Here is a 49,950-nt window from a genome sequence, read left to right as displayed (position 1 = left end):
CTGCCGCACCGGCCGCGCCGCCGGCTGCCACCCCCGCGGCGCGGGCCGCCGAATCCGCGGCGGGCGCCGGGACACCCGGGGCGGGGGCCGGGACGCCCGCGGCGGGGGCCGGGGCACCCGCCGTACCGCTGTCCGGTCCCGGCAGCCGCAGCGCCCGCCCGGCGACCACCAGCACCGTCTCCGCGCAGACCTCGGCGAGCGCGGCGTTCAACCCGCCCAGCAGGTCCCGGAACAGCCGACCGGAGGCGGACCCGGGCACCACGCCCAGCCCCACCTCCGCCGACACCAGCACGACCGGCCCCGGCGCGCCGGCCACCGCGGCGACCAGCCCGTCCAGCAGCTCGTCGATCTCGGTGTGCGGCCCCGGCCGGTCCCAGGCGCCCGCGTCGTCGAGCACCCCGGCCAGCCAGGTGCCGAGATCGTCGACGAGCACCGGGCCGGGGACGGCGAGCGCCGCGACGAGCGCGCCGCCGGAGACCTCCTCGGTCGTCCATGCCGCCGGGCGGCGGACGACGTGCGCGGCGATCCGGGCGTCCCACTCGGCGTCGCCGTCGGTCCGCCGCCCGGTCGCCAGGTACCGGACCGGCACCTCCCCGCCGAGCAGCTGCTCGGCGTAGCGCGACTTGCCCGACCGGGTGCCTCCGATGACGAGCGTTGCGTTCATGCCGCACATCGTGTCGCACCCGTCCGGCGCGGCATCCGGAAGGGGGCTCGTCAGAACTCCATGAGGTTGTCCCGGAACCGCTCGTGGGTGTAGCGGGTGCGCACCCGGCCGCGTCGCTGCAGGGCGGGGACCAGCCCGTCGCAGACCCGGCCGACGACGTCGCGGGACATCTCCCCGGACACCAGGAAGCCGTCGCCGCCGACCTCGTCCATCGCCGCGCACATCGCGTCGGCCACGGTGTCGGGGGACCCGACGAGCTCCAGCGAGGAGATCGTCCAGCGCGCCGCGGCCTCGCGCAGGGTGGCGGCGTCGGCGGCGCCGCGCAGGAAGTCGGCCAGCGTGGACCGGTGCCCGTTGGTGGTGACCTGGGGGACCGGGCCGTCCAGGTCGAAGCCGGAGAAGTCGTTCTCGGTGAGCGCGGACAGGTGCGCCAGCGCGGCCTCGGCGAGCCGGTCGGTGTCCGACGCCTGCCACGCGGCGAGCTCGCGGGCCAGCGCGTCGGTCTCGGCGAGCACCGGCGCCACCACGAACAGGATCTTGCAGCTGTCCGGGTCGCGGCCGATCCGCTCCATCCGGGACCGGACGTCGTCGCGGTAGGCCTTCATCGCCTCGACCCCCGGCGCCGAGGCGATGATCGTCTCGGCGTGCGCGGCGGCGAACTCCCGGCCGCGCGGCGAGCCGCCCGCCTGGCAGTACACCGGCCTGCCCTGCGGCATCGGCATCGTGTTCAGCGGGCCGCGGCTGCGGTGCCACTTCCCGTCGAAGTGGATCGGCGAGACCCGGGTGTGGTCGACGTAGCGCCCGGTCTCCCGGTCCATCACCACGGCGCCGGGCTCCCACGACCCCCACAGCCGTTCCACCAGGTCGACGAACTCGTCCGCCCGCTCGTAGCGCTCGTCGTGGTCGGGCAGCCGGTCCCGGCCGTAGTTCTGCGCGGCCCGGTCCTCGCTGGAGGTGACGATGTTCCAGCCGACCCGGCCCGCCGACAGGTGGTCCAGCGTGGCGAGGCTGCGGGCCAGCAGGTACGGCGGGTACAGCGAGGTGGACATGGTCGCGACGATGCCCAGCCGGGAGGTGTGCGCCGCGACGGTCGCGACCAGCCCGACCGGGTCGTGCTTGGGTGCGTAGAGGCCGTGGTGCAGCTCGGTCTCCAGGCTGCCGCCGTGGTGGTCGGGCACCATCGACGAGTCCTCGATCATCATGTAGTCGAAGCAGGCCCGTTCCAGCGCGCGGGCGAAGTCGACGTGGAACCGGCCGTCCGGCCAGGTGGCGCCGGTGTCGCCACCCCACGGCCCGCGCCAGGCCGCGTTGGCGGAGAAGTTCATGAACCAGCCGAGGTGGAATCGCTGCGGTGTCACGGGTGTCCTCCCGGGAGGGGTGGGGGTGGCGGCTCCGGCGGGGGTGCCGGGTCCGGTGGGGCGAGGCCGCGCAGGGCGACGACGGCGGCGAACGCGGTGACCAGTGCCAGCGCGACGACCGCGGTGGTGCGGGCCGGCACGCCGGCCAGCGCGGCGGCGAGCAGCGTGGTGCCGGAGAGCAGCGCCGCGCCGCCGACCTGCTGGGAGCTGGTGAGGACGGCCGAGGCCACCCCGGTGCGGCCCGGCGGCACGCCGGCGACGGCGCGCACCGACAGCGGCACGATGCACAGCGCGCTGCCCGCGGCGAGCATCGCCATCGGCACGACGAGCAGCGGATGCGGACCGCTCGCGCCGCCGTCCACCGCCACCCAGACCAGCCCGGCGGTGGAGACCAGGCACCCGGCGACGACGACGGTGCGGTCGGGCAGCCTGCGCAGCAGCCGTCCGGACAGCACGGTCGCGCCGATCATCGCCAGGATCACCGGGGTGAACCACAGGCCGGTCGCGGCCGGGCCGAGGCCGAAGTCGCGCTGCACCATCAGCTGCAGGTGGTAGAACGCGGCGTGGCTGCCGCCCGCGGTGACGGCGACGACGAGATAGCCGGCCCGGCGTCCGCGGTCGGCGAGCAGCGAGACCGGGACGAGCGCCCGGTCACCCGCCCGCCGGGTGGCCCGCACCGTGAGGGCCGCACCGACCACGCCGAGGGTGAGCACCGCGGCCCCGGGGAGCCGGGCCGCGGTGATCAGGGTCAGCCCGAGCAGCAGCGCGGCCAGGCTGGTGGTGAGCAGGAACGCCTGCCCGGTGGCGAGCGGCCCGGTGGCCGCGCGGTCGGCGGGCCGCTCCGGCAGCGCCCACAGGCAGGGGAGCAGCAGCAGGCAGAGCGGCACGTTGATCAGGAACACCCAGCGGGCGCCCATCAGCTCGGCGACCAGGCCGCCGGCGGTGAGCCCCAGCCCGGCCCCGACCAGCGAGGACGCCATCAGGGTCGCGACGGCGCGGCGCCGGGCGGCCGGATCGGGGGACAGGTCGGCGACGGTGGCGAGCACGGCCGGGATGGCGGCCGCCCCGCCCACGCCCTGCAGCACGCGTCCGGTGAGCAGGGTCCACGGCCCGCCCGCGAGCCCGCACAGCAGCGACGCCGCGGCGAACAGGGCGACCGCGCCGACCAGCGCGCGGCGGGCGCCGATCGCGTCGCTGAGCCTGCCGCCGACCAGCATGACGGCGCCGAAGCCGATCGCGAACCCGATGAAGACCCAGCTCAGCTGTTCCTCGGCGAGGCCGTAGACGTCACGGATGACGGTCAGCGAGACGTTGACGATCGTCCCCTCGACCATCACCACCAGCTGGGTGGCGAACAGCGCGGCGAACGCCAGCCTGCGCCGGGCGGGCCCGGTGGCGGGCGCGGCGGCCGGCCCGTCCCGGTCGACGGTGGTCATCGGCGGCCACCGTCGGCGGATCGTGGCCGGGGCATCAGTACGCCAGCAGGTTCTGCCGGAACGTCGGGTGCTCGTACTCCGAGCGGATCAGTCCCCGCTTGCGCAGCTCCGGCGCCAGCCCGTCGGCGATCTCGGTGATGTTCTTGCGGGTCACCGGCATCGCCACCAGGTAGCCGTCGCCACCGGCCTCGACCATGTACTCGTCCATCCGGCCGGCGACCTCGTCCGGGGTGCCGACCAGCTCGACCGACTCCTGCACGGTGTGGTTCATGATCGCTTCGCGCAGGGTGGTCCCGGACCGCTGGTAGTCGTTCATGGTGGAGCGGTGACCGTTGTTCCCGGACAGGTCCGGGAACGGCTCGTCGAGGTCGTAGCGGGAGAAGTCGGTGCTGGTGAAGTAGCTCATCCCGGCGAGGATCGCCTCGATGTTCTCCTCCTTGGCGCGCTGCTGGCGGGCCTGCTTCGCCAGCGCCTCCTCCTTGGTGTCGGCCAGCACGGGTGCGATCAGGAACAGCACCTTCGCCTCCGACGGGTCGCGGCCGGCGGCGATCATCCGGGCCGAGATGTCGTCCCGGTAGGCCTTCATCTCGGCGGCGCCGCGGACCGCCGCGATGATCGTGTCGGCGTGCGCGGCGCCGAAGTCGCGCCCGGCCGGGGAGCCGCCCGCCTGGCAGATCACCGGATGCCGCTGCGGGCCGGGGACGGTGTTCAGCGGGCCGCGCGAGCGGAACCAGCGGCCCTCGAAGTCCGCCGTGTGGATCTTGGTGTGGTCGGCGAACAGGCCCTTGTGCTCGTCGAGCACCACCGCGTCGGGCTCCCAGGAGTCCCACAGCGACTTCACGCAGCGCACCCACTCGTCGGCCATCAGGTAGCGCTCGTCGTGCTCGACGTGCTGGTCCAGGCCGTAGTTCTGGGCGGCCTGGTGCGGGCTGGCGGTCACCAGGTTCAGCCCCACCCGGCCCTCGGTGATGTTGTCCAGGGTGGAGAACAGCCGGGCCGCCAGGAACGGCGGGTAGAACGTGGTGGCGACCGTCGCGATGATCCCGATGTGCCGGGTCGCCGCGGCGAGCAGCGGTACCAGCGGCACCGGGTCGAACCGGATGGTCCCGCCGTCGTGCACCGACGACTCGAACGTCCCCTTGTAGATGTTGGGGAGGACCGAGGAGTCCTCCAGCATCATGTAGTCGAACCCGGCCCGCTCCAGCGAGACCGCCATGTCGACGAACAGGCCCGGCCGCCCGACGTCGGAGCCGGCGTTGCCCGACCATTGCCCGTTCCAGTTGTAGACGCCGAAACCGGTTCCCAGGAACCACCCCATGTGGAACACGTCGTCCTCCTCGCCCCGCAGGGCTCCCGCAGATCGTTGACGGGTCCGAGCACAGCGCGCGGCGGTGACCGTCCGGTGTCGCGTCCGTCGCCGGGGCATTGCGCCGGAGGGGGCGCCGGGCGGCGCAACACGGTGGGCATTCGACGGCTGCGTGGCGTTCACGGTGCGGCCGGAACCTCGGGGTCCGGCGCGTGCCGCACCGCGCGCCCGTCACCGACCGGAAGGACCCCACCGATGCCCCCGCGGACGCTCTCCGACACCACCCGGCCGATCGGCCTCGGCCTCGCACTGGGCCGCGCCTCGGCCCGCTTCGCCGACCAGCTGGAGCTCGCCCGCCGCGCCGAGGAGGCCGGGTTCGACCTGGTCTCGGTCGGCGACAACGGCGTCGAGACGTTCGCCATGGCCGGCGCGCTGGCCGCGGCCACCTCCCGGATCCGGCTGGCGTCGTCGATCGCGGGCTGGAGCCGCAGCCCGGCGACGATGGCGCACGCCGCGAGCACCGTGCAGAACCTGTCCGACGGCCGGTTCGTGCTCGGCATCGGGGCGACCCCGAAGGCGTGGGTGCGGGACTGGCACGGCATGGAGTTCGATCCGGTGCTGCCCCGGATGCGCGAGTACCTGACCGCGCTGCACGCCTGCCTGCGGGCGACGCCGGAGCGGCCGACCGCGGTCGACGGCCGCTACTACCCGACGCACGGCTACGCCAACTGGGACGTCGAGATGGACGAGGTCCCGCCGGTCATGCTCGGCGTCACGCTGCCCCGGATGACCGCGCTCGCCGGGGAGCTGTGCGACGGCGTGATGCTGAACGGGATGGTGCCGCTGGAGCACATCGCCGCGGCGTCCCGGGCGCAGCTCGACGAGGGCGGCGCCCGCCGGCCGGAGGGCGCGCTGCCCGGGTCGTTCGGCGTCGGCGCGGGCCGGTTCGTCGGCGTCGACGACGACCGGGACGCCGCCTACGACCTGGTCCGCGTCCAGCTGGCGTTCTACTTCGAGATCCCGTACCTGCACACGCTGCTGGCCGGCGCCGGGTTCGACGCCGAGCTGGCGGCCGGGCTCGCCGCCGTCGAGTCCGGCGACCGGGCCGCCCGGGTGGCCGCGGTCAGCGACCGGATGGTGGACGCGATCGGGATCGCCGGGACGCCCGGCGAGGTCCGCGACAAGCTGAAGGCCTACGAGGGCGTCCTGGACTGGGTGCTGCTCTCCGGCGGGATGAACATGGACCCGGCCCGGGCACAGGCGCACGGCGCCCGCATCCTGGCCGCGTTCGCGGACTGACCCGGCGTACCGCGGGGGCCGGCGTCAGGCGCTGAGCGCGACCCGGTCCCCGCGGAAGTGCGTGTAGCTCATCTCGGTGACCCGCCCGTCCGGGGTGCGCAGCGCCAGCGCGCGCAGCAGCAGCGGCGCGCCGGGCGGCACCCGCAGCGCGCGGGCCACCGCGGGCGGGGCCGGGACCGCCGGGATCGCGGTCGGCCCCGCCGCGACGTGCTCGGCGCCGGGCGGCGGGACGGCCGGGGCGAACGCGGTCCGCAGGAACAGCGGCTCGTCGTCGGCACCCAGCTCGACGGTCATGTCGAACGGCTGCGCGCCGTCCGGCCCGTCCAGCTCGACCCTGGCCCGCTGCAGCACCCGCAGCGTGGTGCCGTCGCGCGGCGGGGCGGGCCGCGGATCGGCGATCCGGACGTCGTGCACCCGCCGGGCCACGACGGTGCCGAACCGCGGTGCGCGCACGACCAGGCCGTCCCCGGCGAGCATCTGCAGCGCCTTGCGGATGGAGTTGCGGCTGAACCCGAACTCGCGCACCAGCTCGCTCTCCACGAGCTGCGGGTCGTCGTGCGGCCACCGGTCCATCGACACCCGCAGCTGGGTGTAGGCGCGGCGCGGGCTGGTGTCCTGCTGGGCGCGGCCCGCCGCCCGCCGCAGCCGGGAGTGCTCGGCCCGCCTGCGCTCGATCTCCCTGGGGTGCATCGGATCCCGCCCTTCCTCCCGCAACCGGTCCGGCCGGTGCTGCCGATGATCAGGCGCGGTGGGCCGTCGCGACCAGGGGATCCGCCACGGCGCAACGAACTGGTAGCGGTCGGCAACACCGCGGACACGTGGATCGGGTGTCGTGTGACCAGCACGAACCGGAGGAGGAGAGGCCATGCCGTCGTCGGGTGAGCAGGTGGACGCCGTCCGCGGGGGCGTACCGGGGCCGCGCAGCGTCCCGGTCGACGAGATCGCCGACCGGCTGGGGCTGACCGGCGACGGGCTGCGCGACGGTCTGGACCTGGTCGCGACCGGCAACGACCGGGACACCCACGACGGGTGGCCGGGGATCCGGATCCCGTTCGGCGAGCTGCTCCCGCCCGCCGTCCTGCAGACCGGGTCCGCCGGCGGGCTGTCGGTGCGCCTGGTGGAGCGCCGGGAGATGCCGCCGAACGCGCTGCTCAGCGAGCGGGTCGGCACCCCGGGGCAGCGGGTGGTGCTGATCGAGCAGCTGGGCTCGTACGAGGGGGAGCCGCTGTACCTGCTCACCGGGTACTACGCCACCGACCGCACCGACGTGCTGATCAGCACCTGGGACGCGACCCACGGCGGGGACCGCAACCACGGCCTGCCGGAGTCGTTCGCCGAGGTGTTCGGCACCCCGCACGGGCACACCGCGACGAGCGTGCAGGCGGTCCGCTGCGACGACCGCACCGCCGAGCACCTGCGCGTCCCGGTCGGTGCCACGGCGCTGCTGCGGGAGCTGCGGATGACCGACCGGGACGGGATCGCCCGGGTCCTGGTGCACGTGCACTACCGGGCCGACCGGGTGGCGATGAACGCGATGCTCGGCGACGACCGGGGCTGACCCGCGACGCACGACGGCGGCGCCGGACCACCTCCCGGTCCGGCGCCGCCGTCGTGCGCGGGGTGCTCAGCCCTCGGCCGGGCGCAGTGCGGTGTAGTCGACCGCCCCGTCGGTCCGCCAGGTCAGGCCGGTGAACTCGGTGCTGGCCGCGGTCGTCGGGTTGGTCCGCAGGATGTAGATCGTGGACGCCGACTCCAGCCAGATCCGTTCGGCCTCGTTCCACAGCCGCCCGGCCTCCGGGGACAGCGCGTCACCGGCGTTCGCCCCGGCCTCGACGGCGGCGTAGAACGCGTCGTCGGAGTAGTTGGCCAGGTTGGTGCTGGATCCCTTCGTCGTCCCCAGCAGCAGCTCGTAGGGCGGTGAGAGGGTGATCGCCGATCCGCTGCCCAGCGCCGCCTGCGCCGACCAGGTCTGGGTCTTCTCGGAGAACTGGGTCGGCGGCAGCGACTCGATCGCGATGGTGAACCCGGCGGCGGCGGCCGAGCTCTGGATGGCGACGGCGACGTCCTCCAGCCCGGGCAGCGCGTTGTTCACGGTGAGGGTGAACGAGACGCCGTCCGGCCGGCCGGCCTCGGCCAGCAGCTGCCGGGCCCGCTCCGGGTCGTAGGTCCACTGCGGGAGCCCCTCGCCGGAGTAGCCGGGCGCGTCCGGGGACAGGAAGGTGGTGGTCTTCTGCGCCTGGTTCCGGAACGCCTGGGAGACGATCGAGTCGTAGTCGATCGCGTACGCCATCGCCTGCCGGACCAGCGGGTCGTCGAACGGCTCCTGGGTGGTGACCAGCCAGGTGGAGACGAAGTTGTTCGCCGGGATCGACGGCACCAGCACGGTGTCGACGCTCGACAGGTCGGCCAGGTCGGCGGCGCGCAGCCCGAGCGCGACGTCGGCGTCCCCGGCCCGGACGGCGTTCGAGCGGTTCGCCGGATCGGCGACCACCCGGCGGATGATCCGCTTCACCGCCGGCTCGCCGAGTGCGTAGTCCGGGTTCGCGGTCAGGATGGTCTCGGTGCCCTCGGTCTGGCTCTCCAGCCGGTAGGCGCCGTAGCCGAAGTCGAAGCGGCCGCTGGACCAGGTGGTGGCCCACGGGTCGTCCGGGGTGGCGTGCTCCTTCAGGTAGTCGGTGTCGTAGATCTGGCCGGTGATGTCGGCCATCGTGCCGAGCAGGGTGAACATGTCACCGGGCCGGGGCACGGTCACCGAGACGGTGTGGTCGTCGATCTTGGTGAACTGCTCGGTGGGGTCGGTCAGAGCCGGCGCGACGACGTAGGGCGTCACCGACGTCTCCGAGCCGAACTTGCGCTCGTAGGACCAGATGACGTCGTCCGCGGTCAGCTCGTTGCCCTGCTCGCTGAGCACGCCCTGGCGCAGCGTGAACGTGACGGTGCGGCCGTCCGGGGAGATCTCGTAGCTCTCGGCGAGCGCGCCGGTGAACTCGTAGAGGTTCTGCTTGACGTAGCCCTCCTGCTCGGTCGGCTCGTAGGGCTTGCGGATCAGGGTCTCGTTCAGCGCCAGCGACAGGTCCATGAAGTCCAGTGAGGACGACCAGCCGGCGTCGAACGAGACCTGGGTGGCCTGGTCCGGGGTCACGACGACGACGGTGTCGGTCGCGGCCCCGGAGGCCCCGGCGGGCGGGGAGGCGCAGCCGGCGGCGGCGACCGCGGTGACCGCGAGCATCGCGAGCACCGCGCGGCGGCCTCTGGGGAACGGTGGCATGGGGGAGTCCTTTCGGGGGAGGGGGTGCCCGGCTCAGCCGGAGGGGGTTCCGGCGCGGGCGGTACCGCCGTCGCGCAGCAGCTCGGCGCGGTCGGTGAAGCGGGTGACGGTGTCGGCGAGCAGCTCGGGTGCCTCGTCCGCGACGTCCATCCCGACGTCCCCGAGCCCGGCCAGCTCGACCTGACCGGGGCGGGCCGCGACGACGGCCCTGGTCTCGGCGTCGAGCATCTCCCGGTCCCCGGTCAGCCCCAGCAGCGGGACGCCGGTGATCCGGTCGAGCAGCGCGTCGTGGTCGGTGCGGCCGACCGCGTTGTGGCCGTCCGGGCGGTGCGCGCCGCACTGCAGCATCTCGGCCAGCGAGCGGGCCAGCACCGGGCCGCGCAGCCGGTGCACCGAGTGCTCCGCCCGGCTCCGCCACCAGCCGGTGACGTCGTCGGGGAAGGTGTCGTCGTGCCGCGGCGGCGGCTCGGCGGCGAGCTCGCGGGCGAACTCCGGATCGAGCACCGGGATGCCCCACAGCGCCGCCGAGCGGACCCGGTCCGGTGCGGTGGCCGCCAGCGTGAGCGCGACCGAGGCACCGGTGTGGTGCCCCAGCAGGTGCGCCGAGCCGATCCCGAGCGCGTCCAGCACGCCGGTGACGGCCGCGGCGTAGCCGGTCAGCTCGGGCCGGCCGGGCAGCGGATCGGATCCGCCGTACCCGGGCAGGTCCACCGCGACGACGTGATGGCCGCGCCGGGCCAGCGGCGCCAGCGCGGCCGACCACATCCGGGCCGAGCTGGGCACCTGGTGCAGCAGCACCAGCGGGCGGCCCGCCGGGTCGCCCGCGGTGATCAGGTGCATCTGGCCGTGTGCGACGTCGGCGTAGCACCGCCGGGTGCTCTCGGTCATCGGGCCCGCCCTCAGAAGGCGAGCAGGTTCTCGCGCAGCGTGCTGCCCGAGTACCCGTCCCGGATCAGGCCGCGCCTGCGCAGCTCGGGCGCCAGCCCGTCGGCGATCTCGGCGACGTAGCGGCGGTCCACCCGGCCCTGGACGAGGAACCCGTCGATGCCGGACCCGTCGACCGCCTCGGCCATCTCCGAGGCGACCGTGTCCGGGGTGCCGACGAACGACAGCCCGGTCATCGGCTTCGACGCGAGCTCGCGCAGCGTGGTGCCCTCGGGATGGCGGTCGAGCAGCATCGCGACCACCGACTGGGCGGCGTTGGTGCGGATCTCCGGCAGCGGGGCGTCGAGATCGAACCGGGAGAAGTCGGTCCCCGAGGCGAACGACAGCATCGCCAGGTTCTGGTCGATGTTCGCCTCGGTCGCCGCCTCCCGGGCCGCGACGAACGCCTCCGCCTCGGCCGTGGTCTCGGTGATCTGGAACGACGCGATGAACAGCACCTTGATCGACTTCGGGTCGCGGCCGGCCGCCTCGGCGAGCGCCGAGACGTCGTCGCGGTAGGCCCGCATCTCCTCGATCGACCCGGCCTGGGCGATGATCGTGTCGGCGTGCCGGGCGCCGAACTCGCGGCCGGCCCGGGAGCCGCCCGCCTGGCAGAGCACCGGCCGCCGCTGCGGTCCGGGCACCGTGTTCAGCGGTCCGCGGGACCGGTAGTACTTGCCCTCGAAATGGATCGGGTGGACCTTCGTGTGATCGGCGTAGACGCCCGCCCCGACATCGGCGCGGACCGCGTCCGGTTCCCACGACTCCCACAGCCGGCTGACCAGCTCGACCCATTCGTCGGCCATCGCATAGCGTTCGTCGTGCTCGATCTGCTCGGCCAGGCCGTAGTTCTGGGCGGTCCGGTCGTTGTGCGAGGTGACCAGGTTCGCGCCGATCCGGCCGTCCGAGATGTGGTCCAGCGTGGTGAACAGCCGGGCGGCCAGGAACGGCGGGTAGAACGTCGTCGTCACCGTCGCGATCAGGCCGATCTTGCTGGTCTGCGTGGCGACCGCGGCGACCAGCGGCATCGGATCGTGCTTCGGGGCCAGTCGGGCGGTCCGCAGGGCGTGCTCGGCCGAGCTGCCATAGGCGTCGGCGATGAACGAGCCGTCCTCGAACATCATGTAGTCGAATCCGGCCCGTTCCAGGGACCGGGCGGTGTCGACGTACAGATCCGGCTTCGTCCATTCGGTCGCACCGGAACCGGACCACTGGCCGTTCCAGGATTGGACTTGATAGCTGAGGAACCAGCCCATGTGGAACATGGACAATCCTTTCTTCCCGGGATGTGTTCGGGCATGATTCGAACGCCCGGATGTGTCGTGTCGGCGCAGGAAATGTGTTCGGTGTATTGCGCCGCGGATGTCCGGGCCGGCGGGTCAGTCGCGGCGGCCGAACACCGCCTGGGCGGCGGTCGACACCGCGACCACCGTCCCGGCCAGTGCCAGCGCCGGGAACGCGCCGGACCACCAGCGCCCGGAGATCGCGTCGCTCACCCCGCGGGTGAGCATCGAGCCCCACTCCGGGGTGGGCGGCGGCAGGCCGACCCCGATGAAGCCGAGCGCCGCGGTCAGGATCACGCTCACCGCGAAGATCACCGAGGTGTTCTCCAGCGCGGGCCGCGCGGCGTTGGGCAGCACGTGCCGCAGGGTGAGCGTGCCGATGTCCATCCCCTGCATCCGGGCGGCGTCGAGATAGGACTCGCCGCGCACCCGCAGCACCTCGGTGCGCACCAGCCGCACCTGCACCGGGGAGAGGATCACCGCCATCGCCACGGTCAGCGTGGTCGCGGTGGCACCGTAGAGCGACACCACGATCAGCCCGGCCAGCACCGCGGGGACGGCCTCGACCAGGTCGACCACCCGGGCGGAGCCGCGGGCCAGCGCGGCCCGGATCCCGCGCCCGGACTCGCTCATCCCGATGACCAGGCCGAGCGTCAGCCCGATCAGGGTGGCGCCGATCGTGGTGCCGGTGGCGATCAGCAGGTTGGTCCGGGCCGCGGCGATCGTCCGGGAGAACACGTCCAGACCGGCGCTGTCGGTGCCGAACAGGTGCGGCGCGGCGGGGGCGAGGCCGACCGGGCCGGCCACCCGCTCCGGGTCGAACGGCAGGAACAGCGGCCCGGCCAGCGCGGCCAGCACCACCACGGCCAGCGGGATCAGCCGCCACCGGCGCCGCAGCGTGCCGCGGACCGCGGCGAGCCGGGCGGCCGGTGCCGGGACCGGTGTCGGGGCCGGTGTCGGGACCAGGGCCATCACGCCTCCACCCGGGAGCCCGGCCTGCGCCGGGGATCGAGAACCATGTTGAGCAGGTCGACGGCCAGGAACACCAGCAGCGCCAGCGCGGCGATCACGATCAGGAAGCCCTGCAGGGCGACGTGGTCCGATGCGGTCACCGCGTCCACCGCGTACTGGCCCATGCCGGCGAACCCGAACAGCGTCTCCAGCACGACGGCGCCGCCGAGCAGGTAGCCGAACAGGGTGCCGCACATGGTGACCACCGGTGGGAGCGCGCGCCGGTACACCGACAGCAGCACCGCGGGCCGGCTGGCGCCCGACGCGATCCGGAACCGGGTCGGGGGCGCGTCGACGGCCTCCTCCAGCCCGGAGACCAGCAGCTTGACCAGGATCGGGGCCTGGGCGACCGCCATCACGGCGACCGGCAGCGCGAGATGCGCGGCCATCGACACGGTCGCCGCCCAGTAGGACTGCAGCATCGTGTCCAGGAACGGGAACCCGGTGATGACGTTCGGTGGGACCAGGCCGCTGTCCAGCCTGCCCAGCGGTGCCGGGATCACCCCCAGCCACGAGTAGAGGACGATCAGCCCGATCACCGCCAGCACGTACTCGGGCACCGCACCGGCGGCCCGGGAGTAGGCCCGGATCGCCCGGGAGACCGGGTTCCGCTCCCGGGTCACCACCAGGTACGACGCGGCCAGCGACAGCAGCAGCGCCCCGCCGAGACCCATCAGGGCGAGCTCGACGGTGCCGAACAGCCGGGAACCGATCTCGTCGGCGACCGGCCGGCCGGTGTTGAGCGAGTTGCCCAGGTCGAAGGTCGCGACCTGGCCGAGGTAGCGGCCGAGCTGCTCCAGCGGGCTGCCGTCGAGCCCCATCGCGGCCTGCATGCGCAGGTAGGCGGCCTCGTCGTACTGCTGGCCGAGCTTGTCGCGGACCGGATCGCCCGGCACCGAGCGCACGAGCAGGAAGCTGATCACGGTGAACAGCAGCAGGTGCAGCGGCAGCACGGCGAGCCGCCCGAGCCACCACCGTTGCCTGCGCAGCACCGCCGGGACGGCCACGCCGGTCATGCCGCGTCCGCCCGCCGCGGGTGCGCCGCGAGCAGCCCCCGGGTGTAGGGGTGCTCGGCGGCCCGCACCACGTCGGCCGACGGCCCGCGCTCGACGACGGTCCCGCGGTGCATCACCGCGATCTCGTCGCAGAGGAACGCGGTGGCCGGCAGCCCGTGCGAGACGAACACCAGGCCGGTGCCGCTGCCGACGTCCTTGAGCAGGTTCAGGATCGCGCCCTGCACCGACACGTCCAGCGCGGACACGATCTCGTCGCAGACCAGCATCCGGGGCTGCACGACCAGCGACCGGGCGATCGCGAACCGCTGCCGCTGCCCGCCGGAGACCTGGTTCGCCCGGCGCCCGGCCAGGTGCGGGGCCAGGCCCAGCCCGGCGCAGGTGCGCGCCGCGGCATCGGCGGCCTCGGCGGTGGACAGTCCGAGCAGCCGCCGGGCCGAGGTCTCCACCGCCCGGCCCAGGGTGTGCCGCGGATCGAACGAGCTCAGCACGTCCTGGCCGATGAACTGGACCTCGCGGCGGAAGTCCAGCCGGCCGGCCCGGGTGCCGAGCAGGGCGCGGATCTCCCGGCCGCGCCAGGTGACGGCGCCCGCGGTGGGGCTGTCCAGCCCGACGAGCATCCGGGCCAGCGTCGACTTGCCGGAGCCGGACTCGCCGACCACGCCGGTCCGGACGCCCACCGAGAACGTGGCGTCGACGGCGTCGACCGCGGTGTGCCCGCGGGTGCCGCCGAAGACCCGGGTGACCGCCTCCGCGCGCAGCTCGCCGTGCCCGCTCACCGGGCCCCGCCCGGTCACCGGGCCCCGCCCGGTCACCGGGCCTCCCCGGCGCCGACGAACTGCTCCAGGGTGGGCAGCCGGTCGGCGTCGACGTCGGCGAGGGTGGGGACGCAGCGCAGCAGTCCGCGGACGTAGGGGTGCGCGTCCGGCGTGTCCAGGGCGGTCGACGGGCCGTCCCCGACCAGGTCGCCGCGGTACATCACGAGGGTGCGGTCGGAGAACTCGGCGCAGAGGTGGATGTCGTGGCTGACCACCATCAGCGAGGTGCCGAGCTCGCCGGTCAGCTCGGTCAGCAGCTCCATCGCGGTGCGGGCGGTGGAGGTGTCGAGCGCGCTGGTCGGCTCGTCGGCGATGACCAGCTCGGGGCGTCCGGCGAGGGCGAGCGCGAGCATCACCCGCTGGCGCATGCCGCCGGACAGCTCGTAGGGGCGGGCGCCGAGCACCCGCGCGGTGTCGGGCAGGCCGACCCGCACCAGCCAGTCGGCGGCCTGCTCGCGGGCCTGCGCCCGGGTGCACCCGGTGTTGGTGCGCAGCACCGTCGTGAGCTGGCTGCCGACGGTCCAGACCGGGTCCAGCGAGGTCATCGCGTCCTGGAACATCATCGCGATGCCGGGCGTGCGGTGCGGCAGCCGGGACCGGCCGGTCCGGACCAGGTCGGCGCCGTGGAACCGGATCCGGCCGCGCACCCTGGCGGCCCGGTCGAGGAAGCCCGCGACCGCCAGGGCGAGCGTGGTCTTGCCGGATCCGGACTCGCCGACGACCGCGATCCGCTCGCCGCGCTCGATCCGGAGGGTGACGCCGCGGACCGCCGCGACCGCATCCGGATCGTCACCGAACGTCACGGTGAGATCGTCGACGGCGAGCAGGGGGCCGGGCTCGTGGATGTCGTCCGGGGCGGCGACGCTGCCCACCCGTTCCTGCAGTGTGTCGGTCATGGCCGGAGACCTCCGTGATCGGAGTGGGGCCCCCAGCCTCGGATCGGGGTGTTTCCGAGCCCGGCACGGTGGGTAACCCGCGCGTTGCGCCGCGGTCGGTGTCCGGTGGCCGTGCGTAACCTGGCCGGCCGCGGGTCAGCCGGCCAGTGCGCGGAACCGGCCCGCGTGGAACACCAGCGGATCCACCTCGTGCCGCCCGTCGAGGGCGTGCACCCGCAACAGCGCGATCACGTGGTCGCCGGCCGGCAGCTCGGCGTGCAGGGTGCAGGTGAACCACGCCGCGGCGCCGTCGACGAGCACCGCCCCGTCCTCGTCGGTCCGGATCGGCAGCCCGGCGAACCGGTCACCGGTGCGGGCGGACAGCCTGCGGCAGGCGTCGTCGTGCGGGGACGCCAGCACCGACACCCCCAGCCGGGGCAGCGCGCGCAGCACCGGCCAGGTCGTCGAGGTGTCCTGCATGCAGACCGACACCAGCGGCGGGTCCAGCGACACCCCGGTGAAGGCGCTCGCCGCCATCCCCACCGGCCGCCCGTCGAGCTCCGCGCAGATCGCCGTCACCCCGCTCGGGAAGCAGCCGAACACCCGCCGCAGGTCGGCGGCGCCGGGCGCGGTCACCGGAGCACCGCCGTCGTGCAGGCGTCGAGCACCGGACTCCAGCGGGCGGCGTACTCCGGCACCGCGGGATCGTCGGCCCAGGCGTCGTCGCGCAGGTACAGCCCGGGCGCGGGGCAGGTCGCCCCGAGCTCCACGAGCACCGGCTTGAGCAGCAGTTCCGGCGCCATCGCGTGGGCCGGCCCGGCGCCGAGCATCAGCGGCACGGCGACCACGCCGCGCAGGCCGGTGCCGGTGCCGAACTGGTCGAGGAACAGCTTGAGCACCCCGGTGTAGGTCGCCTTGAACGTCGGGCTGGCGACGACGGCGAGCCGGGCCTGCGACACCGCCGCGACCGCCTCGGCGACCGCCGCGTCGCCCCAGCCGAGCAGGCCGGGGCCGAGGCCGATCACGTCGACCTCGGCGTCCGGCGCGGCGCCGGTGAGCGCCTCGGCCACCCGCCGGGCCGCGGACAGGGTGCGCGAGCCGGGCTTCGGGTTGCCGGCCACCACGATCACGGACACGGGGAACCTCCGGGACGGGTCGTGCCCCGGGACGCTCCCGGGGTCTGGTCCTGCGGGTGCGCGGCGGCCGGCACCGGGCCGGCCCCGGTCACGGTGGCCGCGTCGACGACGACGAGCCGGTGCCGGACCGCGAACGCGGCCGCCGCGGCGACGGTCAGCGGCTCCCCGCGGTCGTCGACCGGGACGGTCGCGACGGCGACCTCGCCGCCCCGGGCCAGCCGCAGCAGGGCCAGTGCCGTGCCGGCCGGTCCGGGGACGTCGTCGGCGACGACCGGCATCACGTGCCCGGGCCGGGTGAGATCGGAGCGGGACGCGCCGGGATCGGCCAGCACCCGCAGGGTGCGCGCCCGGTCGACGGCGCTGATCCCGGTGCCGATGCCGGTGGCGGCGTCGACGGTGACGGTCGGGCCGCCGCGCCGCGAGTCCGCGGTCACCGACATCGGCGGCAGCCCGAGCAGCACCGCCCGCCCGGCGGTGAGCGGGGCGGTGAGCAGGCCGGAACCGTGCCGGATCAGCCAGGCGGTGCCCGCGGGACCCGCGGTGGCCGGATCGGCGACGAGCTGGACCGGGACCGGGCCGGCGCATCCGGTGACCAGCACCGGGCGGCCGGCCGCGAACGCCGCGGCGGCGGTGTCGAGCACGCCGGGCCGCGGGCCGGGGGCGGCGGGTGACGGCGACCGGGACGGTTGCCCCTGCGCCGGCAGGGGCGGGGACACGGGTGGTGACACGGACACGGGATCTCCCTCCGTGCGGGCGGGTTCCCCGCAAGGTGCCCAGTCCAGCCCGGTGGAATTGCCCGGCCGGGTCCGGCCGGTCAGCGTTACATTGCGCCACCCGCGTCACACGGGTGGCGCCGCGCGCCCGTCGTCAGGGGTTGTCGCCGCGCTTGACCCGCGGCTTCGGCACCCGCATCCGGCGCGGCTGGGTGGCCCGGGAGAAGGCGTACCAGCCGGTGCCGAGCCCGCGGATGTCCTCCTCCGGGAACTTCTCGCGGGCCTTGCGCAGCACCTGGTAGCCGAGCAGCGTGCCCTCGACGACCATCACCGCCAGCATCAGGAACGTGAACAGCGTGACGTACTGCTGGATGACCGGGTTCTGGATCAGCGCGGCGACCAGCACCAGCGCCGCCAGCGGCAGGAACAGCCCGATCACGTGCGGGCGGGAGTCGACGATGTCGCGCACGTAGGCGCGGACCTTGCCACGGTCGCGGGGGAGCAGCACCCGGTCGTCGCCCGCGTCCATCCGGCGGCGGCGCTCCGCGGCCTTGGCCCGGCGGTCCTCCCGGGACGGGCGGTTGGCCTTGGCCAGCTTCGCGGCCTCGCGCTGGGTGCGCGGCGGGGGCGGGGCCGGCCCGCGGCGCTTGCCCTCGGCATCGCGGCGCTTGGGCGTCGCGCGGCCCTTGCCGGGTGTGGTGTGCGGGCGGGACCGGCCGTCCGCGCCCTCGTCCCCGGCGGCCTCGGCGCCCTCGGCGACCGGGGTGTCGACCGCGGTCTGCCCGGCCTGGTCGGAGCTGTCGGAACGGCGCAGGAACCTCACACCTCTCACAATACGGGCCCGGGCTAGCCTCGCCCGCATGCGGATCGTGGTTGCCCCGGACTCCTTCGGCGGGACGCTGAGTGCGCGCGAGGCGGCGGAGGCGATCGCCGAGGGCTGGCGGAGATCGGTACCGGCGGCGGACCTGCGGCTGGTCCCGCTGGCCGACGGCGGGACCGGTTTCGTCGAGGTGCTGCACACCGCGCTCGGCGGCACCGTGCACGAGCTGGAGGTGACCGGCCCGCTCGGTGACCCGGTCCCGGGTTCCTGGCTGCAGGTCGGCGACACCGGCTACCTGGAGTGCGCCTCGGCGTGCGGGCTGCACCACGTGGCCCGGGCGGACCGGGTGCCCGCGGTCGCCCGGACCGCCACCACCTACGGCGTCGGCGAGCTGCTCGCCGACGCCCGCGACCGCGGCGTCCGGACGGCGGTCGTCGGGCTCGGCGGGTCCGCCACCACCGACGGCGGCGCCGGGATGCTCGCCGCGCTCGGCGCCGCGCCGGTCGACACCGACGGCCTCGCGCTGCCCCCGGGCGGCGCCGCGCTGGCCCTCTGCGACCGCCTCGACGGCCGCCCCGACCTGGGCGGGATGCAGCTCGTCGCGGCCTCCGACGTGGACAACCCGCTGCTCGGCGAGCACGGCGCCGCCGCGGTGTTCGGGCCGCAGAAGGGCGCCGACGCGGCCACCGTCGCCGAGCTGGACGCCGCGCTGGGCGTGTTCGCCGGGGTGCTGGCCGGGACGGCCGGGCGCGACATCCGCGACGACGCCGCGGGCGGTGCCGCCGGCGGGCTCGGTGCGGCGCTGCTCGCGCTCGGCGCACGCGTCGAGTCCGGGGCCGGCCTGGTCCGGCGGCTGGTCGGGCTGGACGCCGAGCTGGACGCCGCCGCCGGGGCGGGCGGCCTGGCCGTCACCGGCGAGGGCAGCTTCGACTGGCAGTCGCTGCGCGGGAAGCTGATCACCGCGGTCGCCCGCGGCGCGGCGGACCGGGGGATCCCGTGCGTGGTGCTGGCCGGCCAGGTCAGCGTCGGGCGCCGGGAGGCCGGTGCGGCAGGCGTCGACGCGGCGCACGGCGTCGCCGACGAGCTCGGGCTGGACGCCTCGATGGCCGACCCGGCCGGGACGCTGGCCGAGCTCGCGTCCCGGGTCGCGCCGCAGTGGAACCGGTGACCGGGCGGGGCACGGTGACGGCCGCCACGTCCGCCGTCGCCGAACGGGGGTTCGCCACCGGGCTGGACTCCCACCCGGCGTCGTAGTATTGACCTGAGGAAGAGCACCGCCGGGGGAACACGGCGGACCCGCACGTTGTTGGGAGAGCCATGACCGTCGAGAACGCAGTGAACGCCGGAAACGCCGCCACCGCGGAAGAGACCCACGGTGTGGAGCTCACGGAGTCCGCCGCCGTGAAGGCGCGCACCCTGCTCGAGCAGGAGGGGCGCGACGACATGCACCTGCGCATCGCCGTGCAGCCGGGTGGCTGTGCCGGGCTGCGCTACCAGCTCTTCTTCGACGACCGCTCGCTCGACGGCGACCTGTTCCGGGACTTCCAGGGCCTGAAGGTGGGCGTCGACCGGATGAGCGCGCCGTACCTGCAGGGCGCCACGATCGACTTCGTCGACACCATCGAGAAGCAGGGCTTCACCATCGACAACCCGAACGCCGGTGGCTCCTGCGCCTGCGGCGACAGCTTCAACTGAGGTCTGCGTCACCGGCGTATTGCCTGGTGAAAGGCACATCCGGGCCCCGTCAAGATCGCTTCGATCATGACGGGGCCCGGCTGCGTGACGTAGGGTCCGCTGCGTGCCTATTGCCGTGACGGGATCGATCGCCTCCGACAACCTGATGCACTTCCCGGGGAAGTTCTCCGAGCAGATCCTCGCCGAGCAGCTGGACCGGATCTCGGTCAGCTTCCTGGTCGACGACCTGACGGTCCGCCGGGGCGGGGTGGCCGGGAACATCGCCTTCGCGCTGGGTGTGCTGGGCCAGAGCCCGGTGCTCATCGGGGCGGTCGGAGCCGACTTCGCCGAGTACAGGAAGGTGCTGGAGGACCTGGGCGTGGACACGTCCGGCGTCTCCACCCACGACGACGTGCACACCGCGCGGTTCGTCTGCACCACCGACGACGACATGCGCCAGATCGCCTCCTTCTACACCGGCGCGATGGCCAAGTCGAAGGAGATCGAGCTGGCCCCGATCGCCGAGCGGGTCGGCGGGTTCGACCTGGTGCTGATCGGCGCCAGCGACCCGGAGGCGATGGTCCGGCACACCGACGAGTGCCGTGACCGTGGCTATCCGTTCCTCGCCGACCCCTCGCAGCAGCTCGCCCGGATGGAGGGCCCCGAGGTGCGCCGGCTCGTCGAGGGCGCCACCTACCTGGTCACCAACGACTACGAGTTCGAGCTGCTGATGAAGAAGACCGGCTGGACCGCCGAGGACGTCGGCGCGAAGGTCGGCACCCGGATCACCACCTTCGGCGAGAAGGGCGCGGTGATCGTCGAGTCCGGCGGCACCGAGACCTGGATCGACGTCGTCCCGCCGACCGAGCAGGTCGACCCGACCGGGGTCGGCGACGCCTGGCGCGCCGGGTTCCTCACCGCCGTCGCCGGCGGTCTGCCGCTGGAGCGCTCGGCGCAGCTGGGCGCGCTGATCGCGACCTACGTCCTGGAGTCCGACGGCCCGCAGGAGTGGACCTGGGACCGGGACGCGGCGCTGACCCGGCTGCGCGACACGTTCGGCGATCTCGCCGCCGACGAGCTCCGGGCCGTGCTGCCCGCCTGACCGTCCGCTCCCGTGACACCCCGGCCGGCGCCCGCGACCCGCGGACGCCGGCCGGTCCGCTGTCCGGGCCCGGTGCGGCCCGGCCCGGGGTGGCTGTCCGGCCCGGTGCGGTCCGGCGCGGCGTGGCTGCCCGGCCCGGTGCGGTCGGGCGCGGGGTGGCTGTCCGGCCCGGTGCGGTCGGGCGCGGCGTGGCTGTCCGGCCCGGTGCGGTCCGGCGCGGCGTGGCTGTCCGGCCCGGTGCGGCCCGGCGCGGTGTGGCCCGGTCCGGTCCGGTCCGGCGCGGGGACGGCGGCCGGGTGACCGCGGTCGCCGCGCTGCGCCGCGAGTACCTGCGCCTCGGCGTCGGCGAGCTCGCCGCCGCAGCGGTGTTCGCGGCGGTCGCGGTCCCGGTGGCCGGGCGCCTCGCGACCGGTCCGGCGCTGGCGGCCGCGCTCGCCGGGCTGCTCGCGGTGCTGCTGCACGCCGGGACGTACTGGCTGCTCGCCCGCCGGCGGATCCCCGGGGGCCGGATGCGGCCCCGGGAGGCGGCAGCACACCGCGCGGTCCGCGCGACCAGCGCGCTGCTGCTCGTGCTCGGCCTCGCCGGGATCGCGCTGTGGTGGCCGCCGGGCCCGGGGGCGGCGCTGCTGTGCCTGGCGGTGTGGCTGTTCGGCGTCGCCGAGTACGTCAACTACCACCTGGTGCGGCTGGCCCACCCGCCGCACCGGTGGCTCGACGGGATCCGCCGCTGCAGGTCGCCGCGCCTGCGCCGCGACCTGCAGCGGGTCAGATCTTGACCGGGTAGGTGGGCGTCGGGACGTCCGGCACGATCCGGCGCTCGACGAAGATGCCGTGCCAGATCAGGAACACCAGCACCGCCCAGATCCGCCGGGAGTGGTCCACCGGACCCTCCCGGTGCGCGTCCAGCATGCGGTGCACGGCCTGCAGGTCGATCAGGTGCCCGGCACCGGAGTTCTGCAGGATGTCCCGCGCCCAGGCGTACATCTCGTCGCGCAGCCAGTGCCGGATCGGCACCGGGAAGCCCAGCTTCGGCCGGTTCAGCACGTGCGGCGGGATGATCCCCTCGCAGGCCCGGCGCAGCGCGTACTTCGTCGTGCCGTTCGAGCCGTGGGTGATCTTCTGCGACTGCGGCAGCGACGACGCGATGTCGAACACCTCGGGATCGAGGAACGGCACCCGCAGCTCCAGCGAGTGCGCCATCGTCATCTTGTCGGCCTTGACCAGGATGTCGCCGCGCAGCCAGGTGAACAGGTCCACGTGCTGCATCCGGGCGACCGGGTCCCAGTCGTGGCTGGCGAAGTAGTGCGGCGCCGTGACGTCCTGGTGCGACACCCGCGGGTCGTAGCCGCGCAGCACCTCGTGCAGCTGGTCGTCGCGGAAGATCCGCGCGTTGCCGTAGTAGCGCTGCTCCAGGCTCAGCGAGCCGCGGCGCAGCAGGTCCTTGCCGCGCATGCCCTCCGGCATCCGCCGCGACGCCCGGCGCATGATCGGCCGCAGCGTGCCGGGGACCTTCTCGAACGGCGCCAGCGACAGCGGCTCCCGGTAGATCGAGTACCCGCCGAACAGCTCGTCGGCGCCCTCGCCGGACAGCACGACCTTGACGTGCTCGCGGGCCTCCCGCGCGATGAACCACAGCGGGACCAGCGCCGGATCGGCCACCGGGTCGTCGAGGTACCAGATGATGAGCGGCAGCGACTCCATCATCTCGTCCGGCTTGACCGTCCGGACCACGTGCCGGACGCCGATCGCCGCGGCCGACTCCGCGGCCACGTCGACCTCGGAGTAGCCCTCGCGCTCGAACCCGGTGGTGAACGTGATCAGGTTCGGGTTGTGCTCCTTGGCGAGCGCCGCGATCGCGGTCGAGTCGATGCCGCCGGAGAGGAACGCGCCGACGGTCACGTCCGCGCGCATGTGCTTGGCCACCGAGTCGCGCAGCACGTCGGCGATCTCGCCGTGCACGATCGCCTCGGCCTCGGCGCTCGCCGGGGCGTGGCTGGGCAGCGAGATGAACTTCGGCGCGAAGTAGCGCTGGTGCAGCGGCTCCTCGCCGGGGCGGACGGTCACGTGCGTGCCGGACTCCACCCGGGAGATCATCCGGTGCAGCGACATCGGCTCCGGCACGTACTGCAGGGTCAGGTAGTGCTGCAGCGCGGCGGGCTCCAGGTCCAGCCCGATGCCCAGCTCGCCGGCCAGCGCGAGCAGCGACTTCTTCTCGCTGGCGAACGCGGTGCCGGTCGCGGTCGTCGCCAGGAACAGCGGCTTGATGCCGAACGGGTCGCGGGCGAGGAACATCTCGCGCTCGACGGCGTCCCAGATGGCGAACGCGAACATCCCGCGCAGCCGCTGCACGGCGTCCGGGCCCCAGTAGTGGAACGCGGCCACGATGACCTCGCCGTCGCCCTCGGTGGCGAACGCGGCGTCGTAGGTCTCGATCAGCTCCTCACGGAGCTCGAGGTAGTTGTAGATCTCGCCGTTGAAGACGATCGTGTACCGGGTGTCCTCGCCGGGCACCGGCCCCCAGTGCAGGGGCTGGTGCGAGTGGTCGACGTCGATGATGGACAGCCGATTGAACCCCAGCACGAGATCGTGGTCGTTCCACGTCGCGCTCTCGTCGGGGCCGCGATGCCGCGCACAGCGCAGCGCGTCGGCGATCGGCTCGACCCGGTTGGCGGCGTCCGCCCCGGCGGTCAGCAGTCCCAGCAGTCCGCACACGAAAGTCAGTATGACGAGTCATCCGGACGCGTCGTGCGCGCCCCGGGGCGAAGCGGTCTTTTTCCTGCGAGACTGCCTGATTCCGCCCGCCCGGGTGATCCCGCGCAACGACCCCGGAGGACGCGCGGCGGGCGGCCTTCGTCTAGTCTCTACGCGAGGTCGAAGACGGTGCTCCATTCGAGTGGGGCGGAGCCCGTCGCGGCCGTTCCCGTGGTGACGGCAAGGCAGGAAAGAACGTGCTGGCAGTGCGGCTGACGCAGGAGACGACAGGAAGGCGGCGCGCAGTGGCCCGAACGGAAGGCCGCTCCCGGATCGCCCGGGCGGCGAAGGTCGGCCTGCTGGGTGTGCTGGCGGCGCCGGTGCTGTCCGGCTGCTCGGTGGAGGAGGTCATCCGGTTCGGATGGCCGGTCGGGGTCACCCCCGAGGCCGAGGCCATGCGGAACCTCTGGACCTGGTCCGCGATCGCCGCGCTCGTCGTCGGCGTCATCACCTGGGGCGTCATGTTCTGGGCGATGATCTTCCACCGGAAGCGCAAGGACGACGACGGCTCGCTGCCGCGCCAGACGCAGTACAACCTGCCGGTCGAGCTGGTCTTCACCGCCATCCCGACGGTCATCGTCGCGGTGCTGTTCGGCTTCACCGTGAACGTGCAGAACTACGTCGACAAGGACGAGGCCACCGCCGGCGGCCCGGCCGACGTCCGCGTCGACATCGTCGGCTTCCAGTGGAACTGGGAGTTCTCCTACCCCGACGAGGTCGGGCCGGACGGGCAGCCGGTGAGCACGCTGGGCACCAGCGACGTCATCCCGATCATGGTGCTGCCGACCGACCGCTCGATCGAGTTCACCCAGCGCTCGCCCGACGTGATCCACTCGTTCTGGGTGCCGGAGTTCCTGTTCAAGCGCGACGTCTTCCCGTTCCCGGAGCGCAACGACCAGGACAACACCTATGTGATCGACAACATCGACACCGAGGGTGCGTTCGTCGGCCGGTGCGCCGAGCTCTGCGGCACCTACCACTCGCAGATGAACTTCGAGGTGCGCGCGCTGCAGCCCGCCCTCTACGACCGGTACATCCAGCTCCGCAAGGAGACGAACCCGGTCACCGGCCGGCCGTACAACGCCGGTGAGGCGCTGCAGGAGCTGAACTGCGGCGAGTGGTGCGCCCCCGAGGCGATCACGACGACGCCGTTCCCGACCGACCGTGGCCAGCTGGCCGCGCAGGCCACGGGCTGAGGGGAGAACGACTCATGAAGATCGAGTCCCGGATCTTCGAGATCTGCACCGGGTTCTTCGTCATCGCCGCGCTGGTGTACATGTTCCTCACCCAGGAGGTCGTGGGCACGACGGCGCTCTGGCTGACCGCCGGCCTGTCGCTGATCATCGGTACCTACTTCCGGTTCGTCTCGCGCCGGCTGGAGGAGCGGCCCGAGGACAACCCGGAGGCCGAGGTCTCCGACGGCGCGGGCGACGTCGGCTTCTTCTCCCCGGGCAGCTACTGGCCGCTGGGCATCGCGGCCGCCGCGGCGCTGACCGCCATCGGGCTCGCCTTCTGGTACCCCTGGCTGGTCACCGTCGGCGCGACCCTGGTCCTGATCGCGGTGGGTGGGCTCGTCTTCGAGTACCACCGGGGTGTCGCACACCACTGATCCCGTTCCACCGAACGCCCCGCCCGGCGCCCCCGGGCGGGGCGTTCGTCGTTCCGCGGCCCGGACCGGCCCGCGGGGCGGCGCGGTCCGGGGCGGCGCGGCCGCCGTTCGCACGGGTTCGTGGCGTTCGCACCGGATTCGATCCCGTGCGAACGTGATGATCCCGTGCGGATGTGGCGATCCCGTGCGGACGTGGGTGTGGCCCCCGCGCGCGGCGGTTCGCCGCGCTGGTGGAGCCGCCGCGCGTCGCGGCCCGCGGCGCGGAGCCGCGCCGCTCCTCGACCTGCGCCGCCCCGACCTGCGTTGCCCCGACCTGCGTTGCCCCGACCTGCGTTGCCCCGACCTGCGTCGCCCCGACCTGCGCCGCCCCGCCCCGCCCCGCGCCGCTCCGAGGCCCCGCGCCGAGGCCCCGCGCCGAGGCCCGCTCCGCGGGCCCGGCCGGGTCAGGCCCGGGCGGCCTTCCCCAGCGCATCCCGGGCGATGATCACCTGCTGGATCTGGCTGGTGCCCTCGTAGATCCGGAACAGCCGGGCGTCGCGGAAGAACCGCTCGACGGCGACCCCGCGCATGTACCCCGCACCACCGTGCACCTGGACCGCCCGGTCGGCGACCCGCCCCACCATCTCCGAGCAGAAGTACTTCGCCGTGGCGGGGCCGGAGACCTTGTCGGATCCGTCGTCGAAGCTGCGGGCCGCGTCGAGGACCAGGCCGCGGCCGGCCCGGGCGTCGGTCACCGAGTCCGCGACGAGGCCCTGGACCAGCTGGAACCGGGCGATCGGCCGGCCGCCCTGCTCCCGGGTGCGCGCGAACTCGACGGTCTCGTGGACCAGCCGGTCGGCCATCCCGACGCACACCGCGGCGATGTGCAGCCGGCCGTGCGCCAGGCAGCGGGCGGCGGTGAGGAAACCGCTGTCGATCCCGTCGGTGCCGCCGACGACGGCGTCGAACGGGACCCGGACGTCGTCGAGATGGACGTCGGCGGTCCAGGCCCCGAACTGGCCCATCTTGTGGTCCTTCGGCCCGACCGTCAGGCCCGGGGTGTCGCGCGGCACCAGGAAGGTCGAGATGCCGCGGTTGCCGGGGGCGTCCGGGTCGGTCCGGGCGAACACCATGATCACGTCGGCGACCGGGGCGTTGGTGATGTAGCGCTTCGAGCCGTTGAGCACCCAGGAGTCGCCGTCCCGGACGGCGCGGGTGGTCAGCGACGAGGGATCGGACCCGGCGTCGGCCTCGGTCAGCCCGAACGACGCGGTCACCTCACCCGAGGCCAGCCGCGGCAGCCACCGCTGCTTCTGCTCGTCGGTGCCGCCCTCCAGCAGGACGTGCCCGGCGATGCCGTTGTTGGTGCCGAACAGCGAGCGCAGCGCGGGTGTCGTCCAGCCGAGCTCGAAGGCCATCCGGACCTCCTCCGACGCGCTCAGCCCCAGGCCGCCGTACTGCTCGGGGATGGTGAACCCGTAGAGCCCCATCTCCTTGCACTGGGCGACGATCCGCGCGGGGACCTCGTCCTCGGCGTCGATCGTCTCCTCCAGCGGCACCACCTCGGTGCGGATGAAGTCGCGAACCGAGTCCAGCACGTCCTGCAGGTCGGAGGGGTCCACCGGAAGATCCTCGCTCTCACGTCGGCGCCGTCGCGCGCCCAGCTCATCACGTCACACCCGGCATCGCGAGCGCATCGCCGCGCGCCGCCTATTCTCGACGCGCACCACCCGAACCGGAGGGGGCCGCGATGCCCGAGACCACCCGCGCGCCGGGGAACGACCCGGCGGCCGCCGGTGACCCGGTGGCCGGGCCGGAGCGGGTGCCCCCGGGCGGTCCGCTCGATCCGCACCTGGTCCGGGCGGCGGACGGCCGGGGCATCGGCGGGATGCGCGAGCACGTGTTCCGGGACGGTCCGCTGCACCTGCCGCAGGCGATGCACTGGCCGTCCGGCTGGCCCGGCCGGACCCGGCTCGGCGCACAGATGGCGTACCTGCTGGCCGGGCTCCCGCTGGCCGTGGTCAGCGGGCTGGTGGTGATCATCGGGCTGGTGCTCGGCGCCGGGACGTTCGTCATCTGGATCGGGATCCCGATCACCGTCGGCACGCTGGCCGCGGCCCGCGGCTTCGCCGAGCTGGAGCGCCGCGCCACCGAGGCGGCCACCGGGCTGCCGCTGCCACCGCACCACTACCGGCCCAACCGCGGCCGGCGGCTGATGGGCCGGCTGTTCCGCGCGCTGGTCGACCCGCAGAGCTGGCGGGACGTCGCGCACGCGGTCATCGCGCTGCCGGTCCGCGCGGTGACCGCGGCCGTCGCGCTGGTCTGGTCGGTGGCCGGCCTGGGCGGGCTGCTCTACGTGTTCTGGCAGTGGTCGATCCCGCGCGGCAGCGAGGACTGGACCCTGTTCCGGTCGGTGACCGGGGTGCACTCCGGCGTCGGGGACATCGCGCTGAACACCGGCCTCGGCGTGCTGCTGCTGGTCACCCTGCCGACCGTGGTGCGCTGGCTGACCGACGTGCGCGCCCTGCTGGCCCGCGGCCTGCTGACCAACCAGACCGCGGCACTGCGCGCCCGGGCGCAGGCGCTGGCCTCCGGCCGGCGGGCGGCGGTCGCCGCGGAGGCGCAGACGCTGCGCCGGCTGGAGCGGGACATCCACGACGGGCCGCAGCAGCGGCTGGTCCGGCTCGGCATGGATCTCGAGTCGGCGGTGCGGCGGCTCGACGACGATCCCGAACGCGCCCGGCCGCTGCTGCACGAGGCCCTCGAGCAGACCCGCGAGGCGCTGTCCGAGCTGCGCGCGCTGTCCCGCGGCATCGCCCCACCGATCCTCGCCGACCGCGGCCTGGGCCCGGCGCTGGCCGCCGCGGCCGGCCGCTGCCCGGTGCCGGTGGACCTCGACGTCGAGCTGGACCCGGGCGCCCGGTTGCCGGCACTCGTCGAGAACACCGCGTACTTCGTGGTGTCCGAGGCGCTGACCAACATCGCCAAGCACGCCGGTGCCTCCGCGGTCACGGTGACCGTCACCGTCGACGACACGGTCCTGCGGGTGGTGGTCCGCGACGACGGCCGCGGCGGCGCCCACCCGGGCAAGGGGCACGGGCTGGCCGGGCTCGCCGACCGGCTGGAGATCGTCGAGGGCAGCCTGGACGTGCACAGCCCGCCGGGCGGGCCGACGGTGCTCACCGCCGAGGTCCCGGTCGCCGGGCTGGGGGAGGGGTGAGCGCTCCGCGGCGCACCGGCGAGGATGCACGCATGACGATGCGCGTTGTCCTCGCCGAGGACTCGATGCTCCTGCGGGAGGGGCTGGTCCGGCTGCTGGAGGAGGCGGGTGCGACGGTGCTCGCCGCGGTCGGCGACGGGGCCGCGCTGGTCGAGGTGGTGGCCGAGCACCGCCCGGAGGTGGCGGTGGTGGACGTGCGGATGCCGCCGTCGTTCACCGACGAGGGGCTGCGCGCGGCGCTGGAGATCCGCAGGCAGTACCCGGAGATCGGGATCCTGGTGCTCTCCCAGTACGTGGAGGAGTCCTACGCCACCGACCTGCTGGAGGCCGGCGGCGGCGTCGGCTACCTGCTCAAGGACCGGGTGTCCAAGCTCGCCGACCTGTCCGACGCGCTCACCCGGGTCGCCGCCGGCGGCACCGTGCTCGATCCGGAGGTGGTGTCGGCGCTGCTCACCCGGCGCCGCCGCCGCGACCCGCTGGCGGAGCTGTCGCCGCGCGAGCGCGAGGTGCTGGAGCTGATGGCGCAGGGCCGCACCAACACCGCCATCGGACGGCTGATGGTGATCACCCAGGGGGCCGTCGAGAAGCACATCTCGTCGATCTTCACCAAGCTCGGGCTGCCCCCGTCGTCGGACGACCACCGGCGGGTGATGGCGGTGCTGACCTGGCTGGAGGGGTGAGGCGGATCAGCCGGTGAACCGCCCGGTGACGCCCGCCCGGTCGATCAGGCGCGGCAGCTCGGCAGCGTGGGTGGCGACCCGCGCGTGGTGGTTCGGGGTTGCCGGGCCCGGGTCGGGGCCCAGGCGTTCACCCCCGCCGGCCGGCCGCCGCCGACGACCGGTGCACCGCTGTCGGTCCGCCGGATCCACCCGCCACCCGTGGAAGACGACCGGCCGCGCCGGGGTGACGCCACCGGTCGTGTCGAGCGGCAGCGTCGGCTGTGCCAACGGCTCGGCGAGGAGCACCGTCCCGAGGTCGGGTGCCGCAGCCACCGGGCCGGACAGCCCGCCGAGGATCGGGTTCCCGTCGAACGCACCGGGCACCTCCCACAGGTCGGCCGCCGGGACCTCCACACCGTCGCGGGTCCGCAGATCGGTCCGACCGGCGATCACCGTCAGGTCCGCCGGCTCCCGGTTCATCACACAGTGCGACGCCGTGACGACGACCGACGGCGCGACCAGCGTTCCCACGCAGTGCTTGACCGGACGGTCGGCGGCGGACGCGAGCGCCACCACCCACGGCGCCCCGCTCGGTGCTGACGGCACCGTGCCCCGGCACCGGTGGCGGCGCGGCCCGCGGCCGGTAGTTCCGTGCCACGAACCCGGCGAGCAGCACGAGCACGGCGAGCAGCGGGTAGGGCCATCGTCGGCTCCGCGAGGTCACCGAGCCGTGGTAGCGGACTCAGTGGACCGCGCGCAGGTCCAGGTCGAGTGTGGACGGCCCGTCCGGGGTCACGACGACCGGGATGCCCCAGTCCTGCTGGTAGCGGTGGCAGGCGGCGAACGTGGCGGAGGTGCCGTCCGGCGCGGCGTCGCAGGCCGCGGCGGCGACCGCGACCTGCAGCACCCCGGACCCGACCGCCGGATCGAGCTCGAGGGTCCGGACGAGGCCGGTCGCGGTGCCGGCGCCGGCGCGCAGCAGCCCGGGCGGGTCGGCGGCCACGGTCAGCGACGTCGGGTCGCCGAACCGGTCGTCGAGGTGCTGACCGGCGGGTGGGGTGAACCCGATCCGCAGGCTGACGCCGGCGGCCAGCGGCGTCGGGACCCGGCGCACCCGGTGCGCGTCCCCGGCGACCGGCGACCCGGCGGGAATCGGCAGCCGGACCAGCCGGTGCGCCGCCGACTCGACGACGACCAGGGTGTCGCCGTCGACCAGCAGGTCCGACGGCTCGGCGAGGCCGTCGGCGAGGGTGCTGACGGTGCCGCGGCCCGGATCGAAGCGGCGTACGGCGCCGTTGTAGGTGTCGGCGACGGCGACCGAGCCGTCGGGCAGCACGGTGACGCCGAGCGGGTGCTGCAGCAGCGCCTCGGCGGCCGGCCCGTCCCGGTGCCCGAAGTCGAACAGGCCCAGCCCGACGGCGGTGCCCACCTGCGGCCCGGTGACCGGCTCGGCCGACACCCGGCGCAGCGCCGACACCTCGGAGTCGGCGACCCACAGCGTGCCGTCCGGCCCGGTGGCGAGCCCGCTCGGCTGGGCCAGGAACGCCTCGTCGAACGCGCCGTCGCGCAGGCCCTCGTTGGTGGTGCCGGCGAGCACGGTCGCGGCCCCGGTGCCCGGGTCGACGGTCCACAGCTGGTGCGAACCGGCCATCGCGACGACCACCCGGCCGTCGTCCCACAGCGCGAGGTCCCACGGCGACGACAGCTGTGCGGCGCCCGATCCGGGCGGGATCCGCTCGCGCAGCTGCTCGCCGGTCCCGGCGAGCGTGGAGACGGTGCCCGCGGCCAGCGACAGCGACCGGACGGCGTGGTTCACGGTGTCGGCGACCAGGACGGTGTCGCCGTCGGGCAGCACGAGCAGCCCCTGCGGCTCGGCGAACCGCGCGTCCGCGGCCGGTCCGTCGCGCAGCCCGCGGGTCCCGTCGCCGAACCGGCGCCGCTCGGTGACCAGGTCGTCGGCCAGCTCGACGAGCTGGTGGTGCGCGCTGTCGGACACCAGGAACCCGCCGGTGGGGAGCCGGGTCACCTTCCCGGGGAAGCGCAGCGCCGTGGCCGGGGCGGGCGGCGGCAGGTACGGGCCGTCGCCGCGGCGCAGCCGGTCGCCGTGCTCGGCGATCAGCTCCCGGACCAGGGCGGCCAGGCCGGGGCCGTGCCCCTCACCGGCCATCCGGGCGACGACGAACCCCTCCGGATCGACGACGGCCAGCGTCGGCCAGGCGCGGGCGGCGTAGGCGTCCCAGGTGGTCAGCTCCGGATCGTCGAGCACCGGATGGGCCACGCCGTAGCGTTCCACCGCCGCCTCGACGGCCGCCGGATCGGCCTCGTGCAGGAACTTCGGCGAGTGCACGCCGATCACGGTGAGCACGTCGCCGAACTCGTGCTCGACGGCGCGCAGCTCGTCGAGCGCATGCAGGCAGTTGACGCAGCAGAAGGTCCAGAAGTCCAGCACGACGATCCGGCCGCGGAGCCCGGCCAGGGTCAGCTCCCGGCCGCCGGTGTTCAGCCACCGCCGCCCGCGCAGCTCCGGCGCGCGTACCCGCATCCGCTCGGTCACGATCACGACAACGCCGGTGCGGCGCGCGCGTGTTCCGCGTCCCGGGGCCGGTGGCATGATCTCGGCGTGCCGGACGACTCGGATGCCGCCCTGCTGTTCGTCGACCGCGGCCTGGTCCGGGCCGAGCAGGGCCCGCCGGACCGGGCGGCGCAGCATCGCGCCGTCGCGCTGGCCGGATGGACCCGACGGCTGCGGTTCGCGGTGCCGGTGGTCGCCGTGGCGGCGGTGCTCGGTGCGTTCCTCGGCACCGGCCCGGCGCTCGCCGGGGCGGCGCTGGTGCTGCTGACGCTGGTGGGGTTGCTGCTGGTGGCGCGGCGGGCGCAGGTCGCGCACGCGGTCGCCGGGCTGCCGGTGCCGATCGAGAACGTCGCCGAGGTCGCGAAGGCGATGCGTGCGGTCGGCGCGATGACCCGGGTGCTCGCCACCGACCGCCGGTGGCGCCGCTCGGACTCGGCGGGGGAGGCGACCGGGGTGCTGCGGACCTGGTCCCGGGGCGCGGACGCGCTGCGCGGCGCCTGGGTGCGCGACGACGTCGTCGGGTGGATCGAGACCGCCCGCGAGCTCGCCGCGACCCGGTCGCGGGCCGAGGCGGTCACCCGGGCCCTGGACCCGCCCGCCGACGAGGAGCGGTCCTCGGAGGGCTGAACCACCCGGCCGGGCCGGCGAGGAGTCAGACCTCCGCGGCCCGGCGCGCCGTCACCGCGGCCAGCACCGCGACCCCGGCGAACGCCAGCCCGGCCCCCAGCGCCCAGCCGGCGAGCACGTCGGACAGCCAGTGCACGCCCAGGTAGATCCGGGTGATCCCGACCGCCACCACCCACAGCACCGCGAACCCGGCGAGCAGCGCCCGGCCCCGGGCCGCGCACCGCGGCCACAGCACGAGCACCAGCACGGTCCAGGCGGCGGCCGCCATCGCCGCGTGCCCGGACGGCAGCGACTCGTTCGCCACCGCCATCACCTGCAGTTCCTCCGGCGGCCGGGGCCGGTCCAGGACCCGCTTCAGCGCGGTGAACACGACGCTGGTCAGCAGCGGGACGAGCGCCACGCACAGCCCCTCGGCCCGGAACCCCCGCCAGGCCAGCGCGCCGCCCACCACCAGCGCGAGGCCCGCGCTCGCGGCGGTGTTGCCGATCTCGGTCACGACCAGCGCGGTCGCGGTCGCCGCCGGCCGCCGCTCGTCGGCCAGCCCGACCGCGGTGCCGACGTCCCGGCCGGCCAGCGCGCCGGAGCTCGCGACGGCCATCAGCGCCACCGCCGCCGCGAGCAGCACCAGCGCGACGATCGCGAGCCGGCGGACGTCGCGGGCCGGGGCGGCCGGGCTCACCGCCCGCGCCACGCCCGGTACTGGCCGATCAGCGCGGCGGTGGACGGGTCCAGGCCGGCCTCCTGCGCCGACGGCGGCTCGGCCGCGGACAGCGCGGGCCCGAACTGCCTGGCCATCACCTTCCCGAGCTCCACACCCCACTGGTCGAAGGAGTCGATGCCCCAGATCGTGCCCTCGACGAACGTGACGTGCTCGTAGAACGCGATCAGCTGGCCGAGCACGGCCGGGGTCAGCTTCTCGGCGAGGATCGTCGAGGTCGGCCGGTTGCCGGGCATCACCTTGTGCGGCACCACGTCGGCCGGGGTGCCCTCGGCGGCGATCTCCTCGGCGGTCTTGCCGAACGCCAGCGCCGCGGTCTGCGCGAACAGGTTCGCCATGAACAGGTCGTGCATGTCCCCGGAGCCGCTGTCCCCCGGGTCGCTGTCCTCGCCGGGGAGCGCGTGGTGCGGCTGCGCGAAGCCGATGAAGTCGGCGGGCACGATCCGGGTGCCCTGGTGCAGCAGCTGGTAGAACGCGTGCTGGCCGTTGGTGCCGGGCTCGCCCCAGAAGATCTCGCCGGTGACGGTGCTGACCGGGGTGCCGTCGCCGCGGACGGACTTGCCGTTGGACTCCATCGTCAGCTGCTGCAGGTAGGCGGGCAGCCGGTGCAGGTACTGGCTGTAGGGGAGCACCGCGCGGGTCTCGGCGCCGAAGAAGTTCGTGTACCAGATGCCGAGCATCCCGGCGATGACCGGCAGGTTCTCCTCCGGCGGGGTGGTCCGGAAGTGCACGTCCATGGCGTGCATCCCGGCCAGGAACTCGGCGAAGTGCTCCTTGCCGATGGCGCACATCAGGGACAGCCCGATCGCGGAGTCCAGCGAGTACCGGCCACCGACCCAGTCCCAGAAGCCGAACATGTTGTCGGTGGAGATGCCGAACCCGGCGACCTTCTCGGCGTTGGTGGACACCGCGACGAAGTGCTGGGCGATCGCCTTCCCGTCGTCGGTGCCGAGCCCGTCGAGCAGCCAGGACCGGGCGTTGCGCGCGTTGGTCAGCGTCTCCTGGGTGGTGAACGTCTTGGACGACACCACGAACAGCGTGGTCGCCGGGTCCAGCCCGGTCAGCGCCTCGGTCAGGTCGGTCGGGTCGATGTTGGACACGAAGCGGCACTCGAGGTCGCGCCGGGCGTAGTCGCGCAGCGCCTCGTAGGCCATCACCGGGCCGAGATCGGAGCCGCCGATGCCGATGTTGACGACGGTGCGGATCGGCTTGCCGGTGAACCCGGTCCACGCGCCGGACCGGACCGCGTCGGTGAACTCGCCCATCCGGTCGAGCACCGCGTGCACGTCGGCGACGACGTCCTGGCCGTCGACGACCAGCGTCGCGTCCCGGGGGAGCCGCAGGGCGGTGTGCAGCACGGCGCGGTTCTCCGAGGTGTTGACCCGCTCGCCGGTGAACATCGCCTCGGTGCGCTCGCGGAGCCCGGCGGCCCGGGCGAGCGCGCCCAGCAGCCGGACCGTCTCCCGGGTGATCCGGTGCTTGGAGTAGTCGAGGAGCAGGTCGGCGCCGCGTGCGGTCAGCGCGGCGGCCCGGCCCGGGTCGTCGGCGAACAACGCCCGCAGGTGGCGGGGCTCGACCTCCGCCGCGTGCTCGGTCAGCGCGGTCCACTCCGGAGTGGCGGTGATGTCGATGCTCGTGTCGGACACGGGTCCATCATTCCGCAGCGCGGATCGGGCAGCGCGCCGACACGAGCGCGAGTCGCGGTATCGGACGGTGCTGCAGGACGGTGCTGTCGGACGGTGCTGTCGGACGGGGGTACCGGCGACGGTCCGCACAGGTCCGGTCGCGCTGGGCCGCCCGGGGGTACCGCCCGTCGCGGACGGCGCCGTCCGCGACGGGCGGTACCGCACGGGCGACCGGCTGCCGGGTGCCGGAAACGGTCCGTGATGCCGTCCCAAGTTACCCGTGAGTACTGGGGCAGACGGGTGACCGGCCGCCGACACCGTGCACGTTCCGTGCCTGTGACCAGCGGCGATGCGGAACCGCCCGGGCCGCTCGGCGGCGTCCGGACCGGTCGCGGCGCCGGATCGCCCGGTCGTGGCGGGCGCCGCACGACGAGGTGTGAGTGCAACGACACTCGTCGCGCGATGCGGTCAGCTCGTCGCGCAGAGTCGCTGGACCGGGTGGCGCAAGGCGGTTGATCTCCTAGGCTCTTGTGCATTCAGTGATCACCGTGTCACCCGACGTGATCATGTCCGCACCCTGGAGGCACCGTGTACCGCTCCCTGACCGGCACCCCGCGCGACGTCGTCCTGCTCGTCGGCCGTGTCCTGCTCGCCTACATCCTGGTGATGCACGCCTGGATGAAGGTCGACGCCGGCCTGTTCGACACGGCAGCGGTGTTCAGCAAGTTCGGCATCCCGCTGGCCATCGCGGCGGCCTCGTTCACGATCGTCGTCGAGCTGGTGCTGTCCGCCTCGCTGCTGCTCGGCCTGCGGATGGTCGTGCCGTCGGCGCTGATGGTGTTCGTGATGGCGGGCGCGATCTACTTCGTGCACGGCCAGCACGGCCTGTTCATGGCCGACAACGGCTGGGCGCTGGTCGGCGTGATCATCTGCGGGCTGCTCGCCTTCATGGTCTCCGGCCCGGGCCGGTTCAGCGCGGACGAGCTGCTCGCGAAGCACGCCGAGCGCCGGATCGAGCAGACCCAGGCCATCCCGCGGCAGACCGTCTCGGTCTGAGCACACCGGACCTCCCGGCCCGTCCGCGCACCCCGACGCCGGACGGGCCGGTGAACCACCACCCGCCCGCACCCCGACGCCACGGGGTGCGGGCGGTCGCGCATCTGGATCGCGACCGCCCGGCGCGCCGCACTACCCTCGCGCCGTGTCCTCCCCACCGGCCCCGCCCGAGCGGGGCCTGCGTCATGTCACGGCGATCCGCTACGTGCTCCCGCTGCGCGAGGGCGGATCGCTGCCCGGCCTGATGGAGGCCGACGATCTCGGCAGCTACGCGGTCAAGTTCACCGGCGCGGGCCAGGGCCGGGCGGTGCTGGTCAACGAGATCGTCGCGGGGGAGCTGGCCCGCGCGCTCGGCCTGCCGGTCCCGGAGATCGCCACGATCACCGTCGACGGCGGCCTCGGCCGCTCCGAGCCGGACCAGGAGGTCCAGGAGCTGCTCCGGCGCTCCGCCGGGCTGAACCTGGCGATCGACTTCCTGCCCGGGGCGCTCGACCTGGACCCGCTGGCGTTCGACGTCGGCCCCGGGTTCGCCGGGCGGGTGCTGTGGTTCGACGCGCTGGTCGGCAACGTCGACCGGTCCTGGCGGAACTCGAACATGCTGCTGTGGCACCGCAGCCCGTACCTGATCGACCACGGCGCGACGCTGACCTTCGCCCACGACTGGGGCTCGGTGGCCCGGTTCCCGGCCCGGCCGTTCGACGCGGGCGACCACGTGCTGCTCGGCGCGCACCCGGACCTGGCCGCCGCCGACGCCGCGCTCGCCCCGCTGGTCACCGCTGAGCTGCTGGACGGCGTGCTGGCGCTGGTGCCCGACGAGTGGCTGGACGGCACCGACGGGTTCGGCTCGCCGGACGCGGTCCGGGCCGGCTACCGCGGCGCCCTGCTCGACCGGGTCGCGCAGCGCTCCGCCTGGCTGCCGGGGGTGGCCGGGACGGTCGCGGCCGGCCGGCCGCGACCGGTGCAGCGGGAGCCCCGGCACCCGTCGTGGCTGCGGATCGGCGGGGCCGGCCGGTGAGCGGTCCGGTCGGCTACGAGTACGCGCTGCTGCGGGTGGTCCCGCGGATCGAGCGCGGCGAGACGATGAACGCCGGGGTGCTGCTGTACTGCCGCCCGCACGACGCCCTGGTGGTCCGGGTCGAGCTGGACCGGGCCCGGCTCGCCGCGCTGGACCCGCACTGCGACGCCGACGCCGTCGACGACCTGCTCGCGACGATCGCGGCGGTCGCCTCGGTCCCGGAGCCGCCGCGCTCGGACCGGCACGCCACCGGCGCGCTCGCCGCCCGCGGCCCGGGTGCGGGGGAGGACATCGGGCGCCGGTTCCGCAGGCTGACGACGGCGCGCAGCACCATCGTCGCCCCCGGCCCGGTGCACGCCGGCCTCACCACGGATCCGGCCGCGGAGGCCGACCGGCTGCTCGACCGGCTGGTCCGCCCGCCGGGCCCGCCGCGCGGCTGACCCGGCCGTCCTCGCCGAGATGCAGCTCAGCGGGCCGCGCAGCGCCGCCCGGCCCGCTGAGCTGCATCTCGGCGGACGTGGGGCCACGATCGGTGCGAGTCCCGCGGGTTGCCGGTACGGCTGGTTCCACGTTGCCGGGTCGCGGCGTAACGTGCCGGGCACGCCGGGTGATCACGCGTGCTCCGCACGGATGCGTCACACTCCTCGTGCGATCCACCCGCCCGATCCACAGACCAGCGCGACACCCGGGGGAGACGACGATGTCCGAGGACGACCGGACCCGTGAGATGAGCCGGGATCCCCACCCCCCGCGCCGGCCGGCCGTGCAGGCGGGCCGGCTGTGGGCCGGCGGCGTCGCGACCGCGGTGATCGCCGCGCTGATCGCGATGGTCGGGTTCCTGATCGTGCGGGTGCTGCTGCAGATCCCGTACCTGGCGCCGATCGAGGGCGACATCATCGGCGGCTGGGACGGCGCCGTCCAGCTCGCGATCGCCGCCGCGCTGGCCGCGCTGGCGGCGACCGGGCTCGCCCAGCTGCTGCTGGTCGCGGTGCCCAGCCCGATGGCGTACTTCGGCTGGATCGCGGGCCTGCTCACCGCGGTGGCCACGGTCTACCCGTTGGCGTTCTCCACCGAGCCGCTCACCGTCCGGATCGCCACCGGCGTCATCCACCTGGTGATCGGCATGGCGATCATCAGCCTGGTCACGACGACCGTGACCAGCGCGTCCACCCGGATCTGAGCCGGCTCAGGCGACCGGCTCCTGCACGTCGCTGCGGGCCTCGCCGAGCCGGACCGGCAGGCTGCGGTAGCCGCGCAGCACCCGGGTCCCGCGCAGCTCCGCCGGCCCGTCGGAGCGCAGGTCCGGATAGCGGTCGAACAGGGCCCGCAGGCCGACCTCGCCCTCCATCTTGGCCAGCGCGGCGCCCAGGCAGTAGTGGATGCCCTGGCTGAACGCGACGTGCCGGTCGGCGTTCTCCCGGCCGACGTCGAACCGCCCGGGATCGGTGAACACCGCCGGATCCCGGTTGGCCCCGCCGAGCTGGGTCAGCACCAGCGCACCCCGCTTGACCGGGAAGCCGCACACCTCGGTGTCCCGGGCGGCGACCCGGCCGGTGCGCTGCACCGGGGAGTCGAAGCGCAGGATCTCGTCGACGGCGTTCGGCCAGAGCGACGGATCGGCGCGCAGCCGCTCCAGCTGGTCGGGATGGGCCAGCAGCAGCCGGGTGCCGTTGCCGATCAGGTTGACGGTGGTCTCGAACCCGGCGGCGAGCAGCAGCAGCGCCAGCGACACCAGCTCGTCGTGGGTGAGCCGGCCCTCCTCCTCGTCGTAGGCCTGGACCAGCGAGGACAGGATGCTGTCGTTCGGGTTGCGGCGCAGGTCCTCGAAGTGGCCGGCCATCCAGTCGGCCAGCGCGTCGATGTCCCGCTCCGAGCGCCGGAACATCGGGTAGGTGAGGCCCATGTCGAGCGAGTAGGCGCCGCCCTCGCCCCAGCGCAGGAAGTCCTCGCGCATGGACAGCGGCGCACCGAGCATCTCGGCGATCACGGTGGCCGGCAGCAGCGAGGCGTACTGCGCCACGACGTCGGCCCGCCGGTGCGTGCCGGAGCGGGCCCGGCCGGACTCCATGTCGTCGAGCAGCCCGGCCGCGACCTCCTCGGTGCGGCCGCGCAGCCGGGTGATCGCCTTGGCGCTGAACGAGCGGGTGACCAGCTTGCGGATCCGGTTGTGGTCCGGCGGGTCGATCGCGAGCAGCGACGGCGGCTCGGCCGGCCCCAGCGGCCAGCTCCCCCCGGCCCGCAGCGCCGCCTTGAGCAGCCCGGGTGCGTTCTCCGGCATCCGCAGGCCGACGCAGAAGTCGGGGCTGCGCAGCACCTCGGTGGTGATCTCGTGGTCGACGGTGGTCCAGCTCAGCGCCGAGCGCACCAGGCGGCCCTGCGACCGCAGGGCCTCGTAGTGCGGGTACGGGTCGCGCACCGCGTCCGGCTCGATGATCATCCGGGCGCCCAGGTCACCCCTGGCGGCCTGCCGGGACACCTCCCGCCGCACCGCCCCGTGCCGCAGCACCCACCGGACCCAGCGCCGCGCCCCGCGTGATCCCGCCATGCCGACCTCCCGCGTCGTGTCCTCGTCGTCGAGCTCGGGACCGAGGCTACCGGCAGTAAGCTACTCGCGGTAAGGAACTTTTCGGCCGGCCCGGTCCGATCCGGGCCGGCCCGGCGGGTACTACTGGTGAGGTGTCCGCCCCGGATGGCCCGCGCCTGCTCGCGGTGAGCGACCTGCACGTCCGTCACGCCGAGAACCGGACGATCGCCGACGCGCTCGCCCCGGCGCACCCGGACGACTGGCTGATCGTCGCGGGCGACGTCGACGAGCGCATCGAGGGCGTCGCCGGCACCCTGGCCGCGCTGCGCGAGCGGTTCGCCACGGTGCTCTGGACGCCCGGCAACCACGAGCTCTGGACCCGGGCCAGGAACGCCCGCGCCGAGGAGGTCGAGCAGCTCGCCGGCGTCGCCCGCTACGACGAGCTGGTCCGCCGCTGCCGCGAGATCGGCGTGCACACCCCGGAGGACGCGTACCCGGTGTGGGACGGGCCGGGCGGGCCGGCCGTCGTCGCACCGCTGTTCGTGCCCTACGACTACTCGTTCCTGCCGGCCGGCACGTCCACCTCGGCCGAGGGGCTGGCCGCCGCGTACGCGGCCGGGGTGGTGTGCACCGACGAGCACCTGATGTACCCGGACCCGTACCCGACCCGGGAGGCGTGGAGCGTCGCCCGGGTGGCGACCACGACGGCCCGGCTCGACGGGCTCGACGAGGACCTCCCGACCGTGCTGGTCAACCACTGGCCGCTGGTCCGCGAGCCCTGCGACGTGCTGCACCATCCCGAGTTCGCGCTGTGGTGCGGCACCACGGCGACCGCCGACTGGCACCGGCGCTACCGGGCGAAGGCCGTCGTGCACGGGCACCTGCACATCCCGCGGACGGTGACCGTCGACGGCGTCCCGTTCGTCGAGGTCTCGCTCGGCTACCCGCGCGAGTGGCGGCGGCACTCCGAGCGGGTCGGCGGCCACTTCCCGGACCTGTTGCCGCGCATCGTGTTACCTTCGTCATAATAAGGTAAGGCTTACCTCATCTACGCTCGGGGGTCGTCGACCCCGAGGAGAACGATGAACGCGCTGCGCGTCGCGGTGGTGGGTGCCGGCCCGGCCGGGATCTACGCCGCCGACACCCTGATCAAGTCCGACGCCGAGGTGGCGGTGGACCTGTTCGAGAAGCTCCCCGCGCCGTTCGGCCTGGTGCGCTACGGCGTCGCCCCGGACCATCCGCGGATCAAGCAGATCGTCAACGCCCTGCACCGGGTGCTGGACAACCCGGCCGTGCGGCTGTTCGGCAACGTCCACTACGGCACCGATCTCACCCTGGACGACCTGCGCGAGCACTACGACGCGGTGATCGTCGCGACCGGCTGCGAGCGCGACCGCGACCTGGACGTCCCCGGCATCGACCTGCCCGGCAGCCACGGCGCCGCCGAGTTCGTGCGGTGGTACGACAGCCATCCCGACGTCGGTCGCGAGTGGACCCTCGACGCGTCGTCGGTCGCCGTGATCGGCGCCGGCAACGTCGCGCTCGACGTCGCCCGGGTGCTCGCCAAGTCCGCCGAGGACATGCTCTCCACCGAGATCCCGGACTCGGTGCACGCCGGTCTCGCCGTCAATCCGGCGACCGACGTGCACGTGTTCGCCCGGCGCGGTCTCGCGCAGGCCAAGTTCAGCCCGATGGAGCTGCGCGAGCTCGATCACGTGCCCGGCCTGGAGGTGGTCGTCGATCCGGAGGACGTCGAGTTCGACGACGGCTCGATGGCCGACATCCGCGCCACCAAGCACGTCCAGATGGTGGTGAAGATCCTGCAGGACTGGGCGATCCGCGACCGCCGCGGCGATCCGCGCCGGGTGCACCTGCACTTCTTCGCGCGGCCGGACCGGGTGCTCGGCACCGACCGGGTGACCGGTCTGCGGGTCGAGCGCACCGAGTACACCGGCGACGGATCCGTGCGCGGGACCGGGGTGTACACCGAGTACCCGGTCGGTGCGGTCTACCGGGCCGTGGGCTACACCGGGTCCGAGCTCGCCGGGCTGCCGTTCGACGCCGCACGCGGCGTCGTCCCGCACGAGGCCGGCCGGGTGGCCGGCCATCCGGGCGTCTACGCCGTCGGCTGGATCAAGCGCGGCCCGGTCGGGCTGATCGGGCACACCAAGGGCTGCGCCTCGGAGACCGTCGGCAGCCTGCTGGCCGACGCCGACGGCCTGCCCCGCGCCGCGCAGCGCGATCCGGAGGCGGTCGACGCGCTGCTGGCCGGGCGCGGCGTCCCGTTCACCACCTGGGACGGCTGGCTCACCCTGGACAAGCACGAGCGCGGTCTGGGCGAGGCCCGCGGCCGCGAGCGGATCAAGGTGATCCCGCGCGAGGAGATGACGGAGATCAGCCGGGCCGGCTGATCCCGGGCAGGACCACCCGGTGCGAGACCGGGCTCAGGGACGGGCGGTCGCGGAACCCCGCGGCCGCCCGTCCGGCCGTGCTCAGCGCTTGCGCTCACCGAACCGGCGGCGGAACTTCTCGACCTGCCCGGCGGCGTCGAGCACCCGGGTGTTGCCCGTCCAGAACGGGTGCGACGCCGCGGTGATGTCGACCCGGACCAGCGGGTAGGAGTTGCTGTCGGACCACTCGACGGTCTCCCGGGACGTCTCGGTGGACCGGGTCAGGAACCGGTCGCCGGTCGACATGTCCTGGTAGACGACCGGACCGTACGAGGGGTGGATGCCGGGCTTCACGGGGTTCCTCCTGCGTCGACGACTGCTACCGTGAACTCTAAACGACAATGGTTCCGGTTTGCAGGAGGTGTCCATGGATGGCTTCACGGTGGTCCGGTGCGGGTCCTGTGCGCACATGCCCTCCGGCTTCGACGACGACGGCGATCCCGGTCCCGGTCCCGGTGTCGGTGTCGGCGGGTGCGGTGGTGACGGCGACGGCGGTGTCGGCGACTGCGGTGGTGACGGCGGCGGTGGTGTTGTCGGCGGCGGTGGTGTTGTCGGCGGTGGCGGTGGCGGTGGTGTCGGTGGCGGTGGTGTCGGTGGCGGCGTCGTCGCGGCGCTGCCGGGGATCGACGAGGTGCTGTTCGAGGGCCTGCGCGCGGTGGTGCGGGACAGCCCGCACGGCATGCTCGTCACCGCCGGCTGCCGGCTCGGCCCCGCCGTCTGCGCCGGCCGCCGGCCGGGCCTGATGCTGCTCGTGCAGGGCTGCGTGCCGGACCGGAGCCGCGCGACGTCGCCGGTGGTCGCGGTCGGCCCGGTCCGCAGCACCCTCGACGTGCGGGTGGTGACCGGCTGGCTGCAGGGCGGCGGGGCGCCCGACCCGATGGCGCTGCCCGCCCGGCTGCGCTGCGCGATCAGCCCCGCCCCGGCCGGCGGTCGGTAGCCGGACCGGCGGGCGCCCGTCACCCCGGCCGGAGCGTCGCGCGGGGCGGCTCCGCCACCCGTGGTCGCACCCAGGTCGCCGCCCGTGGTCGCCGCCCGTGGTCGCCGCCCAGGCCGCCGCCCGGGGCGTCGGCGGAGGGCGCCGATGCCGGATCAGCCGGTCCGGTACCCCGCCGCCTCCACCGCCCACTCGGTCCCGATCCGGCCGGTCGCGGCCGCCAGCTCGGCACCGAGCTCGGCGACCCGGTCCCGCCGGAACCGGACGGTCGGCATCGCGATCGCGACGGCGGCCGGGACCGCGCCGGGCGGACCGTCCACCGCGCGACCGATCGCGGTCACCCCGGACTCGGTCGCCTGCTCGTTCAGCGCGTAGCCGCGGCGCCGGCACCGGCGCAGCTCCCGCAGCAGCGCCTCGACGTCGACCGGGCCTGCCTCGGTCGCGTCCGGGGCGGCCAGCCGGGCCCGCACCTCGTCGTCGGGCAGGGTGGCGAGCGCGGCCTTCCCACCGGACGCCAGATGGGCCGGGAGCACCCGGCCGGCCCGGTCGCCGACCCGCAGCACCTGGGTGCACTCCACGGTCGCGACGAACCGGGTCCGGTGCCCGACCGTCACGGTGACGCTGGTGGTCTCGCCGGTCCGCGCGGTCAGCTCGCGCAGGTGCGGCTCCGCGATCCGGCGCAGGTCGGCGACCGGCTCGGGCGCCGACGGATGCCGCAGTGCGGGCCCGGCGAGGTAGCGGCGGTCGTCGTCCTGCTCGGCGAAGTCGCGGTAGACCAGCATCGCGAGCAGCCGGTGTGCGGTGGAGCGGGCCACGCCGAGATGTTCGGCGGCCTCCATGACACGCAGCGGTCCCTCCTGCTTGAGCAGGGTCGCGAGGCGCAGGGCGTGGTCCACCGAGTCGATGCCGTACGCGGGCCGATTCTTCATGTCAGAATCTTATCGCCCGTCTTGCAGAATCCTCATACCGTCCGGGGCATGACAGTGACGTCTCGGCACGGGGCGGCGGCCACGGTGACGCTGCTCTGCTGGCTTCTGATCGTCTTCGACGGTTACGACCTGATCGTCTACGGCACCGTGCTGCCCGCGCTCCTGGAGGAGCCGGGCTGGGGGCTCGATCCCGGCAGCGCCGGGCTGATCGGCAGCCTCGCGTTCGTCGGCATGCTCGTCGGCGCGCTGCTGGCCGGTTTCCTCACCGACCGGCTCGGCCGCCGGCGCACCATCCTGGCCTGCACCGTGGTGTTCTCGGTGTGCACCGCGATCTGCGGCCTGGCGCCCGGCCCGGTCGTGTTCGGACTGTTCCGGCTGCTGGCCGGGCTCGGGCTGGGCGGGCTGGTGCCCGCCGCGAGTGCGCTGGGCGCCGAGTTCGTCCCCGCCCGCTACCGGCCGGTGGTGGCGACCCTGATGATGTCCGGGATCCCGATCGGCGGATCGATCGCGGCGCTGGTCGGGATCGGCGTGCTGCCGGCCGCCGGCTGGCGGCCGATGTTCGGGATCGCGCTGCTCGCGCTGGTGCTCGTCGTCCCGGTGTGCCTGTTCCGGCTGCCCGAGTCGCCCGCCTGGCTGCGCGGGCGGGGCCGGATCGCCGAGGCCGAGATCGTCGAGGCCCGGTACGGCGTGCCACCCGAGCCCGCCACCGCCACCCCGGCGGCGGCCGGCCCCGGTGAGCTGTTCCGTGGCCCCTACCTGCGCCCGACCGTGCTGTTCGCGGTGGCCACCGCGGCCACCCTGTTCACCTGGTACGGGCTGGGCACCTGGCTGCCGCAGCTGATGCGGACCGCCGGGTTCGAGCTCGGGCCGGCGCTGGGCTTCCTGCTCGCGCTCAATCTCGGCGCGGTCGCCGGCTCGGTGCTCGCCGCCGCGGTCGCGGTGCGGTTCGGCGCGGCCGGGACCGGTGTCGCCGCCTGCCTGCTCGCCTCGGCCGGGCTGCTGGTGCTGCTCACCGGCCCGGGGGTGGCCGGGTCCTACCTGGCGCTGGTGCTCGCCGGGATCGGCACGCACGGCACCCAGTGCCTGATCATCGCGATGGTCGCCGGCCGCTACCCGGCCGCGATGCGCGGCACCGCGCTCGGTGTCGCGCTCGGCGTCGGCCGGATCGGTGCGGTCGCCGCGCCGCAGGTCGGCGGCCTGCTGCTGGCCGCGGGCCTGGGCGTGAACGCCAACTTCCTGATCTTCGCCCTGGCCGCGGCGGCGGCCGGGGCCGTCCTCCTGATGATCCGCCGTCCGGTGGGCGAGCCCCGCCCGGAAGGAGTCCCCGCATGACCGTCCACGCCTCGCCGGTGTCCCTGCGCGCCACCGGCGGACCCGGTCAGCCCGAACCGGGCCCCGCGCTCTCCGAGCTCTACCGGGGCTTCGAGCGGCAGTCGCTGGTCCCGCTCTGGACCGAGATCGGCGACCTGATGCCGCCGTCGCCGCGGCCGCGGGCGGTGCCGCACCGGTGGTGCTGGTCGGAGCTGCTGGGTCTGGCGCAGCGTTCCGGCGATCTGGTGCCGGTCGGCCGGGGCGGCGAGCGCCGTGCGATCGCGCTCGCCAATCCGGGGCTGGGCGGGGCACCGTTCGCGACGCCGACGCTGTGGGCGGCGATCCAGTACCTGAACCCGCGCGAGGACGCCCCGGTGCACCGGCACGCGCAGAACGCGTTCCGGTTCGTCGTCGAGGGCGAGGGTGTCTGGACCGTCGTCGACGACGACCCGGTCGCGATGCGCCGTGGCGACTTCCTGCTGACCCCCGGCTGGCGCTTCCACGGCCACCACAACCGGTCGGACGCGCCGATGGCCTGGCTGGACGGGCTGGACATCCCGTTCGCCCACCACATGGGCTCCGGGTTCTTCGAGGACGGCCCCGAGGAGGTGCCGGACCGGTCGGCGCCGGCCCGCTCCCGCTCGGAGCGGCTGTGGTCCCATCCCGGCCTGCGGCCGGTCGGCGTCACCGGGGAGACCCGGTGCTCGCCGATCGCGGCCTACCGCTGGGAGCACACCGACGCCGCGCTGCGCGAGCAGCTGGCGCTGGCCGACGAGGGCCGCCCCGGCGTGCTGGAGGCAGGCCACGCCGCGGTGCGCTTCAGCAACCCGGTCACCGGCGGCGACGTGCTCCCCACCATCCGCGCCGAGATGCACCGGCTGCGGGCCGGCACCCGGACGGCGACCCGCCGCGAGGTCGGCTCGTCGGTCTGGCAGGTGTTCGACGGCGAGGGCACGGTGCGGGTCGGTGACCGGGAGTGGCCGGTGCACCGCGGCGACCTGGTCACGGTCCCGTCCTGGGTGCCGCTGACGGTGACCGCGGTGACCGGACTGGACCTGTTCCGGTTCTCCGACGCGCCGATCCTCGAACGCCTGCACCTCGACCGGGTCGAGCTCGGCAACCCCTGAAACCCACCAGAGAAGGAAGAGGAACATCCCATGCGACTGACCACCCTGCGGACCGCCGCCGGAACCCGGGCGGCCCGGATCGACGGCGACACCGCCGTCGAGATCGGCGCCCCCGACCTCGGCGCGCTGCTCGCCGACCCGATGTGGGAGGCGCGCGCCGCCTCGGCCGACGGGCCGCGGCACGACCTGGCCGGCGCCGATCTGGCCCCGGCCGTCCCGCACCCGGGCAAGATCTTCTGCGTCGGGCTGAACTACCGCTCGCACATCCTGGAGATGGGCCGGGAGCTGCCCGAGTACCCGACGCTGTTCGCGAAGTTCCCGGAGGCGCTGATCGGCCCGGACGACGTGATCGAGCTGGACGCCGCCTCGTCGGCCGTCGACTGGGAGGCCGAGCTGGCCGTCGTCGTCGGCCGCCGGGTGCGCCGGGCGTCGGAGGCCGAGGCGGCCTCGGCCGTCGCCGGGTTCGCCGTGCTCAACGACGTGACCATGCGGGACTGGCAGTACCGCTCGGTGCAGTGGCTGCAGGGCAAGACGTTCGAGGCGACCACCCCGCTCGGCCCGCAGCTGGTCACCCCGGACGAGCTGCCCGGCGGCGTCCGCCCGGCGCTCGACCTGAGCTGCACCGTGGACGGCGAGACCGTGCAGCGGGCCGACACCTCGGACCTGGTGTTCGACCCGGTCGCGCTGATCTCCTACATCTCCTCGATCGTCACCCTGAACCCGGGCGACGTGATCGCGACCGGCACCCCGGGCGGCGTCGGGCACGCCCGCGAGCCGCGCCGCTACCTGACCGACGGCGCCGTCCTGGGCACCGCGATCCGCGGGCTCGGCGCGCAGCGCAACGCGGTCGCCGCGGCCGCACCGGTGCCGGCGTGACGGCGGCGACCGCGTCCGCCGCCCGCACCTGGGCCGACGAGGGGACCCGGCTGCTGCTCGGCGCCCTCGACACCCTCGACGACGCCGCGCTGGACCGGCCGTGTGCGCTGCCCGGCTGGAGCCGGCGGCACCTGCTGGCCCACGTCGCGTCGAACGCCGAGGCGCTCGGCCGGCTGCTGGACTGGGCGCGCACCGGGGTGGAGAACCCGATGTACGCCTCCCCGGAGCAGCGGGCCGCCGAGATCGAGTCCGGTGCGCTGCGCGCCGACCTGCCCGACCGGGTCCGGGACACCGCCGAGCGGCTGTCCGCGGCGATGGACACGATGCCGGCGGACGCCTGGTCGGAGCCGGTGGTGACCGCCCAGGGCCGCACGGTCCGGGCGGCCGAGACGATCTGGCTGCGCGCCCGGGAGACCTGCATCCACGCCGTCGATCTCGACGCGGGGGTCCGGTTCGCCGACCTCCCCGGGGACTTCCTGGTCGCGCTGATCGAGGACGTGGTGGCCTGGCGGTCGACGCGCAGCGGGCCGCCGGCGGTGCTGCGCACCCCGCGCACGCTGCACGAGCTGCCGGGGAAGGGGGAGCGGCACAAGGTGGAGCTGCCGGTGCCGCTGGCCGCGGCCTGGCTGGTCGGCCGCGCGCCGCACTGCCCGGACCTGCCGGAGCTGCCCCGGTGGCTGTGACGGCGCCGGGCCCCGCCGGGCCTGCGCCGTGCCACGCCGGGCCGGTCCCGGACCGGCCGGGCCGGCGAAACCGGGTCGCGGGCGCCCGCCGGGTCCGGTAGGCCGGTGTGGTGAGCAGTCTGCGGCGGGACCCGATGCCCCTGCGCGGCCGCGCCGCGCTCGTCACCGGCGCCGGCCGGCGTGGCGGGATCGGGCACGCGACCGCGTGCCGGCTCGCCGCATACGGCGCGAGCGTCGTCGTGCACCACTTCGCGCCGCACGACGCGGCCCAGGAGTGGGGCGCCGACGACGTCGGCGCCGCCGTCACCGAGGTGCGCGGCCATCGCGCGGCGGACGGCGCGGTGGTCGCCGACGTGCACGCCGACCTGGCCGATCCGGCCGGGCCGCAGCGCCTGGTGGACGCCGCCCGGGCGCTCGTCGGACCGCTGGACGTGCTGGTCGCGAACCAGGCGCTGTCCGGGTCCGACGGCCCGCTGGGCGAGCTGGGGGAGGAGCTGGACCGGCACTGGGCGGTGGACGCGCGGGCGTCGATCCTGCTGGCCCAGGCGTACGCGAACGCGCACGACGACGACCGCCCCGGCGGCGCGATCGTGCTGCTCACCTCCGGCCAGGCGGAGGGGCCTATGCCCGGCGAGGTCGCCTACGCGGCCGCGAAGGCGGCCGTCGCCGGGATCACGCTGACCCTGGCCGATCAGCTGGCGGACCGGCGGATCCGGGTGAACACGGTCAATCCGGGGCCGGTCGACACCGGTTACCTGGGGCCGGAGGCGTTCCGCGCGATGGCGGAGATGTTCCCGTTCGGCCGCTTCGGGGAGCCGGACGACCCGGCCCGGCTGATCTCCTGGCTCTGCACCGACGAGGCCTACTGGATCACCGGGCAGGTGATCGCCTCGGAGGGCGGTTTCGCCCGGCACCGCAACGGATGGCGGCCCTGACCGGTCCCGGGATGTGGAGCGGACGACGGGACTCGAACCCGCGACCCTCACCTTGGCAAGGTGATGCGCTACCAGCTGCGCTACGTCCGCACGCCTCGCACCGTGCCCGGTGCGATCTGCGTGCTGAACCGTAGCGCACCCGGCAGGCGCCCGGACCCGTGGGGGCCCGGGCGCGGTCGCTCAGGGGGTGCCGCCGTGCCCCACCTCGACCCGGACCGCCACCACGGCGCCCTCCCGGGCGTTGCGGCGGGCCTCCTCGTGGAAGTCCGGCGCGACGCTGGCGAACAGGGTCTTCCCGTCGGAGCCGCCCAGCATGCAGGCGAACACCCCGGTGCCGGTCTCGATCGTGTCGACGATCTCGCCGCCCTCGCGGACCCGGATCAGCCGGGCGTTGAGCGCGTCGGCGACCCACAGGGCGCCCTCGGCGTCCAGCCCGCAGCCGTCCGGCGCGACCGCGATCTGGCCGAGCGCCTTCTCGACGTCGCGGTCCGGCAGCTCGCCGAACGAGGCCCACACCCGGCGGCCGCTCAGCGAGCCGTCCTCGGCGATGTCGAACGCGGTGATCCGGTTGCCGAAGGTCTCGTTGACCAGCAGCGTGCCGTCGTCGGTGATCACGCTGCCGTTGGGGAACCACAGGTCGTCGGCGACGACGGCGACCGAGCCGTCCGGGTCGATCCGGACCAGTGACGCGGTCTCCAGCGGCGCGCCGCCCATCAGGTCGAAGCCGAAGTTGCCCGCGTAGGCGCGCCCCCGGGCGTCGACCACCATGTCGTTGAGGTGCCCGCCGGTGTGCGCGGAGACGTCGGCGTGGGTGACCAGGGTGCCGTCGGGCTCGCGGCGGAGCACCCGGGCGTCGCGCATGGACACCACGAGCAGCCTGCCGTCGGGCAGCCAGCCGAGCCCGGAGGGCTGCTCCGGGACCTCGGCCTCGAGGCGCTGGTCACTGCCGTCCTCGGCGACCGAGAGCACCTGGTGGGTGTAGAAATCGACGAACCACAGGCGGCCGTCGTGCCAGCGCGGGCACTCGGTGTAGGTCAGGCCGCTGACGATGGTGCTGATCTCACGGGGCATGGGGGATTCCTCCGGCGGCGACGGCGCTGATGACTGAGCGCATAGTCAGTGGATCTGCTAGATGTGTCAAGGAACACGGTGGGTACGTGCGGTGGAGGGGACGACATGACGCGGAACGCCGCGGATCCGGCGGCCGGGCTCTGGGGGGACGATCTCGCGCCGGTCGCCCGGACGCTGCTCACCTCCGCCGTGCACTGCTTCGCCCGGCGGGGCTTCACCGGCACGACGACCCGGGACATCTCGACCGGCGCCGGGCTGAGCCCGGCCGCGCTGTACGTGCATTTCCGCTCCAAGGAGGACGTGCTGTTCGAGATCGCCCGGCGCGGCCACCTGCGGGCGCTGGAGGCGGTCTCCGCGCCCGAGGTGACGGCCGGGCTCGACGACCCGCCGGCCCGGCTGCGGGCGGTGGTGGCCCGGTTCGTGTCCTGGCACGCCCGGCACCACGTCGCGGCGCGGGTGTGCCAGTACGAGCTGGCAGCGCTGGGCCCGGAGCACCTGGACGAGATCGTCGCGATCCGCAGGCAGTTCCCGGAGCTGTTCCGGTCGGTGATCGCCGAGGGCGTCGACCGGGGCGACTTC

51 protein-coding genes and 1 tRNA gene are annotated in these 49,950 nt (G+C 74.6%); 25 read left to right on the top strand and 27 right to left on the bottom strand.

Annotation, left to right across the window (positions count from 1 at the left end):
* From ABD160_RS16820 to ABD160_RS16805, 4 genes are all read right to left on the bottom strand, one after another.
* The coding region (locus tag ABD160_RS16820) for a bifunctional adenosylcobinamide kinase/adenosylcobinamide-phosphate guanylyltransferase (protein WP_344023441.1) at positions 1 to 664 on the bottom strand (664 nt) is incomplete at its 3' end.
* A gap of 50 nt (positions 665 to 714) precedes the next feature.
* On the bottom strand, positions 715 to 2,022 hold the full coding sequence (locus tag ABD160_RS16815) for an NtaA/DmoA family FMN-dependent monooxygenase (protein ID WP_344023439.1): 1,308 nt from the start codon (positions 2,020 to 2,022) through the stop codon (positions 715 to 717).
* On the bottom strand, positions 2,019 to 3,458 hold the full coding sequence (locus ABD160_RS16810) for an MFS transporter (RefSeq protein ID WP_344023437.1): 1,440 nt from the start codon (positions 3,456 to 3,458) through the stop codon (positions 2,019 to 2,021). Before ABD160_RS16810 ends, ABD160_RS16815 begins: the two co-directional genes overlap by 4 nt.
* 34 nt (positions 3,459 to 3,492) lie before the next feature.
* Positions 3,493 to 4,776, bottom strand: coding sequence for an NtaA/DmoA family FMN-dependent monooxygenase (locus ABD160_RS16805; protein WP_344023451.1), 1,284 nt, complete (start codon positions 4,774 to 4,776; stop codon positions 3,493 to 3,495).
* 243 nt (positions 4,777 to 5,019) lie between these two features.
* Here ABD160_RS16805 and ABD160_RS16800 point away from each other — a divergent pair, with 243 nt between their 5' ends.
* Positions 5,020 to 6,063, top strand: coding sequence for an LLM class flavin-dependent oxidoreductase (locus tag ABD160_RS16800; protein WP_344023435.1), 1,044 nt, complete (start codon positions 5,020 to 5,022; stop codon positions 6,061 to 6,063).
* 24 nt (positions 6,064 to 6,087) lie between these two features.
* Here ABD160_RS16800 and ABD160_RS16795 read toward each other — a convergent pair whose 3' ends face one another.
* A complete protein-coding gene (locus ABD160_RS16795) occupies positions 6,088 to 6,753 on the bottom strand; it encodes a GntR family transcriptional regulator (RefSeq protein ID WP_344023433.1) in 666 nt (221 codons plus the stop codon).
* 175 nt (positions 6,754 to 6,928) lie between these two features.
* Here ABD160_RS16795 and ABD160_RS16790 point away from each other — a divergent pair, with 175 nt between their 5' ends.
* Complete coding sequence (locus tag ABD160_RS16790) at positions 6,929 to 7,621, top strand: UTRA domain-containing protein (protein ID WP_344023431.1); 693 nt, start codon at positions 6,929 to 6,931, stop codon at positions 7,619 to 7,621.
* 66 nt (positions 7,622 to 7,687) lie between these two features.
* On the opposite strand, the gene ABD160_RS16785 is transcribed toward ABD160_RS16790, so the two are convergent.
* From ABD160_RS16785 to ABD160_RS16735, 11 genes are all read right to left on the bottom strand, one after another.
* Entirely contained in the window at positions 7,688 to 9,331 is a 1,644-nt protein-coding gene (locus tag ABD160_RS16785) for an ABC transporter substrate-binding protein (protein ID WP_344023429.1), read from the bottom strand.
* Between the two features lie 33 nt (positions 9,332 to 9,364).
* Entirely contained in the window at positions 9,365 to 10,219 is an 855-nt protein-coding gene (locus ABD160_RS16780) for an alpha/beta fold hydrolase (RefSeq protein ID WP_344023427.1), read from the bottom strand.
* A gap of 11 nt (positions 10,220 to 10,230) precedes the next feature.
* Entirely contained in the window at positions 10,231 to 11,520 is a 1,290-nt protein-coding gene (locus ABD160_RS16775; RefSeq protein WP_344023426.1) for an NtaA/DmoA family FMN-dependent monooxygenase, read from the bottom strand.
* A 114-nt stretch (positions 11,521 to 11,634) separates the two neighbouring features.
* Complete coding sequence (locus ABD160_RS16770) at positions 11,635 to 12,510, bottom strand: ABC transporter permease (protein ID WP_344023423.1); 876 nt, start codon at positions 12,508 to 12,510, stop codon at positions 11,635 to 11,637.
* On the bottom strand, positions 12,510 to 13,565 hold the full coding sequence (locus tag ABD160_RS16765) for an ABC transporter permease (protein ID WP_344023421.1): 1,056 nt from the start codon (positions 13,563 to 13,565) through the stop codon (positions 12,510 to 12,512). The genes ABD160_RS16770 and ABD160_RS16765 overlap by 1 nt, the downstream gene beginning before the upstream one ends.
* Positions 13,562 to 14,377, bottom strand: a complete 816-nt coding sequence (locus ABD160_RS16760; protein ID WP_344023419.1) for an ABC transporter ATP-binding protein — start codon at positions 14,375 to 14,377, stop codon at positions 13,562 to 13,564. Before ABD160_RS16760 ends, ABD160_RS16765 begins: the two co-directional genes overlap by 4 nt.
* Positions 14,374 to 15,276: an ABC transporter ATP-binding protein gene (locus tag ABD160_RS16755; RefSeq protein ID WP_344023417.1), complete on the bottom strand. Its 903-nt coding sequence runs from the start codon at positions 15,274 to 15,276 to the stop codon at positions 14,374 to 14,376. Before ABD160_RS16755 ends, ABD160_RS16760 begins: the two co-directional genes overlap by 4 nt.
* Before the next feature lie 135 nt (positions 15,277 to 15,411).
* Positions 15,412 to 15,891: a flavin reductase family protein gene (locus ABD160_RS16750; protein ID WP_344023415.1), complete on the bottom strand. Its 480-nt coding sequence runs from the start codon at positions 15,889 to 15,891 to the stop codon at positions 15,412 to 15,414.
* Positions 15,888 to 16,391, bottom strand: coding sequence for an NADPH-dependent FMN reductase (locus ABD160_RS16745; protein WP_344023413.1), 504 nt, complete (start codon positions 16,389 to 16,391; stop codon positions 15,888 to 15,890). Before ABD160_RS16745 ends, ABD160_RS16750 begins: the two co-directional genes overlap by 4 nt.
* Positions 16,382 to 17,119 (bottom strand): 3,4-dihydroxy-2-butanone-4-phosphate synthase, encoded by a 738-nt coding sequence (locus ABD160_RS16740; RefSeq protein ID WP_344023411.1) that lies wholly within the window; start codon positions 17,117 to 17,119, stop codon positions 16,382 to 16,384. The genes ABD160_RS16745 and ABD160_RS16740 overlap by 10 nt, the downstream gene beginning before the upstream one ends.
* Before the next feature lie 139 nt (positions 17,120 to 17,258).
* The gene (locus ABD160_RS16735; protein ID WP_344023409.1) at positions 17,259 to 17,927 is read right to left on the bottom strand and encodes a DUF3043 domain-containing protein; all 669 of its coding nucleotides are present in this window, start codon (positions 17,925 to 17,927) and stop codon (positions 17,259 to 17,261) included.
* Between the two features lie 37 nt (positions 17,928 to 17,964).
* On the opposite strand from ABD160_RS16735, the gene ABD160_RS16730 reads away from it, so the two are divergent.
* The 5 genes from ABD160_RS16730 to ABD160_RS16710 all read left to right on the top strand — a co-directional run bounded on the left by ABD160_RS16730 (position 17,965) and on the right by ABD160_RS16710 (position 21,476).
* Complete coding sequence (locus tag ABD160_RS16730; protein WP_344023407.1) at positions 17,965 to 19,092, top strand: glycerate kinase family protein; 1,128 nt, start codon at positions 17,965 to 17,967, stop codon at positions 19,090 to 19,092.
* Between the two features lie 149 nt (positions 19,093 to 19,241).
* Positions 19,242 to 19,619 carry a HesB/IscA family protein gene (locus ABD160_RS16725; RefSeq protein ID WP_344023405.1) on the top strand — a complete coding sequence of 126 codons (378 nt, stop codon included), beginning with the start codon at positions 19,242 to 19,244 and terminating at the stop codon, positions 19,617 to 19,619.
* Positions 19,620 to 19,764: 145 nt separating this feature from the next.
* Positions 19,765 to 20,700 (top strand): carbohydrate kinase family protein, encoded by a 936-nt coding sequence (locus tag ABD160_RS16720; RefSeq protein ID WP_344023449.1) that lies wholly within the window; start codon positions 19,765 to 19,767, stop codon positions 20,698 to 20,700.
* Between the two features lie 12 nt (positions 20,701 to 20,712).
* Entirely contained in the window at positions 20,713 to 21,000 is a 288-nt protein-coding gene (locus ABD160_RS16715; RefSeq protein WP_344023403.1) for a hypothetical protein, read from the top strand.
* Positions 20,997 to 21,476 (top strand): hypothetical protein, encoded by a 480-nt coding sequence (locus tag ABD160_RS16710; RefSeq protein WP_344023401.1) that lies wholly within the window; start codon positions 20,997 to 20,999, stop codon positions 21,474 to 21,476. The genes ABD160_RS16715 and ABD160_RS16710 overlap by 4 nt, the downstream gene beginning before the upstream one ends.
* Here the strand turns inward: ABD160_RS16710 and asnB are convergent.
* Positions 21,466 to 23,412 (bottom strand): asparagine synthase (glutamine-hydrolyzing), encoded by a 1,947-nt coding sequence (asnB, locus tag ABD160_RS16705; RefSeq protein ID WP_344023400.1) that lies wholly within the window; start codon positions 23,410 to 23,412, stop codon positions 21,466 to 21,468. The two genes, ABD160_RS16710 and asnB, sit on opposite strands and share 11 nt — an antisense overlap.
* A 284-nt stretch (positions 23,413 to 23,696) precedes the next feature.
* Here asnB and ctaC point away from each other — a divergent pair, with 284 nt between their 5' ends.
* The gene (gene ctaC / locus ABD160_RS16700) at positions 23,697 to 24,647 is read left to right on the top strand and encodes an aa3-type cytochrome oxidase subunit II (protein ID WP_344023398.1); all 951 of its coding nucleotides are present in this window, start codon (positions 23,697 to 23,699) and stop codon (positions 24,645 to 24,647) included.
* Positions 24,648 to 24,661: 14 nt separating this feature from the next.
* Positions 24,662 to 25,060, top strand: a complete 399-nt coding sequence (locus tag ABD160_RS16695) for a cytochrome c oxidase subunit 4 (RefSeq protein WP_344023396.1) — start codon at positions 24,662 to 24,664, stop codon at positions 25,058 to 25,060.
* 443 nt (positions 25,061 to 25,503) lie between these two features.
* On the opposite strand, the gene ABD160_RS16690 is transcribed toward ABD160_RS16695, so the two are convergent.
* The gene (locus ABD160_RS16690) at positions 25,504 to 26,661 is read right to left on the bottom strand and encodes an acyl-CoA dehydrogenase family protein (protein ID WP_344023393.1); all 1,158 of its coding nucleotides are present in this window, start codon (positions 26,659 to 26,661) and stop codon (positions 25,504 to 25,506) included.
* 128 nt (positions 26,662 to 26,789) lie between these two features.
* Between ABD160_RS16690 and ABD160_RS16685 the strand changes: the two genes are divergently transcribed.
* Complete coding sequence (locus ABD160_RS16685; protein WP_344023390.1) at positions 26,790 to 28,259, top strand: sensor histidine kinase; 1,470 nt, start codon at positions 26,790 to 26,792, stop codon at positions 28,257 to 28,259.
* Positions 28,260 to 28,297: 38 nt separating this feature from the next.
* On the top strand, positions 28,298 to 28,939 hold the full coding sequence (locus tag ABD160_RS16680; RefSeq protein WP_344023447.1) for a response regulator transcription factor: 642 nt from the start codon (positions 28,298 to 28,300) through the stop codon (positions 28,937 to 28,939).
* Positions 28,940 to 28,945: 6 nt separating this feature from the next.
* Here ABD160_RS16680 and ABD160_RS16675 read toward each other — a convergent pair whose 3' ends face one another.
* Entirely contained in the window at positions 28,946 to 29,524 is a 579-nt protein-coding gene (locus ABD160_RS16675; protein ID WP_344023388.1) for a trypsin-like serine protease, read from the bottom strand.
* Positions 29,525 to 29,660: 136 nt separating this feature from the next.
* Complete coding sequence (locus ABD160_RS16670; protein ID WP_344023445.1) at positions 29,661 to 31,460, bottom strand: NHL domain-containing thioredoxin family protein; 1,800 nt, start codon at positions 31,458 to 31,460, stop codon at positions 29,661 to 29,663.
* A gap of 78 nt (positions 31,461 to 31,538) precedes the next feature.
* Between ABD160_RS16670 and ABD160_RS16665 the strand changes: the two genes are divergently transcribed.
* Entirely contained in the window at positions 31,539 to 32,117 is a 579-nt protein-coding gene (locus ABD160_RS16665) for a hypothetical protein (RefSeq protein WP_344023386.1), read from the top strand.
* 25 nt (positions 32,118 to 32,142) lie between these two features.
* On the opposite strand, the gene ABD160_RS16660 is transcribed toward ABD160_RS16665, so the two are convergent.
* Both ABD160_RS16660 and pgi read right to left on the bottom strand, forming a co-directional pair.
* The gene (locus ABD160_RS16660) at positions 32,143 to 32,796 is read right to left on the bottom strand and encodes a phosphatase PAP2 family protein (RefSeq protein WP_344023385.1); all 654 of its coding nucleotides are present in this window, start codon (positions 32,794 to 32,796) and stop codon (positions 32,143 to 32,145) included.
* Positions 32,793 to 34,481, bottom strand: coding sequence for a glucose-6-phosphate isomerase (pgi, locus tag ABD160_RS16655; protein ID WP_344023384.1), 1,689 nt, complete (start codon positions 34,479 to 34,481; stop codon positions 32,793 to 32,795). Before pgi ends, ABD160_RS16660 begins: the two co-directional genes overlap by 4 nt.
* Before the next feature lie 567 nt (positions 34,482 to 35,048).
* On the opposite strand from pgi, the gene ABD160_RS16650 reads away from it, so the two are divergent.
* The 4 genes from ABD160_RS16650 (at position 35,049) to ABD160_RS16635 (ending at position 37,711) form a co-directional block, all read left to right on the top strand.
* Positions 35,049 to 35,516 (top strand): DoxX family protein, encoded by a 468-nt coding sequence (locus ABD160_RS16650; protein ID WP_344023383.1) that lies wholly within the window; start codon positions 35,049 to 35,051, stop codon positions 35,514 to 35,516.
* A gap of 145 nt (positions 35,517 to 35,661) precedes the next feature.
* Positions 35,662 to 36,531, top strand: coding sequence for a HipA family kinase (locus ABD160_RS16645; RefSeq protein WP_344023381.1), 870 nt, complete (start codon positions 35,662 to 35,664; stop codon positions 36,529 to 36,531).
* On the top strand, positions 36,528 to 36,971 hold the full coding sequence (locus tag ABD160_RS16640; protein WP_344023379.1) for a DUF3037 domain-containing protein: 444 nt from the start codon (positions 36,528 to 36,530) through the stop codon (positions 36,969 to 36,971). Before ABD160_RS16645 ends, ABD160_RS16640 begins: the two co-directional genes overlap by 4 nt.
* Positions 36,972 to 37,231: 260 nt before the next feature.
* Positions 37,232 to 37,711, top strand: a complete 480-nt coding sequence (locus ABD160_RS16635; protein ID WP_344023377.1) for a DUF6069 family protein — start codon at positions 37,232 to 37,234, stop codon at positions 37,709 to 37,711.
* Between the two features lie 6 nt (positions 37,712 to 37,717).
* On the opposite strand, the gene ABD160_RS16630 is transcribed toward ABD160_RS16635, so the two are convergent.
* The gene (locus ABD160_RS16630; RefSeq protein WP_344023375.1) at positions 37,718 to 39,076 is read right to left on the bottom strand and encodes a cytochrome P450; all 1,359 of its coding nucleotides are present in this window, start codon (positions 39,074 to 39,076) and stop codon (positions 37,718 to 37,720) included.
* Between the two features lie 131 nt (positions 39,077 to 39,207).
* On the opposite strand from ABD160_RS16630, the gene ABD160_RS16625 reads away from it, so the two are divergent.
* The gene (locus tag ABD160_RS16625; protein WP_344023373.1) at positions 39,208 to 40,083 is read left to right on the top strand and encodes a metallophosphoesterase family protein; all 876 of its coding nucleotides are present in this window, start codon (positions 39,208 to 39,210) and stop codon (positions 40,081 to 40,083) included.
* A 54-nt stretch (positions 40,084 to 40,137) separates the two neighbouring features.
* Positions 40,138 to 41,466, top strand: a complete 1,329-nt coding sequence (locus ABD160_RS16620) for an FAD-dependent oxidoreductase (RefSeq protein WP_344023371.1) — start codon at positions 40,138 to 40,140, stop codon at positions 41,464 to 41,466.
* 81 nt (positions 41,467 to 41,547) lie between these two features.
* Here ABD160_RS16620 and ABD160_RS16615 read toward each other — a convergent pair whose 3' ends face one another.
* Positions 41,548 to 41,799, bottom strand: a complete 252-nt coding sequence (locus ABD160_RS16615; RefSeq protein WP_344023369.1) for a type B 50S ribosomal protein L31 — start codon at positions 41,797 to 41,799, stop codon at positions 41,548 to 41,550.
* Positions 41,800 to 41,872: 73 nt separating this feature from the next.
* On the opposite strand from ABD160_RS16615, the gene ABD160_RS16610 reads away from it, so the two are divergent.
* Complete coding sequence (locus ABD160_RS16610; protein WP_344023367.1) at positions 41,873 to 42,442, top strand: hypothetical protein; 570 nt, start codon at positions 41,873 to 41,875, stop codon at positions 42,440 to 42,442.
* A 152-nt stretch (positions 42,443 to 42,594) separates the two neighbouring features.
* On the opposite strand, the gene ABD160_RS16605 is transcribed toward ABD160_RS16610, so the two are convergent.
* The gene (locus ABD160_RS16605; RefSeq protein WP_344023365.1) at positions 42,595 to 43,368 is read right to left on the bottom strand and encodes an IclR family transcriptional regulator; all 774 of its coding nucleotides are present in this window, start codon (positions 43,366 to 43,368) and stop codon (positions 42,595 to 42,597) included.
* A 48-nt stretch (positions 43,369 to 43,416) separates the two neighbouring features.
* Here ABD160_RS16605 and ABD160_RS16600 point away from each other — a divergent pair, with 48 nt between their 5' ends.
* The 5 genes from ABD160_RS16600 (at position 43,417) to ABD160_RS16580 (ending at position 48,300) form a co-directional block, all read left to right on the top strand.
* Positions 43,417 to 44,700, top strand: a complete 1,284-nt coding sequence (locus tag ABD160_RS16600; RefSeq protein WP_344023363.1) for an MFS transporter — start codon at positions 43,417 to 43,419, stop codon at positions 44,698 to 44,700.
* On the top strand, positions 44,697 to 45,806 hold the full coding sequence (locus tag ABD160_RS16595; protein ID WP_344023361.1) for a cupin domain-containing protein: 1,110 nt from the start codon (positions 44,697 to 44,699) through the stop codon (positions 45,804 to 45,806). Before ABD160_RS16600 ends, ABD160_RS16595 begins: the two co-directional genes overlap by 4 nt.
* A 30-nt stretch (positions 45,807 to 45,836) precedes the next feature.
* The gene (locus ABD160_RS16590; protein ID WP_344023359.1) at positions 45,837 to 46,682 is read left to right on the top strand and encodes a fumarylacetoacetate hydrolase family protein; all 846 of its coding nucleotides are present in this window, start codon (positions 45,837 to 45,839) and stop codon (positions 46,680 to 46,682) included.
* Positions 46,679 to 47,365, top strand: a complete 687-nt coding sequence (locus ABD160_RS16585) for a maleylpyruvate isomerase family mycothiol-dependent enzyme (protein WP_344023357.1) — start codon at positions 46,679 to 46,681, stop codon at positions 47,363 to 47,365. The genes ABD160_RS16590 and ABD160_RS16585 overlap by 4 nt, the downstream gene beginning before the upstream one ends.
* A gap of 110 nt (positions 47,366 to 47,475) precedes the next feature.
* Positions 47,476 to 48,300: an SDR family oxidoreductase gene (locus tag ABD160_RS16580; protein WP_344023355.1), complete on the top strand. Its 825-nt coding sequence runs from the start codon at positions 47,476 to 47,478 to the stop codon at positions 48,298 to 48,300.
* Between the two features lie 14 nt (positions 48,301 to 48,314).
* On the opposite strand, the gene ABD160_RS16575 is transcribed toward ABD160_RS16580, so the two are convergent.
* A tRNA-Gly gene (locus tag ABD160_RS16575) sits at positions 48,315 to 48,390 on the bottom strand.
* A 90-nt stretch (positions 48,391 to 48,480) separates the two neighbouring features.
* Positions 48,481 to 49,371, bottom strand: coding sequence for an SMP-30/gluconolactonase/LRE family protein (locus ABD160_RS16570; protein WP_344023353.1), 891 nt, complete (start codon positions 49,369 to 49,371; stop codon positions 48,481 to 48,483).
* 105 nt (positions 49,372 to 49,476) lie between these two features.
* Between ABD160_RS16570 and ABD160_RS16565 the strand changes: the two genes are divergently transcribed.
* Positions 49,477 to 49,950, top strand: a 474-nt coding sequence (locus ABD160_RS16565; RefSeq protein ID WP_344023351.1) for a TetR/AcrR family transcriptional regulator, incomplete at its 3' end; no start/stop codon positions are given.

This window comes from Pseudonocardia kongjuensis (assembly GCF_039526905.1).
Taxonomy (GTDB): Bacteria; Actinomycetota; Actinomycetes; order Mycobacteriales; family Pseudonocardiaceae; genus Pseudonocardia; species Pseudonocardia kongjuensis.
The sequence above is the reverse complement of the archived record's forward strand: the minus strand, read 5'-3'. Positions and strand labels throughout refer to the sequence as shown.

Excerpts from the sequence above, each read along its gene's own strand:
- ABD160_RS16680 (WP_344023447.1), top strand. The coding sequence starts at position 28,298 with ATGCGCGTTGTCCTCGCCGAGGACTCGATGCTCCTGCGGGAGGGGCTG.
- ABD160_RS16800 (WP_344023435.1), top strand. The coding sequence starts at position 5,020 with ATGCCCCCGCGGACGCTCTCCGACACCACCCGGCCGATCGGCCTCGGC.
- ABD160_RS16610 (WP_344023367.1), top strand. The coding sequence starts at position 41,873 with ATGGATGGCTTCACGGTGGTCCGGTGCGGGTCCTGTGCGCACATGCCC.
- ABD160_RS16805 (WP_344023451.1), bottom strand. The coding sequence starts at position 4,776 with ATGGGGTGGTTCCTGGGAACCGGTTTCGGCGTCTACAACTGGAACGGG.
- ABD160_RS16785 (WP_344023429.1), bottom strand. The coding sequence starts at position 9,331 with ATGCCACCGTTCCCCAGAGGCCGCCGCGCGGTGCTCGCGATGCTCGCG.
- ABD160_RS16570 (WP_344023353.1), bottom strand. The coding sequence starts at position 49,371 with ATGCCCCGTGAGATCAGCACCATCGTCAGCGGCCTGACCTACACCGAG.
- ABD160_RS16790 (WP_344023431.1), top strand. The coding sequence starts at position 6,929 with ATGCCGTCGTCGGGTGAGCAGGTGGACGCCGTCCGCGGGGGCGTACCG.
- ABD160_RS16730 (WP_344023407.1), top strand. The coding sequence starts at position 17,965 with ATGCGGATCGTGGTTGCCCCGGACTCCTTCGGCGGGACGCTGAGTGCG.
- ABD160_RS16605 (WP_344023365.1), bottom strand. The coding sequence starts at position 43,368 with ATGAAGAATCGGCCCGCGTACGGCATCGACTCGGTGGACCACGCCCTG.
- ABD160_RS16635 (WP_344023377.1), top strand. The coding sequence starts at position 37,232 with ATGTCCGAGGACGACCGGACCCGTGAGATGAGCCGGGATCCCCACCCC.
- ABD160_RS16725 (WP_344023405.1), top strand. The coding sequence starts at position 19,242 with ATGACCGTCGAGAACGCAGTGAACGCCGGAAACGCCGCCACCGCGGAA.
- ABD160_RS16720 (WP_344023449.1), top strand. The coding sequence starts at position 19,765 with ATGCACTTCCCGGGGAAGTTCTCCGAGCAGATCCTCGCCGAGCAGCTG.
- ABD160_RS16695 (WP_344023396.1), top strand. The coding sequence starts at position 24,662 with ATGAAGATCGAGTCCCGGATCTTCGAGATCTGCACCGGGTTCTTCGTC.
- ABD160_RS16810 (WP_344023437.1), bottom strand. The coding sequence starts at position 3,458 with ATGACCACCGTCGACCGGGACGGGCCGGCCGCCGCGCCCGCCACCGGG.
- ABD160_RS16795 (WP_344023433.1), bottom strand. The coding sequence starts at position 6,753 with ATGCACCCCAGGGAGATCGAGCGCAGGCGGGCCGAGCACTCCCGGCTG.
- ABD160_RS16620 (WP_344023371.1), top strand. The coding sequence starts at position 40,138 with ATGAACGCGCTGCGCGTCGCGGTGGTGGGTGCCGGCCCGGCCGGGATC.
- ABD160_RS16755 (WP_344023417.1), bottom strand. The coding sequence starts at position 15,276 with ATGACCGACACACTGCAGGAACGGGTGGGCAGCGTCGCCGCCCCGGAC.
- ABD160_RS16765 (WP_344023421.1), bottom strand. The coding sequence starts at position 13,565 with ATGACCGGCGTGGCCGTCCCGGCGGTGCTGCGCAGGCAACGGTGGTGG.
- ABD160_RS16630 (WP_344023375.1), bottom strand. The coding sequence starts at position 39,076 with ATGGCGGGATCACGCGGGGCGCGGCGCTGGGTCCGGTGGGTGCTGCGG.
- ABD160_RS16780 (WP_344023427.1), bottom strand. The coding sequence starts at position 10,219 with ATGACCGAGAGCACCCGGCGGTGCTACGCCGACGTCGCACACGGCCAG.
- ABD160_RS16670 (WP_344023445.1), bottom strand. The coding sequence starts at position 31,460 with ATGCGGGTACGCGCGCCGGAGCTGCGCGGGCGGCGGTGGCTGAACACC.
- ABD160_RS16685 (WP_344023390.1), top strand. The coding sequence starts at position 26,790 with ATGCCCGAGACCACCCGCGCGCCGGGGAACGACCCGGCGGCCGCCGGT.
- ABD160_RS16770 (WP_344023423.1), bottom strand. The coding sequence starts at position 12,510 with ATGGCCCTGGTCCCGACACCGGCCCCGACACCGGTCCCGGCACCGGCC.
- ABD160_RS16600 (WP_344023363.1), top strand. The coding sequence starts at position 43,417 with ATGACAGTGACGTCTCGGCACGGGGCGGCGGCCACGGTGACGCTGCTC.
- ABD160_RS16775 (WP_344023426.1), bottom strand. The coding sequence starts at position 11,520 with ATGTTCCACATGGGCTGGTTCCTCAGCTATCAAGTCCAATCCTGGAAC.
- ABD160_RS16590 (WP_344023359.1), top strand. The coding sequence starts at position 45,837 with ATGCGACTGACCACCCTGCGGACCGCCGCCGGAACCCGGGCGGCCCGG.
- ABD160_RS16595 (WP_344023361.1), top strand. The coding sequence starts at position 44,697 with ATGACCGTCCACGCCTCGCCGGTGTCCCTGCGCGCCACCGGCGGACCC.